The 57,671-nt window shown below is 72.0% G+C and carries 25 protein-coding genes and 2 pseudogenes (1 of these 27 running past the window's edge); 10 read left to right on the forward strand and 17 right to left on the reverse strand.

The features are described 5' to 3' along the window. The 4 genes and pseudogenes from IE307_RS14655 to IE307_RS14670 all read right to left on the reverse strand — a co-directional run. On the reverse strand, positions 1-13,637 hold the 5' portion of the coding sequence (locus tag IE307_RS14655; RefSeq protein ID WP_229904713.1) for a type I polyketide synthase. The gene continues 8,428 nt to the left of window position 1, outside the view; the window shows 13,637 of its 22,065 coding nt (coding positions 1-13,637); its start codon is at positions 13,635-13,637; its stop codon lies beyond the left edge, outside the window. A gap of 36 nt (positions 13,638-13,673) precedes the next feature. Continuing rightward, positions 13,674-18,110, reverse strand: a pseudogene (locus IE307_RS14660) (type I polyketide synthase); the annotation flags it as partial. Positions 18,111-18,112: 2 nt separating this feature from the next. Beyond that, positions 18,113-23,413 (reverse strand): annotated as a pseudogene (locus IE307_RS14665) (type I polyketide synthase); the annotation flags it as partial. Positions 23,414-23,462: 49 nt separating this feature from the next. Next, positions 23,463-35,153 (reverse strand): type I polyketide synthase, encoded by an 11,691-nt coding sequence (locus IE307_RS14670; RefSeq protein WP_191298493.1) that lies wholly within the window; start codon positions 35,151-35,153, stop codon positions 23,463-23,465. A 367-nt stretch (positions 35,154-35,520) separates the two neighbouring features. Here IE307_RS14670 and IE307_RS14675 point away from each other — a divergent pair, with 367 nt between their 5' ends. Continuing rightward, positions 35,521-36,498 carry an ACP S-malonyltransferase gene (locus tag IE307_RS14675; RefSeq protein ID WP_191298494.1) on the forward strand — a complete coding sequence of 326 codons (978 nt, stop codon included), beginning with the start codon at positions 35,521-35,523 and terminating at the stop codon, positions 36,496-36,498. Positions 36,499-36,525: 27 nt separating this feature from the next. Next, a complete protein-coding gene (locus IE307_RS14680; RefSeq protein ID WP_191298495.1) occupies positions 36,526-38,190 on the forward strand; it encodes a flavin monoamine oxidase family protein in 1,665 nt (554 codons plus the stop codon). Positions 38,191-38,234: 44 nt separating this feature from the next. Here the strand turns inward: IE307_RS14680 and IE307_RS14685 are convergent, their stop codons facing one another. From IE307_RS14685 to IE307_RS14700, 4 genes are all read right to left on the reverse strand, one after another. Continuing rightward, on the reverse strand, positions 38,235-39,017 hold the full coding sequence (locus tag IE307_RS14685) for a carbon-nitrogen hydrolase family protein (RefSeq protein WP_191298496.1): 783 nt from the start codon (positions 39,015-39,017) through the stop codon (positions 38,235-38,237). Positions 39,018-39,042: 25 nt separating this feature from the next. Next, a complete protein-coding gene (locus tag IE307_RS14690) occupies positions 39,043-39,642 on the reverse strand; it encodes a hypothetical protein (protein WP_191298497.1) in 600 nt (199 codons plus the stop codon). A 261-nt stretch (positions 39,643-39,903) separates the two neighbouring features. After that, the gene (locus IE307_RS14695; RefSeq protein ID WP_191298498.1) at positions 39,904-41,205 is read right to left on the reverse strand and encodes an FAD-dependent monooxygenase; all 1,302 of its coding nucleotides are present in this window, start codon (positions 41,203-41,205) and stop codon (positions 39,904-39,906) included. A gap of 192 nt (positions 41,206-41,397) precedes the next feature. After that, on the reverse strand, positions 41,398-42,549 hold the full coding sequence (locus tag IE307_RS14700; protein ID WP_191298499.1) for a nucleotide disphospho-sugar-binding domain-containing protein: 1,152 nt from the start codon (positions 42,547-42,549) through the stop codon (positions 41,398-41,400). A 472-nt stretch (positions 42,550-43,021) separates the two neighbouring features. Between IE307_RS14700 and IE307_RS14705 the strand changes: the two genes are divergently transcribed. The 4 genes from IE307_RS14705 to IE307_RS14720 all read left to right on the forward strand — a co-directional run bounded on the left by IE307_RS14705 (position 43,022) and on the right by IE307_RS14720 (position 46,806). Then, positions 43,022-44,545, forward strand: coding sequence for a glycosyltransferase family 4 protein (locus IE307_RS14705; protein WP_191298500.1), 1,524 nt, complete (start codon positions 43,022-43,024; stop codon positions 44,543-44,545). 65 nt (positions 44,546-44,610) lie between these two features. Next, positions 44,611-45,003, forward strand: a complete 393-nt coding sequence (locus tag IE307_RS14710; RefSeq protein ID WP_191298501.1) for a hypothetical protein — start codon at positions 44,611-44,613, stop codon at positions 45,001-45,003. Between the two features lie 22 nt (positions 45,004-45,025). Then, positions 45,026-45,865 (forward strand): MEDS domain-containing protein, encoded by an 840-nt coding sequence (locus tag IE307_RS14715; RefSeq protein ID WP_191298502.1) that lies wholly within the window; start codon positions 45,026-45,028, stop codon positions 45,863-45,865. After that, on the forward strand, positions 45,862-46,806 hold the full coding sequence (locus IE307_RS14720; protein ID WP_191298503.1) for an anti-sigma factor RsbA family regulatory protein: 945 nt from the start codon (positions 45,862-45,864) through the stop codon (positions 46,804-46,806). Before IE307_RS14715 ends, IE307_RS14720 begins: the two co-directional genes overlap by 4 nt. A gap of 13 nt (positions 46,807-46,819) precedes the next feature. On the opposite strand, the gene IE307_RS14725 is transcribed toward IE307_RS14720, so the two are convergent. Both IE307_RS14725 and IE307_RS14730 read right to left on the reverse strand, forming a co-directional pair. After that, on the reverse strand, positions 46,820-47,170 hold the full coding sequence (locus IE307_RS14725) for an STAS domain-containing protein (protein ID WP_191298504.1): 351 nt from the start codon (positions 47,168-47,170) through the stop codon (positions 46,820-46,822). A 183-nt stretch (positions 47,171-47,353) separates the two neighbouring features. Further along, positions 47,354-47,587: a CGNR zinc finger domain-containing protein gene (locus tag IE307_RS14730; RefSeq protein WP_229904714.1), complete on the reverse strand. Its 234-nt coding sequence runs from the start codon at positions 47,585-47,587 to the stop codon at positions 47,354-47,356. Positions 47,588-47,725: 138 nt separating this feature from the next. On the opposite strand from IE307_RS14730, the gene IE307_RS46720 reads away from it, so the two are divergent. After that, on the forward strand, positions 47,726-48,010 hold the full coding sequence (locus IE307_RS46720) for a hypothetical protein (RefSeq protein WP_229904715.1): 285 nt from the start codon (positions 47,726-47,728) through the stop codon (positions 48,008-48,010). A gap of 39 nt (positions 48,011-48,049) precedes the next feature. Here the strand turns inward: IE307_RS46720 and IE307_RS14740 are convergent, their stop codons facing one another. From IE307_RS14740 to IE307_RS14750, 3 genes are all read right to left on the reverse strand, one after another. After that, positions 48,050-48,361 (reverse strand): hypothetical protein, encoded by a 312-nt coding sequence (locus IE307_RS14740; protein WP_191298505.1) that lies wholly within the window; start codon positions 48,359-48,361, stop codon positions 48,050-48,052. 115 nt (positions 48,362-48,476) lie between these two features. After that, on the reverse strand, positions 48,477-48,713 hold the full coding sequence (locus IE307_RS14745) for a hypothetical protein (RefSeq protein WP_191298506.1): 237 nt from the start codon (positions 48,711-48,713) through the stop codon (positions 48,477-48,479). Between the two features lie 262 nt (positions 48,714-48,975). Continuing rightward, positions 48,976-49,497 carry a hypothetical protein gene (locus IE307_RS14750; protein ID WP_191298507.1) on the reverse strand — a complete coding sequence of 174 codons (522 nt, stop codon included), beginning with the start codon at positions 49,495-49,497 and terminating at the stop codon, positions 48,976-48,978. A gap of 214 nt (positions 49,498-49,711) precedes the next feature. On the opposite strand from IE307_RS14750, the gene IE307_RS14755 reads away from it, so the two are divergent. After that, the gene (locus tag IE307_RS14755) at positions 49,712-50,104 is read left to right on the forward strand and encodes a YciI family protein (protein ID WP_191298508.1); all 393 of its coding nucleotides are present in this window, start codon (positions 49,712-49,714) and stop codon (positions 50,102-50,104) included. Then, entirely contained in the window at positions 50,101-51,342 is a 1,242-nt protein-coding gene (locus IE307_RS14760) for an RNA polymerase sigma factor (protein WP_191298509.1), read from the forward strand. Before IE307_RS14755 ends, IE307_RS14760 begins: the two co-directional genes overlap by 4 nt. A gap of 4 nt (positions 51,343-51,346) precedes the next feature. Here IE307_RS14760 and IE307_RS14765 read toward each other — a convergent pair whose 3' ends face one another. From IE307_RS14765 to IE307_RS14775, 3 genes are all read right to left on the reverse strand, one after another. Beyond that, the gene (locus IE307_RS14765) at positions 51,347-55,036 is read right to left on the reverse strand and encodes a P-loop NTPase (RefSeq protein ID WP_191298510.1); all 3,690 of its coding nucleotides are present in this window, start codon (positions 55,034-55,036) and stop codon (positions 51,347-51,349) included. Beyond that, positions 55,033-55,368: a hypothetical protein gene (locus IE307_RS14770; protein ID WP_191298511.1), complete on the reverse strand. Its 336-nt coding sequence runs from the start codon at positions 55,366-55,368 to the stop codon at positions 55,033-55,035. The genes IE307_RS14765 and IE307_RS14770 overlap by 4 nt, the downstream gene beginning before the upstream one ends. A 78-nt stretch (positions 55,369-55,446) precedes the next feature. Then, entirely contained in the window at positions 55,447-55,878 is a 432-nt protein-coding gene (locus tag IE307_RS14775) for a hypothetical protein (RefSeq protein WP_191298512.1), read from the reverse strand. A gap of 91 nt (positions 55,879-55,969) precedes the next feature. Here IE307_RS14775 and IE307_RS14780 point away from each other — a divergent pair, with 91 nt between their 5' ends. Continuing rightward, a complete protein-coding gene (locus IE307_RS14780) occupies positions 55,970-56,839 on the forward strand; it encodes a helix-turn-helix transcriptional regulator (RefSeq protein ID WP_191298513.1) in 870 nt (289 codons plus the stop codon). A 22-nt stretch (positions 56,840-56,861) separates the two neighbouring features. Here IE307_RS14780 and IE307_RS14785 read toward each other — a convergent pair whose 3' ends face one another. Next, entirely contained in the window at positions 56,862-57,560 is a 699-nt protein-coding gene (locus tag IE307_RS14785) for an SDR family NAD(P)-dependent oxidoreductase (RefSeq protein WP_191298514.1), read from the reverse strand. Between the last annotated feature and the right edge of the window lie 111 nt (positions 57,561-57,671).

The raw sequence follows: 57,671 nt of genomic DNA on the forward strand, positions 1-57,671 counted from the left end.
ACCCAGCCGTCACCGTCGGCGAAGGGCACGGCCGCACCGAGCAGCGGGTGCTCGGTGGGCACGAGACCGACGGCGGAGACGTCCGCGCCGCCGCCGGTGGAGGCGAGCCAGAACCGCTGGTGCTGGAACGCCGAGGTCGGCAGGTCCACGACCCGCGCGTCGCCGCCCGCGAACACCGCGGACCAGTCGACCTGCTCACCCCTGGTGAACGCGGCGGCCAGCCCGGTCAGCGCGGACGTGACCTCGTCGCGGTCCTTGCGCAGGAACGAGGTGAAGAGACCGTCGGCGCCGTCCGCGCCCATGGCCGACAGCACGCCGTCCGGACCGACCTCGAGGAAGCGCGTGACTCCCTTGTCCTGCAACCAGGAGACGGTGTCGGCGAAGCGCACGGTCGCCCGGACGTGCTCGACCCAGTGGCCGGGGTCGGTCAGGCGGTCGGTGACGAGCTGCCCGGTGACCGTGGAGACGACCGGGATCGACGGTGCCGCGTAGGTCAGCGACTCCGCCACCACGCGGAACTCGTCCAGCATCGGCTCCATGAGCACCGAGTGGAACGCGTGCGAGACCGCGAGCCGCTTGGTGCGGCGGCCGAGCTTCTCGAACTTCTTGGCCACCTTGAGGGTCTGGGACGCCGACCCGGACAGCACCACGGCGTTCGGACCGTTGACCGCGGCCAGGGAGACCTTGGGCGACAGGTGCTGGCGCACCTCGTCCTCGGTCGCCTGGACGGCGACCATCGCTCCCCCGTCGGGCAGCGCCTGCATCAGACGACCCCGTGCGGACACCAGCTTCGCCGCGTCCTCCAGCGACAGCACGCCGGCGACGTGCGCCGCCGCGATCTCGCCGATCGAGTGCCCGGCGAGGAAGTCGGGCGTCACACCCCACGAACGAACCAGGCGGAACAGCGCCACTTCCAGCGCGAAGATCGCGGGCTGGGCGTTGCTCGTCTGGTTGAGCACGTCCGCGTCGGCGATGTCCTTGACACCGGGCAGGAACTCGCAGACCTCGTCGTAGGCCTGGGCGAAGACGGGGAACGCCTCGTACAACCCGGCGCCCATGCCCAGGCGCTGCGACCCCTGACCGGTGAACAGCACCGCCGTTCGTCCGGAAAGGACCCTGCCGGTCGTGACCGACACAGCCGTCTCCCCGGCCGACAGCGCCGTCAGACCGGCACGCAGCTCTTCCGGGGTGGAGCCAACAACGACGGCCCGGTGGTCGTGCGAGGTGCGCGTGGTGGCCAGCGAGAGGCCGAGGTCGGCGTGCCGACCGTCGACCGCCAGCAGCCGGACCGCCTGCTCGCGCAGTGCCTCCTCGCTGCGCCCGGAGAGCACCCAGGGCACGGCGGGAAGTTCCGCGTCCTCACGCGGCGGCACGGCCTCGTCCGGGGCCTGTTCCAGGATCACGTGCGCGTTGGTGCCGCTGATGCCGAAGGACGACACGGCGGCACGGCGCGGCCGGTCGGCCTCGGGCCACGCGCGCTGCTCGGTGAGCAGGCTGACGTCACCGGACGCCCAGTCGACGTGCGGGGTCGGCTCGTCCAGGTGCAGCGTCGCGGGCAGCACGCCGTGACGCAGCGCCTGCACCATCTTGATGACGCCGGCGACACCGGCCGAGGCCTGGGTGTGGCCGATGTTCGACTTGATCGAGCCGAGGTAGAGCGGTTCCTCTTCGCGTTCCTGGCCGTAGGTGGCGAGCAGCGCCTGGGCCTCGATCGGGTCGCCCAGCGGGGTGCCGGTCCCGTGCGCCTCGACGACGTCCACGGTGGACGACGCGATGCCCGCGCTGGCCAGCGCCTGGCGGATCACCCGCTGCTGCGACGGACCGTTCGGCGCGGTCAGGCCGTTCGACGCGCCGTCCTGGTTGACCGCCGAACCCCGGACCACCGCGAGGACGCGGTGACCGTTGCGCCGGGCGTCGGACAACCGCTCCAGCACCAGCACACCGACGCCTTCGGACCAGCCGGTGCCGTCGGCGCCGGCCGAGAAGGACTTGCACCGGCCGTCGACGGCGAGACCGCGCTGCCGGGAGAACCCGATGAAGGTGTCCGGCGTCGCCATGACGGTGACGCCGCCCGCGAGTGCCATCGAGCACTCACCGGTGCGCAGCGCCTGCATCGCCCAGTGCATGGCGACCAGCGAGGACGAGCACGCCGTGTCGACCGTGACCGCGGGACCCTCCAGGCCCAGGGTGTAGGCCACGCGCCCGGACAGCACGCTGCCGGACGTGCCGGTGCCGATGAAACCCTCGACACCGTCGGGCAGCGTGCCGACGCGGGCACCGTAGTCGTGGTACATCAGGCCGGCGAACACGCCGGTCTGCGAGCCCTTGAGCCCGGACGGGTCCACCCGTGCGTGCTCCAGCGCCTCCCACGAGACCTCGAGCAGCAACCGCTGCTGCGGGTCCATGGCCAGTGCCTCGCGCGGCGAGATCCCGAAGAACTCCGGGTCGAAGTCGCCGGCGTCGTGCAGGAACCCGCCCTCACGCGTGTAGGTCTTGCCCTGCGCGTCGGGGTCGGGGTGGTAGATGCCGTCGACGTCCCACCCGCGGTCCTCGGGGAAGCGGGTGACCCCGTCGCGGCCGTTCGTGACCAGATCCCACAGGTCCTCCGGCGAGCCGACGCCACCGGGGTAGCGGCAGGCCATGCCGACGATGGCGATCGGGTCGTCGGCGAGTGCCACGGGGGCGAACGCCGGCGTCGCCGGATCGGTCAGCTCGTCGAGGAACTCGGCCTGGACGAACTCGGCCAGCGCCAGGGGCGTCGGGTAGTCGAAGATCAGGGTCGCGGGCAGCCGCAGACCCGTGGCCGCGTCGAGGCGGTTGCGGAACTCGACCGCGGTGAGCGAGTCGAAGCCCAGGTCGCCGAACGCGCGGTCGGTCTCGACCGCGTCCGGGCTGGTGTGGCCCAGCACGAGCGCGACCTCCGTGCGGATCAGCTCGAGGAGCTGCCGCAGCCGTTCGGCGGCGGGAAGCGCGCCCAGCCGCTGGCGCAGCCCGGCACCTTCCTCCGTGCGCGCGGTGCGGCGCGGGCGCACCTTGACGAGGCCGCGCAGCACGTGCGGGACCACGCCGGTGGCCCTCGCGCCGTCCCTGGCCGCGGCGACGTCCAGCGCCATCGCGACCGGGTTCGCGTCGTCGCCGAGCGCGACCAGGTCGAACAGCGCCAGGCCGTCCTCGGCCGGCAGCGCCGCGAAACCGGCGGCGCCGGTGGCCTGGCCGTGGCCCATGCCCTCGTCCCACAGGCCGTAGGCGATCGAGGTTGCCGGCAGGCCGAGCGCACGGCGGTGGACGGCAAGCCCGTCGAGGAAGCCGTTCGCCGCGGCGTAGTTGGCCTGACCCGGCGCGCCGAGCGTGCCGGCGATCGAGGAGAACGTGACGAACAGGTCGAGGCCGGTGGTCAGCTCGTGCAGGTGCCAGGCGGCCTCGGCCTTCGGGCGCAGCACGGCTTCGACCCGGTCACGGGTCATCGCGTCGAGCACACCGTCGTCCAGCACACCGGCCGCGTGCACGATCCCGCGCAGCGGCTGGTCGGCGGGAACGAGGGCGAGCGCGGTCTCGAGCTGGGCGCGGTCGGAGACGTCGCACGCGGCGATCGTCACCTCGGCGCCGAGCGCGGTCAGCTCCTGCACCAGGTGGGCCGCGCCGGGGCTGTCGCCACCGGAACGGCTGACGAGCACCAGGTTCCGGACGCCGTGGTTCTCGACGAGGCGGCGGGCGACGAGCGCGCCCAGTCCGCCGGTGCCGCCGGTGACCAGGACGGTCCCGTCGAGCGTCCAGTCGCCGCCGGTCGCCTTGGCGCGGACCAGCCTGGGCGCCCTCAGCTCGCCGTCGGCGAGCAGGACCTCCGGCTCGCCGGTGCCAACGGCAGCGGCGACGTCACCATCGCCGTGCACCAGCACGAACCGGTCCGGGTGCTCGGCCTGTGCGCTGCGCACGAGCCCGCTCACCGCGGCGTGCGCGGGAACGCCCGGGATCGTGCGCACGACCAGTTTGGTCTCGCGGTCCTCGGCGAGCCAGGACTTCAGCAGCTCCAGGACCTCGACGGTCAGGTCGGCGGCCGCGCCTTCGGGAACGACGTGGACGACTGTGTCCGCCGCGGCCTCCTGGACGGTGGCCGTGACCGGAACCCAGTCCACGGTGAACAGGGCGTCGCGCTCCGCGGAGTTGGCCGGGCGCAGCTGCTCCTCGCTGATCTCCCTCAGCGCGAGCCGGTCGACCGAGAGCACGGGAGCGCCGGTGACGTCGGCGACCCGCAGCGACAACGCACCAGACCCCGCCGGGGCGAGCCGGACGCGCAGCGCGGTGGCGCCGGCGGCGTGCAGCGTCAGACCGGCCAGCGAGAACGGCAGCCTCGCCTTGCCGCCGGAGAGCCCGACGGCGTGCAGCGCGGCATCGAGCAGGGCAGGGTGCAGGCCGAACCGGCTGACGTCGGTGCCGTCGGGCAGCTCGACCTCGGCGAACGTCTCCTCGCCCCGGCGCCAGGCGGCGCGCAGGCCGCGGAACGGCCCGCTGTAGTCCAGTCCGGCCTCGGTGAGGGCCGGGTAGAAGCCTTCGAGGTCGACCGGTGCGGCGTTCTCGGGCGGCCACACGGTCTGCGGCTCTCCCTGCTCGTCGCCGCCACGAGCCAGTGTTCCGGTGGCGTGCAGGGTCCATTCGTCGTCGGAGTCCTCGGGTCGCGAGTGGACGGTCACCGCACGGCGAGCGTCCAGTTCGGACTCGGAGACGGACACCCGGAGCTGCCGAGCCGTGCCGCCGAGAACCAGTGGCGCCTGGAGGACGAGCTCCTCGACCGTGTCGCAGCCGACCTCGTCGCCCGCGCGGACGGCCAGTTCGGCGAACGCGGTGCCGGGCAGCAGGACCGTGTCCATCACCCGGTGACCGGCCAGCCACGGCTGCGCGTCCAGCGACAGCCGGCCCGTCAGCACGAGCCCTCCGCTGTCCGGGAGCGCGACGGTGGCGCCGAGCAGCGGGTGGTCCAGCGCGCCGAGACCCAGGCTCGGGGCGTCACCCGCGCCGGGCGTGGAGTGCAGCCAGAACCTCTGCTGCCGGAAGGGGTAGGTCGGCAGGTCGACGACCTTTGCGCCGCTGCCGGCGAAGTACTCCTGCCAGCCGACGTCGACGCCGTGGCTGTACAACGTGCCCAGCGCGGACACCAGCGACGTCGTCTCGTCACGGTCCTTGCGCAGGGACGGGACGAACACCGCGTCCGGGGTGTCCTGGCCGAGCCCGGACAGGACGGCGTCGGGGCCGATCTCCAGGAACCGGGTGACGTCCAGGCCGGTCAGCGCCGTCAGGCCGGCGGCGAACCGCACCGGCTTGCGCACGTGCTCTACCCAGTACTCCGGTGACGTCACGACCCCCGGCTCCACCAGGGAACCCGTCACGGTGGACACGATCGGCACCGCCGGTTCGCGGTACTCGATCGACTCGGCCACCGCGCGGAACTCGTCCAGCATCGGCTCCATGAGCACCGAGTGGAACGCGTGCGAGACCGCGAGCCGCTTGGTGCGGCGGCCGAGCTTCTCGAACTTCTCGGCGACCTCGAGGACCGGCGACTCCACACCTGAGAGCACCACGGCGTTCGGGCCGTTGACCGCGGCGAGGGACACCTCGTCGGACAGGTGTTCCCGGACTTCGTCCTCGGTCGCCTGGACGGCGACCATCGCACCGCCGGCAGGCAACGCCTGCATCAGACGGCCTCGCGCGGACACCAGCTTCGCGGCGTCCTGCAGCGACAGCACTCCAGCGACGTGCGCCGCCGCGATCTCACCGATCGAGTGCCCGGCAACGAAGTCCGGCGACACACCCCACGACCGCACCAGGCGGAACAGCGCGACCTCAAGGGCGAAGATCGCCGGTTGGGCGTTGCTGGTCTGACCGAGGACGTCCGCGTCGGCGATGTCCTTGATCCCGGGCAGGAACTCGCACACCTCGTCGTAGGCCTGGGCGAACACCGGGAACGCCTCGTACAAACCGGCGCCCATGCCCAGACGCTGAGAACCCTGACCGGTGAACAGGAACGCCAGCCTGCCGGGAGCGGCCAGACCGGTGACCACACCGGCCGCCTGGCCGGTGGTGGCGAACGCCGACAGCGCGGCGAGCACGCTCTCCTGATCGGCACCAACGACGACAGCGCGCCGTTCGTGCGACTGGCGGGTCGTGACGAGCGAGTGGCCGACGTCCAGCAGGGACCGCGTGCCGGTGGCGAGGCGACCGGCCTGCTCGCGCAGGGCCTCCTCGGAACGGGCGGACAGCACCAGCGGCACGACCGCGGGCGGGTTCGTCTCCGTCTCCGCGGCGGTGGTCGCCGGGACGTGCTCGAGCACGACGTGCGCGTTGGTCCCGCTGAAGCCGAAGGACGACACGCTCGCCCGGCGCGGCGCACCGGTCCGCGGCCACTCGACCTGCTCGGTGAGCAGCCGGATCGCGCCCCGGTCCCAGTCGACCTGACCGGACGGTTCGTCGATGTGGAGGGTGCGCGGCAGCACGCCCTCGTGCATCGCCTGCACCATCTTGATGACACCGGCGATGCCCGCCGCTGCCTGCGTGTGGCCGATGTTCGACTTGACCGACCCCAGCCACAGCGGCTCCTGCCGGTCCTGGCCGTAGGTCGCGAGCAGTGCCTGCGCCTCGATCGGGTCGCCGAGCCGGGTTCCCGTGCCGTGCGCCTCGACCGCGTCGACGTCCGAAGTGGACAGTCTGGCGTTGGCGAGAGCCTGCCGGATCACCCGCTGCTGCGACGGGCCGTTCGGCGCGGTCAGGCCGCTGGACGCGCCGTCCTGGTTCACCGCGGAACCCTTGAGCAGCGCCAGAACCGGGTGTCCGTTGCGGCGCGCGTCGGACAGCCGCTCCAGCAGGACCATGCCGACGCCCTCGCCCCAGCTGACGCCGTCGGCGCCGTCGGCGAAGGCCTTGCAGCGGCCGTCGAGCGCCATGGCCTGCTGCTTGCTGAAGTCGATGAACGGACCGGGCGTGGACATGACCGTCACACCACCGGCGAGGGCCAGCTCGCACTCGCCGGACCGCAGTGAGTGGGCCGCCATGTGCAACGCCACCAACGACGACGAGCAGGCGGTGTCGACCGACACGGCCGGTCCCTCGAAACCGAAGGTGTAGGCGATCCGCCCGGACATCATCGAGCCCGAGGTCCCGGTGCCGAGGAACCCCTCGACGTCGTCGGGAATGGTCTTCAGCTGCGAGGCGTAGTCGTGGTAGATCGCGCCGGCGAACACGCCGGTCGCGCTGCCGCGCAGGTCCGCGGGCTTGAGCCCGGCGCGTTCGAACGCCTCCCAGGAGACCTCCAGCAGCACGCGCTGCTGCGGGTCCATCGCCAGCGCCTCGCGCGGCGAAATCCGGAAGAACTCCGGGTCGAAGTCGCCTGCGTCCTCCAGGAAGCCACCGACCCTCGTGTTCGAGACGCCCTGCTTGCCGGGCGTGGTGTCGAACAGCGCGGCGAGGTCCCACCCGCGGTCGTCCGGGAAGGGGGAGATCCCCTCGCGGCCCTCGGACACCAGCGACCAGAGGTCCTCCGGCGAGCGCACCCCGCCGGGGAAACGGCAGCTCATCGCGACGATCGCGATGGGGTCGTCGGAGGCCGCGACCTGCGCCCGCACCTGCGGCGCACCCGCCACTCCCAGCTCACCCAGCAGCTCGGCGCGCAGGAAGGCGGCCAGCGCGACGGGGGTCGGGTGGTCGAAGGTCACCGTCGACGGCAGGCGCAGGCCGGTCGCCGAGCTCAGGCGGTTGCGCAGCTCGACCGAGGTCAGGGAGTCGAACCCGAGGTCGAGGAACCCGCGGCCGGGCTCGATGCCGCCGGGGGTCACGTGACCGAGCACGAGCCCGACCTCGGTGCGGACCAGGTCGAGCAGCTCGTGGTCCTGTTCGGCCTCCGTGAGCTGGCCGAGGCGGCGCGCGAGCGAGGAGCCGCGCGCGGCACCGGACTGCGCGACGCGCCTGCCCGGCGTGCGCACGAGACCACCGAGCACGGCCGGCAGCGGGGTGTTCCGCGCGGAGGCACGGAGTGCGGGCAGGTCCAGCTTGATCGGGACGGCGACGGGCGCGTCGGCCGCGATCGCGGCGTCGAACAGCGCCAGGCCCTCCGGCACGGTGAGCGCGGGCGTGCCGCCGTTGCGCAGCCGGGCGAGGTCGGCCTCGCCGAGCGCCTCGCCCATGCCGGCCGCCCACAGGCCCCACGCCATCGACTGGCCGGGCAGGCCGAGGGCCCGCCGGTGCTCGGCGAGCGCGTCGAGGTAGGCGTTCGCGGCGGCGTAGCTGCCCTGCCCCGGCGCGCCGAGCACACCGGCGGCCGAGGAGAACGTGACGAAGAAGGACAGGTCCTGGTGCGCGGTCAGCTCGTGCAGGTACCGGGCGGCGTCGGCCTTCGGGCCCAGCACGCCCGCCACCCGCGCCGGGGTCAGCGAGTCGATCGTGCCGTCGTCGAGCACACCGGCCGCGTGCACCACGCCGGTCAGGTCGACGCCGTCGAGCAGTGCGGCGAGCGCGTCGCGGTCGGCCACGTCGCAGGCCGCGGCCGACACCTCGGCACCCAGCGCGGTGAGCTCCTCGACCAGCGCCGGCGCACCGGGGGCGTCGAGCCCGCGGCGGCTGGTGAGCACGAGCTTGCGCACACCGTGATCGGTGACCAGGTGCCTGGCCACCACGGCGCCCAGGCCGCCGGTGCCCCCGGTCACGAGCACGGTCTTGCCAGGATCGGCGGCGCGCGGCATCGACAGCGCGACCTTGCCGATGTGCTTGGCCTGGCTCAGAAAGCGGAACGCCGCCCGTGCCTGGCGCACGTCCCACACCTTCACCGGGAGGGGTTCGAGCACTCCCCGGTCGAACAGCTCGACCAGGGCGGTCCACATCTGCGCGGTGCGCTCGGGACCGGCCTCGCTCAGGTCGAACGCCTGGTAGCGCACGTTCGGGTGGTGGGCGGCCACGTCGTCGCGGACGTCGGCCTTGCCCATCTCCAGGAAGCGGCCGCCCGGCGCCATCGTGCGCAGCGACGCGTCCACGAAGTCGCCCGCCAGTGCGTTGAGCACGACATCGACGCGACCGAACCGCTCCTCGAAGTCGAGCGTGCGGGACGAGGCGATGCGCTCGTCGGCGATGCCCGCCTCCCGCAGCACGTGCTGCTTGCTCTCGCTCGCCGTGCCGTACACCGTGGCGCCGAGGTGGTTCGCGAGCTGCGTGGCGGCCATGCCCACACCGCCGGCGGCGGAGTGGATCAGGATCGACTCCCCCGCCTTGAGCTCACCCAGGTCGCACAACGCGTAGTAGGCGGTGAGGAACACCAGCGGCACGGTCGAGGCCTGCTCGAACGTCCACCCCGCGGGCTTGCGGGTGATCATCTGACGCTCGACCACGGCCGAGGGGCCACCGCCACCGGCGACCAGGCCCATCACCTCGTCGCCCGGCGCGAGGTCGGTCACGGAGGTGCCGACCTCGGTCACGACACCGGCGAACTCGCTGACGAGCAGCCCGGCCTCGCCGCGGTACATGCCCAGGACGTTCAACACGTCCCGGAAGTTCAGGCCCGCCGCGCGCACGGCGACGCGGACCCCGGTCGGCTCGAGCGGCCGCGCCGCCACCGGTTCCAGCACCAGGTGGTCGACGGTGCCCTGACCCGACATGCCCAGCCGCCAGTCGCCCGCGGGCGGGACCATGCGGCCGGTGGTCTCGGTGGCGACGAGGCGCGGCACCAGGATTTCGCCGTCGCGCACGGCCAGTTGCGGCTCGTCGGACGCGACGACGGCGTCGGTGATCTCGGCGGCGTCCACCAGCGCGAAGCGGTCGGGGTTCTCGGACTGCGCGGAGCGCACTAGGCCCCAGACCGCGGCCACGGCCGGGTCGACGGCGGTGTCGTCCGCACCGGCGGAGACGGCGTCAACGGTCTGGACGAGTAGTTTCGCGGTCTCGAACCGCTCCTCGGCCAGCCACTTCTGCAGCACGTCAAGCGTCGCGGCGACCGTGCCGTGCACGTCCTCACCGGTAGCGCGGTAGACGACGACCGGCGGGACCTCCTCGCCCAGGTCGTCCCACCACACCCACGCGGGCGCGTCACCGCCGGCGGAGGTGACCGGGTTCCAGGCGAGCTCGTAGAGCCCGTTCTGGTCGGCGGCCGTGCGGATCTGCTCGGCCGACACCGGCCGCACCGCCAGGGAACCGACCGTGGCGATCGGCGCGCCCTCACCGTCGGCGACCCTCAAGGAGATCGCGTCGGTGCCCGCCGGGGACAGCTTCACCCTGAGGTCGGCGGCACCGGAGGCGTGCAGGGCCACGTCGGTCCAGGCGAACGGCAGCCGGGCCTGGCCGTCGCCCAGTGCGAGGGCGTGCAGGGCGGCGTCGAGCAACGCCGGGTGCAGGCCGAACCGGCCCGCCTGGTCCCGCGCCCGGTCGGGCAGCGCGACCTCGGCGAACGTGTCCTCGCCCCGCCTCCACACCGCGCGCAGGCCCTGGAACGTCTCGCCGTACTCCAGGCCCAGGGCGGCGAGCTCCTGGTAGTGGCCGTCGAGCCCGACCGCCTCGGCGCCGGCCGGTGGCCACTGCGCGAGGTCCCAGGACGTGCCCTGGCCCGCCGCGGCCAGCGAACCGGAGGCGTGCAGCGTCCACGCGCCGTCGACCGGGGCGCTGCTGGAACGCGAGTGCAGGGTCAGCGGACGGCGGCCCGTCTCGTCCGCCGCACCGACCCACAGCTGCACGTGCACGCCCGCGTTCTCGGGCAGCACGAGCGGGGCCTGCAGCGTGAGCTCCTCGATGCCGGAGAGGCCGGTCTCGTCGGCCGCGCGCACGGCCAGTTCGACCAGCGCCGTGCCGGGCACGACCACCGCGCCCATGACGACGTGGTCGGCCAGCCACGGGTGGGTCCTGGTGGACAGGATGCCGGTGAACAGGAACCCGTCGGCGTCGGCGACCGAGACGGCGGCACCGAGCAGCGGGTGGTCGAGCGAGCTGAGGCCGAGCCCGGACGCGTCGCCCGCGGGCGCGGTGACGGGCAGCCAGTAGCGGTCGCGCTGGAACGGGTAGGTGGGCAGGTCGACCACGCGGGCACCGGAGAGGTACGCGGCCCAGTCGACCCGGCCGCCGTGCACGTGCAGGTCGGCGAGACCGGACACGATCGTCGCGACCTCGTCGCGGTCGCGGCGCAGCGCGGTGACGAACTTGCCTTCCACGCAGTCCTGGCCGGCGGCGGAGAGCACGCCGTCCGGACCCAGCTCCAGGTAGCGCGTGACACCGACCGCCGCCAGGGTCCTGACGCCGTCGGCGAACCGGACGGCCTCGCGGACGTGCCGGACCCAGTAGCCGGGGTCGCAGACGTCCTCGGTGCGGGCGAGCTCGCCGGTGACGTTGGAGACCAGGGCGATCTTCGGGGTGTGGAAGGTGATCCCGCGCGCGACCTCGGCGAACTCCGCGAGCATGCCGTCCATCAGCGAGGAGTGGAACGCGTGCGAGACCGCGAGTGCCTTGGTCTTGCGGCCGGAGGCGGCGAACCCCGCGGTCACCTCGGCCACGGCGCCGGCGTCTCCGGAGATCACGACCGACTGGGGGCCGTTGATCGCGGCGATGTCGACGCCGTCGCGCAGCGCGGCCCTGACCTCTTGCTCGTCGGCCTGGATCGCGGCCATGGAACCGCCGGTGGGCAGCGCCTGCATGAGCCTGCCGCGGGCTTCCACCAGCTTCGCCGCGTCTTCGAGCGACCAGACGCCGGCGACGTGCGCCGCGGCCAGTTCGCCAACCGAGTGACCGATCAGGAAGTCCGGTCGGACACCCCACGACTCGACCAGCCGGTACAGCGCGACTTCGAGCGCGAACAACGCGGGCTGGGCGTTGCCCGTCTGGTTGAGCACCTCGGCGTCGTCGATCTCGCGGATGCCGGGCAGCAGCGCCGCGATCTCGTCGTAGGCCGCGGCGAAAGCCGGGAAGGCCGCGTACAGCTCACGACCCATGCCCACGCGCTGGGAACCCTGGCCCGTGAACATGACGGCGAGCTGGCCGCCCACGGCGTCGCCGGTGGTGACGCCGGTCCCCTGAACGACGGCGCGCAGACCCGCGCGCAGCGAGTCGAGGTCGATACCGGTGACGACGGCGCGGCGCTGACCGGTCGCCCGCGTCGCGGCGAGCGAGTAGCCGATGTCGGCCGGGTCCTCGTCGATCGACAGCAGCGCTTCGGCCTGTGCCCGCAGCGCGGCGTCGGTCCTGCCGGACAGCACCCACGGGATGAGCGCGGGCGCGGGGCCGCGGTCGGGCAGCTCCGCCGGTTCCGGCGCCTGCTCGAGGATGACGTGGGCGTTGGTGCCGCTGATGCCGAACGACGACACACCCGCACGACGGACGCGGTCGGCCGGCCAGGCGTGGTTGCCGGTGAGCAGCGAGATCGTGCCGGACGACCAGTCGACCTGCGGCGTGGGGGCGTCGACGTGCAGGGTCGCGGGCAGCACTCCGTTGCGCAGCGCGAGGACCATCTTGATCACGCTCGCGACGCCGGCGGCGGCCTGCGTGTGACCGATGTTCGACTTCACCGAGCCGAGGTGCAGCGGACGGCCGGGCTCGCGGCCGCGGCCGTAGACGGCCTGCAGCGCCTGCACCTCGATGGGGTCGCCGAGGGTGGTGCCGGTGCCGTGCGCCTCGATGGCGTCGACGTCCTTCGCGGACAGCTGGGCGTCGGTGAGCGCGGCGCGGATGACGCGCTGCTGCGACGGGCCGTTGGGCGCGGTGAGGCCGTTGGACGCGCCGTCGGAGTTGACCGCCGTGCCGCGGATGACGGCGAGGACCTGGTGGCCGTGGCGCTGGGCGTCGGACAGCCGCTCCAGCACGACCACACCCGCGCCCTCGCCCCAGCCGGTGCCGTCGGAGGCCGCGGCGAACGCCTTGACCAGTCCGTCGCGGGACAGTCCGCGCTGGCGGGAGAACTCGACGAACGCGCCGGGGTCCGACATGACCGTGGCGCCACCGGACAGCGCCAGGTCGGACTCCCCCGCGCGCAGCGAGCGGACCGCGAGGTGCAGGGTCACCAGCGACGCCGAGCACGCCGTGTCGACGGTGACCGACGGGCCCTCCAGCCCCAGCACGTAGGAGACGCGGCCGGACAGGACGCTGCCCGCGGTGCCGGTGCCGAGGTAGCCCTCGACCCCTTCGACACCCCTGGGGATGTCACGCGCGTAGTCCACGCCGTTCGTGCCCATGAACACGCCGGCACGGCTGCCCTTGAGCGAGGTGGGGTCGATCCCCGCCCGCTCGAGCGCCTCCCACGAGGTCTCCAGCAGCAGGCGCTGCTGCGGGTCCATCGACACGGCTTCCCGTGGTGAGACGCCGAAGAACTCCGGGTCGAACTCGTCGGCGTCGTGCACGAAGCCGCCGAGCCGCACGTAGCTCGTGCCCAGGTGGTCGGGGTCGGGGTCGAACAGGCCGTCGACGTCCCAGCCCCGGTTGTCCGGGAACCCGGTGATCCCGTGCCGGCCGGTGACCAGCAGGTCCCAGAACTGCTCGGGTGTGCGCACGCCGCCGGGGAAGCGGCAGCCCATTCCCACGACCGCGATCGGCTCGGCTTCGCGGTCCTCGACCTCGGCCAGGCGGTTTCGGGTGCGCTGCAGTTCACCGGTGACCCGGGTCAGGTAGTCGCGCAGCTTGGCGTTCTCATCCACGGTTGCCCCACTCATTGGTCAAGATCGCGAGCCGGCTCAGGTGCCGAGCTGTTGGTCGATGAAGGCGAAGAGCTCGTCGTCGGACGCCTCGGTGAGGTCGGTCCGCGCCACAGCTCCGCGGGAAGTCGTTGGTGCGGAGCCGAACTCCGCGACGAGCGCGTGCAGGCGCTCCAGGACGGCGGCGCGCGCCTCGGTGTCGCCGAGGCCGCCCAGCACGTCGGCGGCTCTGTCGAGGTCGCGCAGCAGGGCTTCCGCCGCGCGCTCGGGGCCCGCCACCTCGCCCCACAGGTAGTCCGCGAGCGCCAGTGGTGTCGGGTGGTCGAAGACCAGGGTCGACGGAACCGACAGCGACGCCGCGGCGTCCAGGCGGTTGCGCAGCTCGACCGCGGTCAGCGAGTCGAAGCCGAGCTCGCTGAACGCGCGGTCCGGTTCGATCGTCGTGCCGCTCGGGTGTCCCAGGACCTTGGCGACGACCTCGCGGACCAGGTCGAGCAGCAGACGGCGCTGCTCGGGCTCGATCAGCCCGGCGAGCCGGTCGCGCAGGTCCGGCACCACCGTCGCGGCAGGACTCTCCGCCTGCGGGCGGGGAATCTCCGCGAGGACCGGTGCCGGGCGCGAGGTGTCCAGGTAGGCGGGCCAGTCGAAGTCCGCCACGGTCACCGCGGCGTCGTTCGCGGCCAGCGACTCGACCAGCGCGTCGACGGCGGCCCGCGGATCCATCGGCCGCAGTCCCATCCGGCGCACGCCCTCGTCGAGCGCGCCGGCCATGCCGCCCTCGGCCCACGGACCCCACGCCACCGCCGTGGCGGGCAGCCCGTCGAAACGCCGCTGCTCGGCCAGTGCGTCGAGGTGGGCGTTGGCTGCGGCGTAGGCCGCCTGGCCGCCGTTGCCGAGCACCCCGGCGACGGAGGTGTAGAGCACGAACGCGTCCAGGTCGAGGTCCTGGGTGAGGTCGCCGAGGTGGTGCGCGGCGTCGACCTTCGGCCGGGCGACGGCGTCGAACCTGTCCGGGGTGAGGCCCGCGATCAGGCCGTCGTCCAGGATTCCGGCGGTGTGCACGACGACCCGGAGGTCGTCCAGCTCGGACACGACGGAGGCCAGTGCCTCGCGGTCGGCCGCGTCACAGGCGTGGACGCTCACCCGCGCACCGAGTCCGGTGAGTTCCGCGGCGAGCTCACGCGCTCCGGGAGCGTCCTCTCCCCTGCGCGACAACAGGACCAGGCGTTGCGTGCCCGCCGCGACCAGCCGCCGGGCGACCACCGCGCCGAGCGCACCCGTGCCACCGGTGATCAGGGCGGTGCCGCTCGTCGTCCACGTTCCCGTGGCGGGCTCGGCGGGGACGAGGCGGCGGGCGTGGACGCCGGACGGGCGGATCGCGACCTCGTCCTCGTTGCCGGACAGGACTTCCAGCAGCCGCGCGACGGAGCGGGCGTCCGGGACCTCCGGCAGGTCGACGCAACCACCCCAGGAACGGGGTTGCTCGATCGCGGCGACGCGGCCGACACCCCACACCCCGGCCTGCTCGGGCGAGGTGACGCGCTCCTGCGCGCCGATGGCGACCGCTCCCCTGGTGGCGCACCACAACGTGGTGTTCTCCCGCACCAACGCGGCGGCTTCCTTGCCGTTGCCGGCGAAGGCGAGGACGTTGCCCTCGCGGGCGTCGGCGGCGCTGACGACGGTCGTCCCCAGCGCTTCGGCGGCGGCCTGCGCCCAGGCGTCGTCCTGATCCGCGACGACCGTCCACGGTCCTGGCGAGCCTGCTTCGGTCGAGATGGGTGTCCACCGGATGCGGTGGCGCCATCCGCTCGCCCGCTCGACCCGTTGCGGCGCGAGCCAGAACCGCTCCCGCTCGAACGGGTAGGTCGGGAGGTCGACGGTCTCGGCGCCCGCGAACATGCCGGCCCAGTCGAGCTTGACGCCGTTCGCGAACAGGGTGGCCTGCGCCTGCGCGGCGGTGGTGACCTCGTCGCGGTTCTTGCGCTGCACGGGCAGGAACAGCCCGTCAGGGACGCAGTCGGGAGCCAGCGCGGACAGCGCCGCGTCCGGGCCGATCTCCACGAAGCGGCGGACACCCGCGCCGTGCAGGGTGGCCATGCCCTCGGCGAAGCGGACGGTCCCGCGGACGTGCCGCACCCAGTACTCCGGGTCGGTGACCTGCTCGGCGGTGGCGACCGCGCCGGTGAGGTTGGAGATCAGCGGGATCCGCGGCGCGGCGTGCTCGACGTCGCGGGCGATCTCCCGGAACCCGGCGAGCATGTCGTCCATGAGGTGCGAGTGGAACGCGTGGCTGACCGCGAGCCGCTTGGAGCGCTCGAACCGGGCTGCCATCTCGGTGACGGCCGCCTCGTCGCCCGACAGCACGAGCGACCGCGGGCCGTTGACCGCCGCGATGCTCACGCCCGGCAGCAGCTCGATCTCGTTCTCCGCGGCCACGACCGCGACCATCGCGCCGCCCGCCGGCAACGCCTGCATGAGCTTGCCGCGGGCCGCGACCAGCCTCGCCGCGTCCTCGAGCGACCACACGCCCGCGAGGTGCGCTGCGGTCAGCTCGCCGATGGAGTGGCCGAGCAGGTAGTCGGGCCGCACGCCCCACGACCTCACCAGCTCCGCGAGCGCCACCTCGAACGCGAAAAGCGCGGGCTGGGTCACCGCCGTCTGGTCGAGGGCCTCCGGCACGGTGCCGTGCACGACGTCCAGCAGCGAGAAGTCGGTGTGCTTGTCGAGGTGTGCCGCCACCTCGGCGAGCTTCTCCGCGAACACCGGGTGGACGGACAGCTCCCGGCCCATGCCGAGTCGCTGCGCCCCCTGACCGGTGCACAGGAACGCGATCTTGCCGGTGCTCTGGGCGCCGGTGATCACCTCGGGTGAGTCCGCACCGGACGCCAGGGCGGCCAGCCCCTCCTCCCCGAAGACCACCGCGCGGTGCGGGAGCGCGGCGCGACCGGTGGCGAGGGTGAGGGCGACGTCCACGGGGTCGAGCCCGGGCACCCGGCGCGTCAGGCGCTCCGCTTGGCGGCGCACCGCCTCGGCGCTGGTTCCGGAGAGCACCCAGGGAACGCGGGCCGGCGTTTCGGCCGTGCGCACACGGGCCGCCCGCGCCGGCGCCTCGCGCAGGACGACGTGGGCGTTGGTGCCGCTGATGCCGAACGACGACACCGCCGCGGTGCGCGGGTGTCCGGTGGCGGGCCAGTCGCGGTGTTCGGTGAGCAGGCGCCCGTTGCCCGAGTCCCACGAGATGGCCGACGAGGGTTCGGTGACGTGCAACGTGCGCGGCAGCTCGCCGCGGCGCAGCGCCTCGACCATCTTGATGATCCCGGCGGCTCCGGCGGCGGACTGGGTGTGCCCGATGTTGGACTTGATAGAGCCGAGCCAGAACGGCTCCGCGCGGTCCTGGCCGTAGGTGGCCAGCAGGGCGTCGGCCTCGATCGGGTCGCCGAGCTCGGTGCCGGTGCCGTGCGCCTCGATCGCGTCGACCTCGCCCGCGGGCAGGCGGGCGTCGGCGAGTGCGGCACGGATGACGCGCTGCTGCGACGGGCCGTTGGGCGCGGTGAGACCGTTGGACGCGCCGTCCTGGTTGACCGCGGAGCCCTGGATGACCGCGAGCACGTGGTGACCGTTGCGCTCGGCGTCCTCGAGCTTCTCCAGCAGCAGGATTCCCGCGCCCTCACCGAATCCGGTGCCGTTGGCGGAGGCGGAGAAGGATTTGCAGCGGCCGTCCGGGGAGAGCGCGCGTTGCCGGGAGAACTCGACGTAGGTGTCGGCGATGGCCATGACGCACACACCGCCGGCGAGCGCCATCGAGCACTCGCCGGTGCGCAGCGCCTGCACGGCGAGGTGAACGGCGACCAGTGACGACGAGCAGGCGGTGTCGACCGTCAGCGCCGGCCCCTCCAGGCCGAGGGTGTAGGCCACCCGGCCGGACAGGACGCTGCCCTGGGTCCCGTTGCCCAGGAAGCCCTCGACGCCTTCGGGCAGCTCCCCGACGCCGACGCCGTAGTCGCCGTACATGAGCCCGGCGAACACGCCGGTCTTGCTGCCCTTGAGCGTCGTCGGGTCGATCCGCGCGTGCTCCACGGCCTCCCAGCTGACCTGGAGCATCAGCCGTTGCTGCGGGTCCATCGCGAGCGCCTCGCGCGGCGAGATCCCGAAGAAGTTCGGGTCGAAGTCGCCGGCGTCGTGCAGGAAGCTGCCCTCGCGGGAGTACGAGGTGCCGCGGTGGTCGGGGTCGGGGTGGAACAGCTCGCCGAGGTTCCAGCCGCGGTCGCCGGGAAACGCCGACACCGCGTCGGTGCCGGACGCGACCAGGTCCCACAGCGCTTCCGGCGAGTCGACTCCGCCGGGGTAGCGGCAGGCCATGCCGATGATCGCGACCGGCGCGTGGGCGTCGTCGGCCAGCTTCCGGTTGCGGGCGGCCAGCCTGGTGCTCTCCTTGACCGACTCCCGCAGTGCCGCGACAAGTTCTTCGTTGGAGGGCATCAGGAGTTCTCCGAACCGGGGGTGAGTGACAGGAGCTCGTCCTGGGTGGCCGCCATGACGCGCTTCACCAGTTCGTCGGCGTCCAGCTCGTCGATCAGGTCGGCCTCTGCGGACACCTCGTCGGCGACCGGGACGTCCACCTCGGCGACCGGCTCGGCGAGTCCCGGCAGCAGCGAGAGGACGAAGACGGCGACCGCGCGGGGCGACGGGTGGTCGAAGACGACCGTGGCGGCCAGGCGCAGCCCGAACGTCGTGTTGAGCTTGTTGCGCAGGTTCACGGAGCTGAGCGAGTCGAAGCCCAGCTCGGTGAACGCGCGCTCCGCGTCGATCAGCGCTCCGGAGCTGTGGCCCAGCACGTCGGCGACCTGCTCCAGCACGGCCTCCAGCACCGCGTCCTGCCGTTCGGCGGCGGGCAGCGCGGCCAGGCGTTCGACGAGGGAGCGTTCCCGCGCCTCGCGGGAGGTCGCGTTGCGCCGCCCGGCCGTGCGCACCAGGCCGCGCAGGACGGCCGGGATCTCGGTGGTGCGCGCCAGGCGGTTCAGGACGGTGAAATCGATCTTCACCGGCACGGCGAGCGCGTCGTCGACCGCCAGCGCGGTGTCGAAGGCGCGCATGCCCTCCGCGCGGTCCAGCGAGCCGAAGCCGTCCCGGCCGAGGCGATCCACCTGGGTGTCGTCGAGGTGGACCGTCAGACCCCGGTCCTGCTGCCACGGTCCCCAGGCCAGCGACAGCGCGGCGAGACCGCGCGCGCGGCGGTGGGCGGCCAGGGCGTCCAGGAAGCTGTTGGCGGCGGCGTAGCTGCCCTGCCCGGGAGAGCCGAGGACGCCGGCGGCCGACGAGTACAGGACGAAGTGCCGCAGGCCCATGTCCTTCGTGAGCTCGTGGAGGTGCCATGCCGCGTCGACCTTGGGGACGAGCACGCCCGCGAGTCGTTCCGGGGTGATCGTGGTGACCACGCCGTCGTCGAGCACACCCGCGACGTGGACCACGCCGGTCAGCGGGTGCCCGGCCGGGATGCGCCCGAGCACGGCGGCGACGTCCTGCCGGTCGGCGGCGTCGCAGCGCTCCACGACGACCTCCGCGCCCAGAGCCGTCAGTTCGTCGCGCAGCTCCGCCGCTCCCGGCGCGTCGAGCCCGCGGCGGCTGGTCAGGACCAGGTGCCGGACGCCGTGCTCGGTCACCAGGTGCCGGGCGGCCAGCGCTCCCAGGTCCCCGGCGCCGCTGATCAGCACGGTGCCGTCCGGGTCCCACGTCGCCGGGTCGTCAGCGGCCGCAGCGGGCACCAGGCGCGGCACCACCAGCTCACCGCCCCGTGCGGCGACCTGGGGCTCACCGGTCGCGAGAGCCTCGCCGACCGCCTCGGCCGGGCCGTCGACGAGGACGAACCTGCCGGGGTTCTCCGACTGGGCGGAGCGGACCAGGCCCCACACCGCGGCGGAGGCGGGGCACGGTGCACCGGGATCGGTCGCGCCGCTGGTCCGCACGACGAGGGTCGCCGCGGCGAACCGCTCGTCCTCGAGCCAGGTGCGCAGGACGCCCAGCACGTTCGCGGTGAGCCGGTGCGTGTCGGCGACCGGGTCGTCGCCGGGCAGCGCCGAGTACACGACGTTCCCCTCGACGGCACCGGCGGGCAGGTCGGCGTGGTCGGTCCAGGGCTGGGTGTTCTGAGCCCGCGTGCCCTGCCACTCGACCGCGTACAGGTTCTCCCGCGCGTCCGCGCTGCGCAGCTGGCCCGCGGTGACGGGCCGGACGGCGATCGACTCGACGGAGATCACCGGCTGCCCGGCGTCGTCGACCGCGGTCAGCGTTCCGGAGCTCCCGTCCGCGCCCGTCAACCGCACCCGCAGCGTGCGGGCACCGGTGGCGTGCAACGTGACACCGCCCCAGGAGAACGGCAGAGCGGGGGACTCCTCCGCACCGGAAGCCAGGAACAAGGTGTGCAGCGCCGCGTCGAGCAGGGCCGGGTGGATCGTGAAGCCGTCGGCACCGGCCTCCGGCAGGGCGATCTCGGCGAAGACCTCGCCGTCGCGCCGCCACGCCGCCCGCAGGCCCCGGAACACGGGGCCGTAACCGAAGCCGGAGCCGGCCAGGCGGTCGTAGAAGCCGTCGAGGGCGACGGGATCCGCGCCGCTGGGCGGCCACTCCCCCGGTGCCCAGTCCTCGCCGGTGGCGGTGGGCCGCAGCCACCCGTCCGCGTGGCGGGTCCACGACTGCCCCGCGGGGTGCCGGCTGTGGATGGAGATCGACCGGCGGCCGTCCTCGTCGGAGTCGCCCACGACCACCTGCAGGGCCAGGGAGGCCTCCGGGGTCAGCAGCACGGGCGCGTGCAGGGTCAGTTCGTCGACCGTGCCGCACCCGACCTCGTCCCCGGCGCGGATCGCCAGTTCGACCAGCCCCGCGCCCGGCACGATCACCGTGCCCAGGACGGCGTGGTCGGCGAGCCAGGAGTGCGAGGAGAGCGACACCCGTCCGGCGAACAGCGCCCCGTCGCCGTCCGCGGGCAGGATCGACGCCTCGAGCACCGGGTGCTCCGCCGAGACGAGCCCGATCGAGCTCAGGTCGGCGGGGGCGTCGTCGTTCGCGAGCCAGTACGGGCTGTTCTGGAACGCGTAGGTGGGCACCTCGACGCGGCGAGCGCCCGTGCCGCCGAACAACGCCGTCCAGTCGATCGGCGCCCCGCTGATGTGCAGCCGGGCCGCCATGGTGGCGAGGTCCAGGTCCTCGGCGTTCTTCTTGTGCAGCGACGGGACGAACACGGCGGCGTCGGGCCGTTCCACGATCTCCATCGCGGCTGTGGTCAGCACCCCGTTGGGCCCGACCTCGACGTAGCGGGTGACGCCCTCGCGTTCGAGCAGGCCCACGGCGTCGGTGAACCGGACGGGCCGGCGGATGTGCCGCACCCAGTACTGCGGGTCGCCCACCTCGTCCGCCCCGGCCTGCTTGCCCGTGAGCGTCGAGATGATCGGGATGCGCGGCGCGTTGTACGTCAGTTCCGCGGTGGCCCGGCCGAACTCGTCGAGGATGCCGTCCATCAACGCCGAGTGCGAGGCCTGGCTGACGACGAGCTTCTTGGCCTTGCGCCCCCGGTCCTTGAACCGCTGGGCGATGACCATCGCGGTCTGTTCGTCACCGGAGATCACGACCGACGTCGGCCCGTTCAGCGCCGCGAACCCGACAAGACCGGTCAGTTCGGGCGCGACCTCCTCCTCCGAGGCCTGGATCGCGACCATCGCGCCGCCCGGCGGCAACGAGTTCATCAACCGGCCGCGGATCGCGACGATGCGCGCGGCGTCGGCCAGCGACCAGACGCCGGCGACGTGCGCGGCGGCGAACTCGCCGATCGAGTGCCCCGCCACGAAGTCCGGGACGACGCCCCAGGACTCCAGCAGCCGCGCCACCGACACCTCGACGGCGAACAACGCGGGCAGCATGTAGTCGATCCGGTCGAGCAGGGCGGAGTCCTCCGCGAACACGACCTCGCGCAGCGGTCGCGGGAGGTGGGCGTCGAACTCCGCCATCACCGCGTCGAAGATGGCGGCGAACGCGGGGTGGGCCGCGCACAGGTCGCGTCCCATGCCCAGGTACTGCGCGCCTCCGCCGGTGAACAGGAAGGCGGTCTTGCCGCCGCTCACGCTTCCCTGCAGGACTTGGTCGCTCCTGCCCCCGTCGGCGAGGACGGTAAGGCCGTCGAGGAGGCTCGCCCGGTCCGTGGCGAGGACGACACCCCGCTCGGCGAGCGCGGTCCGGCCGGTGGCGAGCGAGTACGCGATGTCGAGCGGGCTCACGGCCGGGTCCGCGTCCACAGAGGACAGCAGTCGCCGGGCCTGCGCCGCGAGCGCCTCGCGGTTCGTCCCGGACAGCACGACGGGAACGGGCGGGTGCGTGCGGCCGCGAGGCTCGTCTTCCACGACCTCGGCGGGTGCCTCTTCGAGGATCAGGTGGGCGTTGGTCCCCGAGATGCCGAAGGAGGACACGCCGGCGCGGCGCGGCTGGTCGTGGCGGGGCCACTCCTGCGCCCGCGTCAGCAGCTCGACGGAACCCGACTCCCAGTCGACGAACGGCGTCGGGTTGTCGACGTGCAGGGTCTTGGGCAGGGTGTTGTGCTGCAACGCCATCACCATCTTGATGACGCTGCCGACACCCGCGGCGCACTGGGTGTGGCCGATGTTGGACTTCAGCGAGCCCAGCCGGACCGGCCGGTCGCCGGGACGGTCCTGTCCGTAGGTCGCGAGGACGGCCTGGGCCTCGATCGGGTCGCCGAGCCGGGTGCCGGTGCCGTGCGCCTCGACCACGTCGACGTCCCTGGTCGACAGCCGGGCGTCGGCGAGGGCCTGCGCGATGACGCTCTTCTGGGCGGGTCCGCTGGGCGCGGTGAGCCCGTTCGACGCGCCGTCCTGGTTGATGGCCGAGCCCTTGATGACCGCGAGCACGTTGTGGCCGTTGCGGCGGGCGTCGGAGAGCCGTTCGAGCATCACCATGCCGACGCCCTCGGACCACCCGGTGCCGTCGGCGGACTCGGCGAACGACTTGCACCGCCCGTCCGGTGAAAGGCCGCGCTGACGCGAGAACTCCACGAAGACGCCGGGCCCGCCCATGATGTTCGCGCCGCCCGCCAGGGCGAGGTCGCACTCACCGCTGCGCAGAGCCTGCACGGCGAAGTGCATCGCCACGAGCGACGACGAGCAGGCGGTGTCCACCGAAACGGCGGGGCCTTCGAGCCCGAGGCTGTAGGCGATCCGTCCGGAGTGGACGGAGCACGTGGTGCCGGTGAGGAGGTACCCCTCCACGTTCAGCGCCTGTTCGTGCAGCCGCGGCCCGTACTCCTGCGACGAGACGCCGGCGTACACACCGGTCTTCGTGCCGGCCAGGGAGCCGGGAGCGATGCCCGCCCGTTCGATCGTCTCCCACGTGACCTGCAGCAGCAGGCGCTGCTGCGGGTCCATCGCCAGTGCCTCGCGCGGGGAGATGCCGAAGAAGTCCGCGTCGAACTGGTCCGCCGTGTGCACGAAGCCACCGGTGGTCGCGTAGCTGCTGCCGGAGGCCTCCGGATCGGCGTCGAACAACCCGTCGAGGTCCCACCCGCGGTTGGTCGGGAACGCCGAGATGCCCTCGCGCTCCTCGTCGACCAGGCGCCACAGGTCCTCGGGGCTCTCGACGTCACCGGGGAAGCGGCAGGCCATCCCGATGATCGCGATCGGCTCCCTGTCGCGGGACTCCGCCTGGCGCAGGCGCGTCCTGGTCTGCTGAAGGTCCGCGGTCAGCTTCTTCAGCAGACCGACCAGCTTCTCTTGATCCGCCATTTCACAACCTCAAAAAGGAATGTTGACCAGGACAGGGGGCCGTGCTCGTTCAGGAGAGGCCGAACTCTCGTTCCAGGAAGTCGACGAGCTCGTCGGCCGACGCGTCCGCGAAGTCGCCGCCCGCGGCCTCGTCCGGACCGGCGGCCGCCGCCGAGAACGTCGACAGCAGCTCCTCCAGCCGCAGCACGATCGTCAGGTGGCCGCCGTCCTCGCCGTCGACCGCCAGCAGGCTCGTCTCCAGGCGGTCCAGCTCCGCGAGCACCGCGGCCGCGGACAACCTGGCGGCACCCTGCGGAGCCAGCAACTCCCTGAGGTGCGCCGCGAGCGCGACCGTCGTGGGGTGGTCGAAGACGGCCGTCGCGGACAGCCGCACCTCCGCCGCGGCGTTGATCCGGTTGCGCAGCTCGACCGCCGTCAGGGAGTCGAGGCCGATGTCCGTGAACGGCTTGGTCGTCTCCAGCACGGCCACGTCGCTGTGGCCGAGGACGGCGGCGGCGTGCCCGCGGACGAGGTCGACCAGGAACGTGTTCTGCTCGGTCTCCGTCAGGGAGGCGAGTCGTTCCGCCAGCGAGGACGACTGGGCCGCCTCGGTGACCCGGCGGGGTGCGGCGCGACCGAGGTCGTGCCACATCTGGTTGATCTCGTTGTGCCGGGCGAACTTGCGCAGTGCGGCGCGGTCGAGCTTCACCGGGACGGCGACGGGCTCGTCGGCACGCAGCGCGTCGTCGAACAGGGCCATGCCCTCGGCCGTGGCCAGTGCGCCGAAGCCCTCCTGTTCCATCACGTCCAGGTCGGCGCGGGACAGGGCGGCTCCCATGCCGTCCTCCCACAGGCCCCACGCGTGGGCCTGGCCGACGTGGCCGCTGCCGCGGCGGTGCTCGGCGACGGCGTTGACGAAGGCGTTGGCCGCCGCGTAGTTGGCCTGTCCCTCGGTGCCGGTGATGCTGGTGATGCTGGAGAACGCGACGAACCGCGCCAGGTCGAGGTGCCTGGTCAGCTCGTGCAGGTGCCAGACCGCGTCCACCTTCGCGCGCTGCACCGCGTCCAGTCGTGCCGGCGTGAGCGATCCGAGCAGTCCGTCGTCGAGCACACCGGCGGTGTGCACGACAGCGGTCAGCGGCCGGTCCCGCCCGATGTCGTCCAGCACGCCGGCCAGCGCGTCGCGGTCGGCGGTGTCGCAGGCGGCGATGGTCGCGGTGGCTCCGAGCCCGGCCAGTTCGGCGCGCAGCTGCTCGGCGCCCGGCGCGTCCGCTCCGCGGCGGCTGATCAGCAGGAGGTGGCGGATGCCGTGCTCGGTCGCGAGGTGCCGTGCGACCGCGCTGCCGAGCGCACCGGTGCCGCCGGTGACGAGGACCGTGCCGTCGGGGTTCATCGGCCTGGGCAGGGTGAGGACCACCTTGCCGACGTGCTTGGCCTGGCTGATGAAGCGGAAGGCCTCCTGCGCCTGGAAGACGTTCCAGCTCTTGGTCGGCAACGGCGTGAGCTGCCCCCGTTCGAACAGCTCGTCCAGCTCCGCCCAGATCTCCGCGATCCGGTCCGGTCCCGCGTCGATCAGGTCGAACGCCCGGTAGGTGACCTGGCCGTACCGCGCGCTGATCTCGGCGGCGTCGCGGACGTCGGTCTTGCCCATCTCCACGAAGTGACCGCCGGGGGTGACCAGGCGCAGCGACGCGTCCACGAACTCGCCCGACAGCGCGTTGAGCACGACGTCGACACCGCGTCCGACGGTCGCCGCGCAGAAGATGTCCTCGAAGTCGAGGTCACGCGACGACGCGATGTGCGGGTCGTCCAGCCCCGCCTCTCGCAGGACGTCCCACTTCCCGGTGCTCGCGGTGCCGAAGACCTCCGCACCGAGGTGCTGCGCGAGCTGGGTCGCCGCCATGCCGACACCGCCCGCGGCGGCGTGGATCAGGACGGACTGGCCCTTCTCGAGCCGGCCGAGGTCGCACAGGCCGTAGTACGCCGTCAGGAACACCAGCGGCACCGCAGAGGCCTGTTCGAACGTCCATCCGCGCGGCATCCGGGTGACCAGCCTGCGGTCGGCGTCGGCGACGGGGCCGATCCCGCCGATGACCAGTCCCATCACCCGGTCGCCCGGACGCAGGTCGGTCACCTCGGAACCGACTTCGAGCACCACGCCGGCGGCCTCGTTGCCGATCGTCCCGGCGTCTCCGGGGTACATGTCGAGCACGGTCAGCACGTCGCGGAAGTTCAGCCCGGCGGCACGGACGCCGATGCGCACGTCACCGGGCGCGATCGGTTCCAGCACACCGGGGTTGGACGTCAGGACCAGGTGGTCGAGCGTGCCCTTGCCGGACATCCCCAGCACCCACGCGTCCGTTCCCGGCGGGGGTGAGAGCCGGTCCTTGGCCGCGGACACGATCCGCGGCGCGAGGACCTGGTCGCCGCGCACGGCCACCTGCTGCTCCCCCGACCCGATCAGCCTGCCCAGCAGCTCGTGCCCGATCGCCGCGCCGGGTTCGGCGTCGACGAGCAGGAAACGGCCGGGGTACTCCTGCTGCGCGGTGCGGACGAGACCCCAGACGACCGCGGTCGCCGGATTGTCCACAGTGGACTCGACGGCAACGGCGCCCTCGGTCACCACGACGAGCTGCGAGCCCGTGCAGCGGTCCTCCGCCACCCAGCGCTGGAGGACGTCCAGCATCCGGTGGGACAGCCGGCGCGCCGCTTCGGGCACCTCCAGCTCGTGGTCCACCGGCATGTGAAGGACGACGTGCGCGGGAGCTTTGCCTTCGACAGCCTCGTAGTCCGTCCACTCGGCCGCGTCGCCGAGCACGACCGGCGCCCACTCCACGCGCAACGACCAGTCGTTCTGCTTCTGCGACTGCAGCCCCTCGGCGGAGATCTCCTTCAGCACCAGGGACTCCACGGTCATCACCGGCTCGCCGGCGCTGTCCGCCACCCGGATCGACCAGGTGTCACCGCTCTCCTCGCGCAGTCTGACCCGCAGTGCACCGGCACCGGACGCGTGCAGCGTGACGCCGTTGAACACGAACGGCAGCGACAACGGCGTGTCCTCGGCCAGGCCGATCGCGTGGAGCGAGGCGTCCAGCAGCGCCGGGTGCAGCCCGTACTCCGGGTGGGTGGTGTCGTCCGCGATCGCCACCTCGGCGAAGACGTCGTCACCGAGCCGCCAGGCGGCGGTCAGTCCCTGGAACGCGGGACCGTAGGCCAGCCCGGTCCCGGCGAGCTCCTCGTACCTGCCGGTGACCGCCACCGGCTCGGCTCCTGCCGGGGGCCACTCCCGCAGGTCGAAGTCCGGCGCGGGCGCGGCGGGCACCAGGGATCCCGTGGCGTGCCGCGTCCAGGGGTCGCCGGTGAGGGAACCGCCCGTGCGCGAATGAACGCCGATGGAGCGGCGACCGTCCGCGGCGGCGGGACCGACCTGCACCCGGATGTCCACCGCGCCGGATTCCGGCAGCACCAGCGGGGTCTGGAGCGTCAGCTCCTCGACGGTGCCGCAGCGGACCTCGTCCGCGGCGCGCACGGCCAGTTCGACCAGGCACGCGCCGGGCACGATCACCTGGTCCAGCACGACGTGGTCGGTCAGCCAGCCGTGGCTCGCGCGGGAGAGGCTTCCGGTGAACAGGAACCCGTCGCCTTCCGCGAACTCGACGGCCGCGCCGAGCAGGGGGTGCTCGGCGGGGGCGAGCCCGAGCCCGGTCGTGCCGGCCCGCGTGCGCGGCGCCTCCAGCCAGTACGTCCCGTGCTGGAAGGCGTAGGTCGGCAACGGCACCCGCCGGGCGCCGGGGAACATGGCGTCCCACGTGATGGGCACGCCGTGCGCGTGCAACCGCGCGAGTGCCGTGGTGAAGGACTTGACCTCGTCGTGCTTCTTGCGCAGCAGCGGGACGAAGACGCTCTCCTCCGCGCTCTCCGCGCCCATTCCCGACAGCGAGCTGTCCGGGCCCAGCTCGACGAACCGCGTCACCCCGAGCTCCGCGCACACGGCCACCGCGTCGGCGAACCGCACGGCCTGCCGCGCGTGCCGGACCCAGTACTCCGGCGACGTCACCACACCCGGTTCCACCAGGGAGCCCGTCACGGTGGACACCATCGGCACCACCGGTTCGCGGTACTCGATCGACTCCGCCACCGCACGCAACTCGTCCAGCGCCGGCTCCATGAGCACCGAGTGGAACGCGTGCGACACCGACAACCGCGTGCACTTCCGGCCCCGCGCGGTGAGCTCGTCGACCGCCGCCAGAACCGGACCCTCCACACCGGACAGGACGACCGAACCGGCACCGTTGACGGCGGCCAGCGACACCTCGTCCGAGAGGAACTCCCCGACCTCGTCCTCGCCGGCCCGCACCGCCACCATCACGCCACCGGCCGGCAGTTCCTGCATCAACCGGCCACGCGCCGCCACCAGCCGGGCGGCGTCGCCCAGCGAGAACACCCCGGCGACGTGCGCCGCCGCGATCTCGCCGATCGAGTGCCCCACCAGGAACTCCGGGCGGACGCCCCACGACTCCACGAGCCGGAACAACGCCACCTCGACGGCGAACAACGCCGGCTGCGCCACGGCGGTCCGGTTCAGCGCGTCGGCGTCAGCGCCGAACACCACCTCGCGCACGCCCGGCAGCAACGCGCACACCTCGTCGAAGGCCGAGGCGAAGACCGGGAACTCGTCGTACAGCCCACGACCCATCCCGACGCGCTGCGAACCCTGACCGGCGAACAGGAACGCCACAGGTCCACTGAGGACCGTGCCTTCCACCACCTCGGAACCGGCTGAGCCGTCAGCGAGAACGTCCAGGGCGGCCACGAGCTCCTGCAGGTCGGCGCCGGTCACGACAGCGCGCGTCTCGAGCGCGGCGCGAGCAGTGGCCAGCGAGAAGCCGACGTCCGCCGGAGACGCGTCGGAGCCGACGAAATCGCTCAGCCGCCGCGCCTGCTCCCGCACCGCCGCCGACGTCTTGCCCGAGAGCACCCAGGCGATCCTGGAGGTGCTCTCGTCCGTCGCGCGGACGGGGACCTCCGCCTCGTCCGGAGCCTCGAGGATCACGTGCGCGTTGGTGCCGGAGATGCCGAACGAGGAGACGGCAGCTCGCCTCGGCCGGTCGGCCGCGGGCCACGGAACCTGCTCGGTCAGCAGCGACACCGCGCCGGTGTCCCACTCGACGTGCGGCGTCGGGGCGTCCACGTGCAACGTCGCGGGCAGCGTCCCGTTCCGCATGGCGAGGACCATCTTGATCACACCCGCGGCACCGGCCGCGGCCTGCGTGTGCCCGAAGTTGGACTTGACGGATCCCAGCCACAACGGCGGTCGTCCGTCACGGTCCTGTCCGTAGGTGTTGAGCAGTGCCTGCGCCTCGATCGGGTCCCCGAGCCGGGTTCCCGTGCCGTGCGCCTCCACCGCGTCCACGTCCGAAGTGGACAGACCTGCGTTGGCCAGAGCCTGCCGGATCACCCGCTGCTGCGACGGGCCGTTCGGCGCGGTCAGACCGTTCGACGCGCCGTCCTGGTTCACCGCGGAGCCTCGCACGACGGCCAGTACCTCGTGGCCGTTGCGCCGCGCGTCCGACAGCCGTTCCAGCACGAGCACGCCCACACCTTCCGACCAGCTGGTGCCGTCGGCGGCGGACGCGAAGGACTTGCTGCGCCCGTCGGCGGCCAGGCCGCGCTGGCGGGAGAAGTCCACGAACGTCTCGGGTGTCGCCATGACCGTGACGCCGCCCGCGAGAGCCAGCCCGCACTCCCCCGAGCGCAGCGCCTGCGAGGCGAGGTGCAGGGCGACGAGCGACGACGAGCAGGCGGTGTCGACGGTGACCGCCGGCCCCTCCAGCCCGAGCGTGTAGGCCACCCGGCCGGACAGCACGCTGGCCGAGGTACCGGTGCCGATGTACCCCTCGACCTCCTCGGGGATCGCGCCGAGGCTGTGGGCGTAGTCGTAGTACATGACCCCGGCGAAGACGCCGGTCCTGCTGCCCTTCAGGGACGTGGGGTCGAGTCCGGCGTTCTCGAGTGATTCCCACACGACCTCCAGCAGCAGGCGCTGCTGCGGATCCATCGCGAGCGCCTCGCGCGGGGAGATGCCGAAGAACTCCGCGTCGAACGCGTCCGCTTCGTGCAGGAACCCGCCTTCGCTCGCATAGGAGGTGCCCCGGTGGTCGGGGTCGGGGTGGAACAGGGTGTCGAGGTCCCAGCCGCGGTTGACCGGGAAGCCGGAGATCGTGTCCGTGCCCGACGCGACGACGGTCCACAGGTCCTCGGGTGAGCCCACGCCACCCGGGAAGCGGCACGCCATGCCGACGATCGCGATCGGCTCGTCCGTCGCGGCCGTGGTGAGGACCGGAGCGGTCGGGTCGGGCTCGTCGCCGGAGAGCTGGACGTGCAGGAACGTCGCGAGCGCGGCGGGCGTCGGGTGGTCGAAGACCACCGTGGCCGGGAGCCGCACACCGGCGGCGGCGCTCAGGTTGTTGCGCAGCTCGATCGCGGTCAGCGAGTCGAAGCCGAGGTCGGTGAAGGCCTTGTCCTGGTCGACGCGCTCCGCGGAGGCGTGCCCCAGCACGGCGGCGACCTGGGCGCGCACCATTCCGAGCAGCGCCTTCTGGTCGGCGTTCGTCCCGGCCTGACGCGCGCTCGCCGCGGGAGAGGTTGCGGTGGCGCGCCGCGACCTCGTCCTGACGAGCCGGTCGAGCAACGGCGGGAGGAGGGCGTCGCGGGACCGCGCCTCGAGAGCGGTGAGGTCGAACCGCGCGGTGACGGCGAGCGGGAGGCCGGAGGCCAGCGCCGCGTCGAACAACGCGAGGCCTTCGTGCTCCGCCAGCGCCGGGAAGCCCTGCCGGGCGGCCCGCTCGGCTTCCGCCGGTGCCAGACCGCCGCCCATGCCCAGCTCCCACAACCCCCACACCAGGGACTGGGCCGGCAGGCCGTTCGCGTGGCGGTGCAGCGCGAGTGCGTCGAGGAAGCTGTTGGCGGCGGCGTAGTTGCCCTGCCCTGCGCCCTCGAAGAGTCCGGACGTGGAGGAGTACAGGGCGAACAACCGCAGGTCGAGGTGGCTGGTCAGCTCGTGCAGGTGCCAGGCGCCGTCGACCTTCGGGCGCAGCACGGCCTCGACGCGCTCCTCGTCGAGCGACGTGACGACGCCGTCGGCGAGTGAACCCGCGGCGTGCACCACGCCGACGAGTGGACGGTCCGCCGGGACGGCCGCGATGACGGCTTGCACGGCCGCGCGATCGGCGACGTCGCACGCGCTGATCGTGACGTGGGCGCCGAGCCCGGTGAGCTCCGCGCTCAGTTCGGCGGCTCCCGGCGACTCGGCACCGCGGCGGCTGGTGAGCACCAGGCTCGTCACGCCGTGAGCGGTCACCAGGTGCCTGGCCAGTGCTGCTCCGAGCCCGCCGGTGCCACCGGTGATCAGAACGGTGCCTTCGCCAGGCAGGGCCGGCTCGGCGCCGACGGCCGCAGGGGCGCGCACGACACGGGGTGCGAGCAGAACGCCTTCGCGCACCGCCACTTGGGCTTCACCGCATCCGGCGGCGGCACCGACGAACTCCTCGGGGCCGTCGAGGAGGACGAACCGCCCGGGGTGTTCGGCCTGGGCCGAGCGCACCAGACCGCACACCGCCGCGGAGGCCACGCCGGTCACGTCCGGCCCGGCCGCGCCGGTGGTCACCACGACGAGACGCGAGTCCGCGAACCGGGCGTCGGAGAGGAAGTCCTGCACGGCCGCGAGCACGGTGCGGGTCGCCTCGCGCACGCCGGCCGGACCGTCGCTACCCGGCGAGACGACGAGGGCGAGCACGCCAGGGGCGGAGTCCGCCGTGCCGTAGGCAGTCCACGCCGGTGAGGTCCCTGCGGGCACGGACACCCAGTCCACTGTGTACAGACTGGTGGTGACGACGTTCTGCGTGGACGGCGCACGGGACACGAGCGAGTCGACCGTGAAGACCGGCGCACCCGCCGGGTCGACGGCGTGCAGGCCGACCTCGTCGGCGCTCTTGACGGTGATCTTGACGCGGAGAGATGTCGCGCCGGTCGCGTGCACCGACACGCCGGACCAGGAGAACGGCAACCGCGCCCGGCCGTCGTCGTCACCGGCTCCACCGAACCCGATGGCGTGCAGGGAAGCGTCGAGCAGAGCCGGGTGCACGGCGAAGTCCGCCGCGGCGATCCCGGCCGACTCCGGCAGGGTGACCTCGGCGAACACCTCGTCCCCCGCGACCCACGCGCCGCGCAGTCCGCGGAAGACGGGACCGTAGGCCAGACCGGTGGCGGCCAGGTCGTCGTAGACGCCGTCGAGCGGAACCTCGCGCGCTCCCGCAGGCGGCCACGACGACGACCACTGTTGCGGCGCCGACGCCTCCACGGCCAGTGCACCGGAGGCGTGCAGGACCCACTCGCCGGACTCCGGCAGCCTGGAGTGCACGCTGATCGCGGACCTGCCGGCGGAGTCGGCGGCACCCACCCGCAGCTGCAACCGCACGGAGCCGGACTCCGCGAGCACCAGGGGCGCCTGCAGGGTCAGCTCCTCGACTGCGGCGCAGCCGACCTCCTCGGCCGCCCGCACCGCGAGGTCGAGCAGCACGGCCCCCGGGACGACGACGCGGTCGAACACGACGTGGTCGGCCAGCCAGGGGTGCGTCGCGAGGGACAGCCGTCCGGTGAGCAGGTGGCCTTCCCCGTCGGCCAGTGCGACGGTCGCGCCCAGCACCGGGTGGTCACCGGGCTCCAGGCCCAGCGTGGCCGCGTCGGTCGCGGCGGATCCGGACAGCCAGAAGTGCTCGCGCTGGAAGGCGTAGGTGGGCAGCTCGACGGTCCTCGCGGACGCGGGGAACACCGCGGCCCAGTCGACCCGCGCGCCGCGCACGTGAGCGTGGCTCAGTGCACTGAGCGCTTCGATCTCCTCAGGACGGTCGCGGCGCAGCACGGGCCGGACCAGCACGTCGGCCTCGTCGGTCAGGCAGTCCGCGGCCATCGCGGAGAGCACCCCGTCGGGGCCCAGCTCCAGGCACGTCGTGACACCGGCCGATTCGATGACCCGCACTGCGTCGTGGAACCGCACGGCCTGGCTGACATGTGCCACCCAGTAGTCCGGTGTGGACAGTTCCTCGGGGTTCACGAGACGCCCGGTGACCGTGGAGACGAACGGGATGGCCGGGGCGGAGAAGGAGAGGAACTCGAGGAGCAGGCGGAACTCGTGCAGCATCGGCCGCATCAACGGCGAGTGGAAGGCGTGGCTGACGTTGAGGCGCTTCGCCTTGCCGCCCTGGGCCTGCCACCGGTCGGCGATCTCCAGGACGACGTCCTCGGCGCCGGAGAGCACGACCGAGCGCGGTCCGTTGACCGCCGCGATGCCCGCCGCGTCCTCGTGTCCGCTCAGCAGGTCCAGCGCTTCTTCCTCAGTCGCGCGCAGCGACACCATCGCGCCGCGCACCTCGAGCTCCTGCATCAGCCGCCCGCGGGCGGCCACCAGGGTCGCGGCGTCCTCGAGGTCGAGAACCCCCGCCACGTGCGCGGCGGCGATCTCCCCGATGGAGTGCCCGCTGACGCAGTCGGGCTTCAGTCCCCACGCCTCGAGCATCCGGTACAGCGCGACCTCGATCGCGAACAGCGCGGGCTGGGCGTAGGAGGTCTGGTCGATCAGGGCGGCGTTCTCACTGCCCTCCTCGGCGAACAGCACGTCCAGCAACGGGACGTCCAGCTGGATGTCGAGGTAGCCGCACGCGTCGTCCAGCGCACGGGCGAACACCTCGTCGCGCTCGTACAGCTCGAGTCCCATCGCGCGGCGCTGAGAACCTTGACCCGCGAACAGGAAGGCGAGGCCGCCGGTGCCCGCGACGTCCCGCAGAGCCGGGGTGGTCGTGTCGAGCACGGCGTCGAGGCCCGCCAGCAGCTCGTCCCGATCGCGGCCGACGACGGCGGCGCGGTGCTCGAGGGCGGCGCGGGTGGTGGCGAGCGACAGTCCGACGTCGGCCGGGCTCAGCGCCGGATCGTTGCCGACGAAGGCCTTCAGCCGTTCGGCCTGGGCGCGCAGGGCGTCCTGCGTCTTGCCCGACAACACCCAGGCGACGGCGGTGTCCCCGACGTCGCCGGTCCGCTCGTCCTCCGCGGCCGGCGGTTCTTCGATGATCACGTGGGCGTTGGTGCCGGAGATGCCGAAGGACGAGATCCCGGCACGGCGCGGGCGGCCGGTGGCAGGCCACGGCTGCGCTTCGGTGAGCAGCGAGACGGCGCCCGCCGACCAGTCCACGTGGGACGTCGGCCGGGTGAGGTGCAGCGAGCGCGGCAGGGATCCGTGCCGCATCGCCATGATCATCTTGATCACGCCCGCGGCGCCGGCGGCGGCCTGGGCGTGGCCGATGTTCGACTTGATCGAACCGACCCACAGCGGAGCGTCGGCCTCGCGGTCGCGGCCGTAGGTGGCGAGGATCGCCTGCGCCTCGATCGGGTCTCCCAGGCGGGTGCCCGTGCCGTGCGCCTCGACGGCGTCCACGTCGGCGGCGACGAGCCGGGCGTTCGCGAGCGCCTGGTGGATCACGCGCTGCTGCGCGAGGCCGTTCGGCGCGGTGAGGCCGTTCGAGGCGCCGTCCTGGTTGATGGCGGACGCGCGCACGACCGCGAGCACCGGGTGGCCGTTGCGCCGGGCGTCGGAAAGTCGTTCCAGGGCGAGGACTCCGGCACCCTCGCCCCAGCCGGTGCCGTCGGCCGACTCGTCGAACGGCTTGCACCGGCCGTCGGGTGCGAGTCCCCGCTGGCGGGAGAAGGCGATGAAGTTGCCGGGGCTGGCCATGACCGCCACACCACCGGCCAGCGCGAGGTCGCACTCACCGGACCTCAGCGAGTGCGCGGCGAGGTGCAGTGCGACGAGCGAACCCGAGCAGGCGGTGTCCAGGCTCAGCGCGGGACCCTCGAGGCCGAGGACGTACGCGATGCGACCGGACACCACGCTCGTCGCGTTGCCGGTCAGCAGGTGGCCCTCGGAGCCTTCGGGCGCGTCCGCCAGTCGCGGCCCGTACTCCTGGGGCTCCACACCGATGAACACACCGGAACGGCTGCCGCGCAACGAGGACGGGTCCACACCCGCGCGTTCCAGTGCCTCCCAGGAGACCTCGAGCACCAGGCGCTGCTGGGGGTCCATCGCGGTCGCCTCACGCGGGGAGATCCCGAAGAACTCGGCGTCGAACTCGCCTGCCGCGTCCAGGAACCCGCCGTGGCGGCTGTAGGTCTTCCCGGCTTTGGACGCGTCCGCGTCGAAGATCCCCTCGACGTCCCACTCGCGGTCGGCGGGGAAGCCGGTCACGGCGTCGACGCCCTCGTCGACCAGGCGCCACAACGCTTCCGGCGAGTCGATCATCCCCGGGAACCGGCAGCCGATGCCGACGATCGCGACGTCGTCGTCGTGCTCGATGGGCCGGAACGCCGACGCGGCACCGAGTTCGTCGTCACCCGCGCCCAGGCGCGCGGCCAGTGCGAGCGGGTTCGGGTGGTCGTAGACGACGGTCACGGGCAGTTCGAGACCGGTGGCCGCGACGAGACGCGCGTGCAGCTCGACCGACGCCAGCGAGTCGAACCCCAGGTCGAGGAACGACCGGGTGCCGCTGCCCACGGCCGGTGCGCCGGGCACCATGTCGGCGAGAACCTCCGCGGTCACGCGCATGACGAGATCGCGCAATGCCTGTGCCGCCCCGCCCGAGTTTCCCGCGGGCAGCTCGTTTCCCCGGTCCCCCACCTCGCCGGTGGCAGGACGGAGGTCATCGAACTCGCTCAAGTGCGCACTCCCCAACTACTCCGTGGGACGTCAGTGATGGCGAACATTGCAAGCGATCCCGGCAAAGCACATCGGGACGCAGAACTGCCGTAACGTAATCACAGCCCGAGTACCCGCGGGATGTTGAGATTCCATTCACCGGCCACTGGAGAAGAACTCACCATCCGGGCGGACGGGCTCAGCGCGCACCACTCGGGCGTGACCACCGGAATTACTCGGCGATGACCGGCGCGGGGAACCGCTCCATTACTCGGCGCGCTCGTCCGAACATAGGATCCATTCCTATTTCCCCTTGGCCGCGAAACACCCTCTCGCCACTGCGGCAGGCCAGGGCCAGGTAGATCCAATGGTGTTTGGAGGCGTCGACATGAGCCGCACAGCAGTCGTGTTCCCGGGAATGGGTCCGTCGAAGTTCGGTGATGTCGGCAGGTTCATGACGGTCAGTCCGTTCGCCCGCCGAAGACTGGCCGAGGCGGACGCCGCGCTCGGGTACTCGTTGCTCGACGAGCTGCGATCCGGTCCCGACGAGTACAGCGCGGCGCAGCAGATCGGTTTCCTGGTCAACTCCGTCGCGATGGCCGACTGGATGGAGAGGTCACTGGGCCTGCGCCCGGACATGTGCGTCGGGTCCAGCTTCGGAGAACGCGCCGCCGTGGCCTATTCGGGAGCCATGCCGTTCGCCGAGGTCGTCCGGCTCACCGCCGCACTGGCGCGGTGCGAGCTCGACCACTTCCGGGAGGCACAGCGGGACCTGGTCAGCCAGCTGGTGGTGCGCACGCCTCAGGAACGGCTGGACGACGTCCTCGCCACCATGTCGCAGAACGACGAGTGGCACGAGATCTCCGGATACTTCGACCCCGGCGTTCACCTCGTCACGATGCACGAGGAGCACCTCGAGTCGTTCAAGCGCAGGATCAGCGACCGCGGCGGCTACTGCCTGACCACGATGCGCCCGGCCGCACACGCCCGTGTCCTGGAGCCTTTGCGCGCCCGGATGCGGGAAGAGGTCCTGGGGCAGTTCTCCTTCACCGCGACGACGATTCCGATCATCTCGGACCAGGACGGCTCGCTGGTCAGCGAGGGGGCCGAGGTCGGCGCGCTGCTCGACGCGTCCACCGTCACCCCGGTGCACTGGGGGCACATCCACGACCGGCTCGTGAACGAGGGCTTCACGCGGCTCTGCGTGGCGGGCCCGGACTTCCTCATCCACCGGCTGGGGCTGCTGAGGAAGAACTTCGACGTGGTGGCGGCCGGTCCGAAGGACGCCCTGAAGTCCCGCCGGCCTTCCACGCAGGCCTCATCGCCCTCGCGCTCACCACTGACCGCAGTTCCGTCACACCGCTGAGATCCGACGAATCATCGAGGTTTCAAAATGGGATTGACGTCGATTGTCACAGATGACGAGCCGGCACCGACCGCGGGTTTGTCCCCGGATTTTCCGTTCGTCTACGACGACTGGCTGAACCACCAGGCGGGACTCGGTGCCGTGCCGGCGCAACGGCTCGGCACCGAGGTGGCCGTCATCGGTGGAGGGATCTCGGGCATGGTGGCCGCCTACGAACTCATGAAGCTGGGACTGCGGCCCGTCGTCTACGAGATCGAGCAGCTCGGCGGGCGGATGCGCACCGTCGGGTTCGAGGGACACCCGGAACCGAGGGCGGAACTGGGATCGATGCGCTTCTCGCCGTCGGCCACGCTGTTCCACTACGTGAACAAGCTGGGCCTCAAAGCCGAGGCGTTCCCCAACCCGCTCGCCGACGCCACACCCAGCACCGTCATCAACCTGCGCGGTGAGACGCACTGGGCGCGCGGTCCCGAGGATCTCCCCCTGACGTTCCAGCAGGTCTCCGACGCGTGGTCCAAGGCGCTGCACGAGAAGGCCGACCTGCCGGTCATGATGGGCGCGATCGAGCGCCGCGACATCTCCGTCATCAAGGCCCTGTGGAACCGCACGGTCCGCGAACTGGAGAACCAGTCGTTCTACGGCTTCCTGACCTCCACGGCGGCGTTCTCGTCGTTCGAGCAGCGGGAGATCTTCGGCCAGGTGGGCTTCGGCTGCGGCGGGTGGGACACCGACTTCACCAACTCCGTGCTCGACGTCCTGCGCGTCGTCTACACCGAGGTCGGTGACAAGCAGTACCGCATCATCGGTGGCAGCCAACAGGTCCCGACCGGGTTGTGGCGGCACGAGCCGGACGACCTCGTGCACTGGCCCGCCGGCACCTCGCTCGCGCGGCTGCACGACGGGACACCGATGCCGGGTGTGCGCGGGATCAGCCGCCGCGGCGCCGGATACCTGATCGAGGACGTGTCCGGCGAGGTGCGCGAGTACCCGGTGGCCGTCTTCACGGCGCAGAGCTGGAACCTGTTGTCCCGCATCCAGTGCGACCCCGACCTGCTGCCGTCCGACCTGTGGACCGCCGTGGAACGGACCCACTACCAGGGTTCCTCGAAGCTCTTCGCGCTGACCGACCGCCCGTTCTGGCGCGACCGCGACGAGCGGACCGGTCGCGACGTCATGAGCATGACGCTGACCGACCGGCTGCCGCGCGGCGTCTACCTGTTCGACGACGGGCCCGACCAGCCCGGCGTGATGTGCCTGTCGTACACGTGGAACGACGACTCCCTGAAGGTCGCCACCCTCACCGCGGAGGAGAGGCTGGAGGTGGTCCTGGCGTCGCTCGCCCAGATCTACCCGGACGTCGACATCCGGTCGCACATCATCGCGCCGCCGGTCGCGGTCACCTGGGAGACCGAGCCGAACTTCATGGGCGCGTTCAAGTCCAGCCTCCCGGGGCAGTACCGCTACCAGCGCGCGTTGTTCACCAACTTCATGCAGGACGAGTTCGACGCGAAGCACCGCGGTTTCCTCATGGCGGGTGACGACATCTCGTGGCTGGGAGGGTTCGCGGAGAACGCCGTGGAGACGGCGTTGAACGCGGTCTGGGGCGTGGTGCGCCACCTCGGCGGCTCGACGCACCCCGACAACCCCGGGCCCGGTGACCTCTTCGACGAGCTGGCACCGGTCGTCATCTGAAGACGCGTCCCAGGTCGTGGCCGGCGGCCAGGACCTGGGACAGCTCAGTACAGCTCCGGACGCCGGTCGGTGAGGTAGGGCGTCTCGGCGCGGACCTTCGCGATCAGCGACAGGTCCAGATCGGCCACCAGAAGCCCGTCCGCAGTCCCGGCGTCGATCGCGGCGACACGCCCGTCCGGTCCCACCACCCTGGTGAGACCGCAGTACTCCAGGGTGCGTTCCCGCCCGGTCCAGTTGGTGTAGGCGATGAACAGCTGGCTCTCGAAGGCGCGAGCCGGCACCACCGTCTCGGCGACGAAGTGCCACGGGACCATCAGGGCGGTCGGCACCACGAGGAGTTCGGTGCCGCGCAACGCGTGCGCGCGAACCAGCTCCGGGAACTCCACGTCGTAACAGATGATCAAACCGATGGTCACGCCGTCCACGACGGCCTGCACGACCCCGGTCTCCCCGGCGCTGAAGCTCGACCGGTCGAGGGCGCCGAACAGGTGCGTCTTGCGGTAGGTGGCAAGACCCGTTCCGTCGGCACCGACCACGCGCACGGAGTTGTGGACGCGCTCCCCGTCCAGCTCGGGCCAGCCGTGCACGATCGCGACGCCGGACTCGGCGGCGATGCGCGCGACCTCGTCGCACATGGGCCCGTTCTCCGGCTCGGCGAGCTCACGCAGCGTGCGCCTGCCGATGTTGTAGCCGGACAACGACATCTCCGGTGTGACCAGCAACCGCGCACCGGCCTCGGCGGCCTGCCCCGCGCGCACCCGCAGACGAGCAAGAGCGCCCGCCACGTCGGACGGGTGCGTCGAGGCCTGCCAACAGGCGATTCTCATGGTGTTCTCCTCCCACACCGCGCTGTCAGCCGATGTAGGTCTTGTGGAAGCCGGCGCGCGGACGCGGCGGGCGAATCGTGGTCACGAGCGGCCCGAAGACGAACCAGGCAGCGCCGACGCCCGTCATGACCGGAATGGCGATCTTCCACAACAGCTCGGTCTGCGCGGGCGTGCTGACGAAGAAGACCAACGCGGCCATGATGACGGTCGAGATGAGCCAGGCGAGCCCGAACTTGCCGAACTGCTTCCACTCGTGAAGCACCTTGGGCCGGCCGTACTTCGGCGGGGCGAGGGGCGGCGGGCCACCCGCGAAGCGGTGGTGGAAGCGCTGGTCGGCCCACCGCATGATGCCGTGCCCGAAGCCGAGGGTGAGACCGAGGTAGATGGCGGCCGCCGCGTGGGGCCAGGTCGCCTCACCACCCGCGCGCAGGTCGAACACCGTGGCGATGAGCAGGACCACGTCCACCAGCGGCGTGCAGATCAGCAGCGCGGCACCGACCTTGGGACTGCGCAGCGGATAACGCGCGACGAGCCCGGCGAGCAGGAAGAACCAGAACCCGATCTCGCAACCGATGATCAAGGCGAGAATCGGGTTCTCGCGCACGTGCGCAAGGATCTCAGTCATGCGCCGACCCTGGCACCGCGATCTATTGTTCTTCTATCGTTCTGTTCTCGTGCCATCAGCGAGGGAGCCTCGAAAGCGACTCCCTCGCGCGCGATGAGCTGCATTTAATCGTAGCCGCGAACGTGTCCTTCCTCGTCAGCGAGCATGTCGTACGCGTCCATGCCGTCCTCCAATCATGGATCGGACACCTCACCGCGCCAGTCCTCGGACTGGTCGCGGTGCGATGTAACTCCGATCACACAATTCGACTCTTCACGGCCATCAATCCACTATCGAGCCACCATCGGCGAGCCGATTTCCCGGCACCTGCGTCTCACCCCGGAGAATGACGTCCGAAGGAGCGGCCGGAGCCATCACGCCCTTCGCGTTCAGCGAACCGAAGAAAGTGGCGAGAGGTTTCACGGCGGCGACGAACCGCAACACGGGCGCCGGACTGGCCAGGCCCCGGCGGACGCGCGCCGCACTACCGCGCTCGATGCGCACCTGGCGTTCCTGCTCGGCCTGGACCGGAGGCCTCCTGCGGGTCTCCACCTCCGCACAGGCCGCGTCGAGCTCGGCGTCAGGCCTGCCTTCGAGGAGCAGGTGCGCGATCTGGTTGGCGGTCTCGGCGGCGTCGCAGATGGCGAAGTTGATGCCGTTGCCGCCGACCGGTGAGATGACGTGGGCCGCGTCGCCGATGAGCAGGACGCCGGGGCGGTACCACCGGTCGACCTCCGTGATGCGGACGGGCAGCAGGGTGAACTCCCCCGGATCCGCCACGGCGTCGACCCGGTCGCCGAGCCAGGGCAGGCTTTCCCGCAGCGCCGCGACGACGGGGCCAGGGCCGCCTGATCGGATGCGCGGGAACGACCCCGCCTCGATCGTGAACCCGATCTGCCAGTGGTCGACCTGGTTCAGCACGGCGATGGTGCCCAGCCGGTGCCCGAACAGTTGCAGACCCGACAGCGCCGGATCGCCGTCGTGGCGCGGGAACTCCCGCCACAGCAGGTCGAGGCTGGCGCCCAGCTGGGTGGGCTGGGCACCGGCGAGGACACGCACCTTCGAGTTGCGCCCGTCGGCGGCGATGACCAGACGAGCGCGTACCTCGCGGTGCCCGTTCTCACCCGTGTGCCGGACTCCACACACCCTGCCGGTGCCGTCGCGGAGCAACTCGTTGACCTTGGCCCGCATGCGCACCTCGAAGCCGGGATGCGCCTCGGCCAGCTTCACCACGTGCGGGAGGAACAACGCCTGCGGGATCAGGGCGTAGTAGGGGTACTTCGCGCTGGTCTTGTCGTAGCGGGCGATCGTGTAGGTCTTCTTCGGCGTGTGCCACTGGAAGGCTTCCGCCCTGGCGTGCGGGATGGTGTCCAGGATCTCGTCCGCCAGGCCGAGCTGGTCGAGGTAGTCGAGCACGGACGGGGCGAGCGTGTCGCCGCGGAACCTGCGGTTGAAGTCCTTCTGCGCTTCCAGCAGCACGACGCGCAGGCCCGCACGGGCGAGCAGGTACGCCAGGACGACCCCGGCCGGGCCACCGCCGGCGATGACGCACTCCGCCTCGGTGACCTCGTGTGGTTCGTCCATCGTCAGCTCCCGTGGATGACTCCTGGGAAATCTAACCAAGCCCCGCCGGGCTTGCACGACGGGCGACGGCGGGTCCCGGATGTGACCGGACGAACCGCGCCGCTCATCATGCAGGGCCGGTTTCGCCGGTCGACGATGGACTCATGACCGGAGACCGAGCAGGAGGTGTCGTGGTGAGCAGCGATCACCCGCTCATGCCGGATCCCGGCTCAGCACCTCCAGCAGGCGCGCCGCGCCCCGGTCAGGACCTGCGGCGCGGACCGCGTCGTGCAGGCCCGCGACCGATTCCGGCCTCTCGAGCACCGACCGCACCGCCTGGGCCACGTCCTCCGGCGAGGCGGCGTTGGGGTCGAGGCACACACCCGCTCCCGCTCGTTCGGCGTCGTGGGCGATGCAGAACTGGTCGCTGGAGAAGGGCAGCACCACCGCGGGAACCCCCGCCCGCAGGCATTCGGTGAACGAGTTGTTGCCGCCGTGGTGGACCATCGCGGCGACGTGCGGCAGCAGTGCCTGCTGCGGGACGACCGGCTCCACGACCACCCGCGGATCAGCTGCCAGATCAGCCAGTTCGGCAGTCCTGCCTCCCGCGGCGACCACGACCGTCAAGCCCTCGATCCGCAACGCTCCCCGAACGACCGTGCGCAGCACGTCGTGGCGTGCGGACAGGAAGGTGCCGAGTGCGACCAGGAGTACGCGGCGCCCGCGCACGCGATCGAGCCAGACCTCGTCCAGCGGCTCGGGGTTCGTGCAGTGGCCCAGGAAGATCCGCTCCTGGTCCGCCGGCAACGGCGGCAACCACGGCAGCTCCGGGTAGTTCACCACGGCGGCACGGGAGGAGGTCAACGCGAACGCACGAGGCGGAACCGGACGTGCGGGGGCGGCCACGCCGAGGAACTCGGCGAACGCGGTGGTGAGCGCCTGATCCGTGAGGCGCACCTCCGCGGCGAGCTCCTCGAGGTCCGATGAGGACGGACGCACCGCGGACGGCCACACCTGCGGCAGCCCGAAGAACTGGTCGCCGCGTGTGACCAGGTACGTCGGATGTCCTGTCACAAAAGAGATGAACGGCACTCCGAGAGCGTGTACCGCCAAAGTGGTCGCGTAGTCGATCTGATCGACCACGTACCAGTCGGGTCGTACGCGTTCGTGCAGAGCGCCGAGTTCTCGCAGCACCTGATCGGGCGAGGACAACGGTTCCGTTCTGCGACGGCGGGTCTGGGCCAGCAGCGTCGCTGCCGCACCTGCCTTCGTGGCCTCGATGAAGTCCGTGACACCGCGGGCGGACCCTGCGTCCTGCACGGTCCTCTCCGCGATGCCGCTGTTCGACTCATGCGTGGTTCTCATTGGCACGAAAGGGAGATCGCCTGCCAGGTCAGCCAGTTCGGCACCACAGGCGAAGGTCACCTCCCGCGCGCCCGCCGCGCTCAAGGCCTTCGCGAACACCGACATGGGCTGGGCGTGCGATCGGAAGGGTGGACTGATGACGGCGAACCGGGACACGTGCTCCTCCTCGTTGACACAACTGGGAAGTTGTTCGATCCGAACCACCCCGGCGGTTCGAACGTCAAGCGTGCGAACACATCCAGAGGTACAGCAGGCGCTGGAGTCCCGGCGGGCCGCGACCGCCCCCGCGGCACCGAGCCCGCACGCACTCCTCACCACCCTGTCACAAGCCCCTGACCCAGCCACGTTCTCCTCGACCGGCGAGCTACTTCACGCAGTCGTGAAGGCGCACGGCGCATCCGCCACGACCGCCGGTCTGCGAAACGCGCTTCTCTCCACACAGGACCGAGAGCTCCAGCAGCGACTGCTCGACTTGGCCACGTCGCACCGCCTCACACCACTGGACCCCGATGAGGCACGCGCGATCGTCACGGGCCCACCGCTGTGGCGGTACCTCGACCTGCTCGGCGAGCCGGTCGAGGCCGATGCCCGTTCCCCGTACGAGAAGCTGATGCTGGACCTCCTGCACGACGACGTCCCGCTGCCGGTGGCCCCGCCCGTGACGGAGCCGACCATCGCCCAGTCGATGCTCATCGGCGGCACGGCCCCTCCGGGCGAGGGCGCGAGCGGCGGCCTCACCGTCTTCCTCTCGTCCCTGGCCGAGGCACTCGTGCGACGGGAGGACATCGGCCGAGTGGTCACCGTCGTCCTCGCACCGGAGCCGACGACGGTGACGGTGGAACGGCACTCCGCGTCCGACCACTGGACGGTGCACGTACCGGTCGACTCCCCGGTCGCACCGGCCCAACCGGACATGGCCCGGCACCGGGCAGGCATCACCTGGTGGCTGACCAAGATCCTCCCGCGCTGCGGCCTGACGCCGGACGTCGTGCACGTGCGCTACTCCGACGACGGCTCTCTCGCCGTCGCCGACGCCGCACGCCTGCTCGGCGCGAAGCTCGTGTTCACCGTGACCCCGGACCCGCACCGGCACCTGGCCGAACGCCACCTCGACGGCACGGCGGACCTCGCCGCCATGCGGTTCGACCTGCACCGCGTCCGCGCCGCCGACCACCTCGTCGGCCACGCCGACCAGGTGATCACCATCGGCGGCCGGCAGGACGAGGTGCTGGCGCACTTCCCCGGACTCGCCCAGGACGAGTTGCCCGCACTCGAGGAAGGGATCTCGCCGGCGCCTCCGCACACCGGCCGGTCGCTGGTCCGCGAACTGTTCGCCCCGTCGGCCCTCCCCCGCCTCGACTCCTCCGCCGAAGGGCTGCCGGTGCTGCTGAACGTGGGCCGCCTGCACCCGATGAAGCAACAACCGTTGCTCGTGAAGGCGTGGCTGGACGCGGGCCTGCACCGCTCGACCGCGCTGGTCGTCATCGGCGGTTCCGCGACCGACCGGACTCCGGACGAACAGGACGTGCTCGACGAGGTGCTGGCACTCGCCCGTTCGTCACCGTCGGCACGCGGCCGGCTCGCGGTCCTGACGGCGTGGTCCAACCACGCGGTCAGACAGCTGCAACACGAGCTGGCGGCCACCCCGGCCGTCTCCGGCGCACCCCACGTGTACGCCTGCTCGAGCGCGAAGGAGGAGTTCGGCATCGCGGTGCTCGAAGCCATGGAGGCCGGGTTCCTCGCGACCGGCCCCGTGCGCGGTGGGCTGCGCAACTACATCGACCACGGCCGCAACGGGTTCCTGGTCGACACGGCGACCGTGCGCTCGTTGGGCGAAGGGCTGGCCGGTGTCGTCGGCCTCGGTGCGGCGACCGCGCCGATCGCCGCCGCCGGGCAGCGGACGGTGCGCGAGCGGTTCGACATCGACGCCGTCGCGGAACCGTTCGCGGCGCTGTACCGCGGGCTGTCGGGATTCCCACCTCGTCGCACGGATTGACGAACCTGTGGCCACGCGTGAGTGTCGTTCGTTCGCGCTGGTCGGCGCGTTCGTATCGTGCGGACGTGGGAATTGATCAAGAAGATGACCAGGAGCCCGCGGAGCTCGGTGTCGAGATGGTGCCCGTGGCGCTGGCGGGTCTGCGCGCCGAGCTCGGCGAGGCTCGCGACCTGGCCCGCCAGCTGGCCGGGTTGACGCCGGAGCAGGCCGACAGCTCGTGGTGCGACCAGCTCGAGGACGAGTACCACGACGTCGACGTCAGCCAGGCGACGATGGCGCGGCAACTGGCGCGGTGGCGTCTCGACCACCCGGACGCCCCGGGACTGGACGAGCTCGCCGACCTCGTCGCCGAGGTGGAACCGGTCCGCCAAGAACTGCTGCGGCAGCTCGCACGACTGCGTTTTGCACGAGGAACGAGCGGGGTCCACGTCCTGCCGGCGGCCCGGGAGGACGCCTGACCGGCGACGTTAGAATGCCGGGGTGCGCAGGTCAGGACTGACGGAGAACACACGTGGGCTGGGCGCTCACGACCACGTGTGCTGGCGGTTCGAGGAAGCACACGAGTTCCGCGCTCATGCCCGCGAGTTCCTGTCCGACGGACTCGCCCGAGGTCACCAGGTCCGGTACATCGCGCCGGGTGACGTGACCGCACTGGCCGGCGACCTGCGCGGCATCGACCGGATCGACGAGGCCCTGGACACCGGGGCGGCGCAGATCGTCTCGCTCGACGACCAGTACGCGGTCGAGGCGGCGATCGACCCGGCCGCGCAGGTGCGTTCCTACGCCGAAGCCACTCGAACGGCCCTGGCCGCCGGGTACACCGGCCTGCGGGTGGCCGCGGACTGCACGCCGCTGGTGCGCACCGCCGAGCAGCTCGACGCGTTCGCCCGCTACGAGCACCTGGTGGACCACTACATGACCACCAGCCCGTTCTCGGCGATGTGCGGTTATGCCGCCAGTGCCGTGGACGAGGAGACGTTCGCGCAGGTGGCCTGCATGCACCCGAACACCAACTCGCCCTTGCCCGGTTTCCGGTTGTACGCCGACCACGGCGGCACCGCGTTGGGCGGCGAGACCGACTTCGTCACCGGAGAGCTGTTCAGCAAGGCGCTGGACCGCGCCGCCCCGCGCCCGCGGGACGGGCAGCTGGTCCTCGAAGCCGGTGGCCTGGAGTTCCTCGACCACAACAGCCTGCTGCGCCTCGCCGGGTACGCCGCCGACCGGGACGCGGTGCTCGTGCTGCGCACGTCCTGGCCGGGGGCCGCCCGCCTGGTCGACCTGCTCGACCTCGTCGACGTGCGCGTGGAGGCGGCGGCATGACGGTTGCGGAACTGCCGCCCCTGGGGCGTTTCATCCACCCCGCCCTGTTCTACGGCACCGATGAGCAGTACCTGGACGGGCTCGTGCCGTTCATCACCGAGGGCCTGGAACGGACTCAGCCCGTCGCCGTGGCAGTGCCCGGCGGGCGGCTGCGGTTGCTGCGCGAGGCACTGGGCGACGCCGCGCACGAGGTGACCCTGATCGACATGGAGGTCGCGGGCCGCAACCCGGGCCGGATCATCCCCACCGTCCTGCGCCGGTTCGCCGACCGCCACGACGGGGTGCACGTGCGGATCATCGGCGAGCCCATCTGGGCCGGCCGCTCCACCACCGAGTACCCGGCGTGCGCCCAGCACGAGGCGTTGATCAACCTGGCCTTCGCCGGGCGCGACGTCACGATCGTCTGCCCCTACGACACCTCCACGCTCGGCCAGCGCGCACTGGCCGACGCCCTGGCCACCCATCCACTGGTGTGGGAGGGCTCCCGGCGCGAGGACAGCGACCGGTACGACCCCCGTGGCGTCATCGACCACTACAACCAGCCGCTGCCGGTCGTCGCGGACGCGGCCGAGGTGGAGGTCGGCAGCTCCGCCGACGTCCGCACCGCACGCACGTTCGCCACGACCCACGCGCACCGCCTGGGCCTTCCCGCAGGGCGGATGGCCGACCTCCAGCTCATCACCGGCGAACTGGTCGCGAACAGCCTGCGGCACGGCGGCGGGAGCTGCCGCCTGCGCCTCTGGCGCGACCAGGACCACCTGGTCTGCACGGTCGAGGACGAGGGGCACCTGACCGACCCGCTCGCAGGCCGCCGCCCACCCGTGCCGCAGCAGTTCGGCGGCCGCGGACTGCTGCTGATCAACCAGCTCGCCGACCTCGTCCGCATCCACACCACCAGGCACGGCACCACGGTGCACGCGCTCCTGGCCCTCTCGTCGTAGCCGCGGGCCCCTCTCAGGACCTGTGACCGCCGATGGCGTCCTCGACGGTCCCGTAGAACGGGAGGACGTCGTCCAGCCCGATGACCCGGAACAGGCGCATCATCTCGTCGTTGAACCCGGCCAGGCCGAACGGGCTGTCAGCGGCCTGCGCACGCTTGTAGGCCATGACGAACACGCTGATTCCGGTGGAGTCGCAGTAGGTGACCCCGGTCGCGTCGATGACGAGACCGGTGCTGAAGTCGACCCCGTCGAGCACCCTCCACACCTGGGGCGAGGTGTGGAAGTCGAGTTCGCCGGCGATCCGCAGCACGTGCGAGCCCGTCGGATGCGGTTCGAGAGTGGCGATGCTGGCCTGGTCGGTCACCGGGTCTCCTGTGCGAAAGCTGTGGCGTGGTCTCGGACTGGCGGAGGCGATGTCGTCGTCGACCCTGTGCGGAGATCGATGAGGCGGTCCTGTGCGCCGAGCGGACCGCAGCTTCTCGGGTTGTGGGAGAGGTCATCGGCGCACTGGTGCAGTGTCTCATCCGATCGCGCCGCCTGATCCCCCTCACCGGACGTGCTGTCGGCGTTCGCGGTAGGTGCGGGTCTCGTGGCGGTTGCCGCAGATCTCCATCGCGCACCAGCGTCCGCGGCCGTTGCGGGAGACGTCGTGGAAGGCCCACCGGCAGTCCGGTGCGGCGCAGAGCTCGACCTGGGCCCAGTCGCCCCTGGCCACGCCGTTCGCCACCGCCTCGACGACGGCCTCGCGCAACGCCGTGCGCAGCGCGGTGGCGGCCTCCACGTGCGCTGGCGCACCGGTTGCAGCGAGATCACGCTCGGCCAGCTAGTCCGCCGACGCCCGCGGGCGTCGGCGGATGCTCGCCGGGGCGGGGTGGGAGCGAGGCGTTGACGGCGGCTTCCTGGCCGGCCTCGTCACCTAATGGGCGGGCACTACGACTGGCGGGAGCAGAAGCACAGATCCGCGCGCTGCCGCCTACCGCACGGCTGGCCCGACTCCGTGCTGCGGTTCGAGAAGGTCCTCCGGGACCTGGACGCCGTCGTCCGCGCTCTGCCGGGCTACCCGTTCGCGGCACCGGTGACGGGGTGGCGGCGTGGCGACTCGCCGACGGCGTTCACGATCTTCCCCGAGGACCTCGTCAACGCGCCGCGGGAGTTCGCGGAGCGTTACGTCGCGGGAGTCCGCACCGCGACGTCCTTCGCCTGAGCGCATCCGCGATCGTGCCCTGAACCGCCTATGACGGCGTCAGCGTTCGGAGTCGCCCTCGGCGGGGTGCGCGACCTCGTCGATGCCGAGGTCGGGGTTCGTGCAGGGTCCGGCGTCCTCGCTCGAGAACGCCGGTGCGGAGATGACGTTCACTTCGACGTGGCACACGTTGATGTCGCTGAGCAGTTCGGCGTTCTCCAGGTTCACCAGGCTGACCTGGTGGTCGTGGTCGTACTCCGAAGCGCGCTGCGTCAGGTCGTCCGTCTCGCCGCCCTGCGTCGCGAACGCCGGCGTGCCCATCATCAGAAAACCCGCGCCGACAGCTACCGCGGTGACCGCTTTCTTCAACATGGTGAAGAACTCCTAGGAAAGTCGTCGAATCCCACAAATGGGAACGGAGCCCGACACAGGTCAGGGCTCCGTTCCCTGACGAAACGGCGCGCTTGCAGCAAGGCGCCGTCTCACGTCACTTGTCGTCGGGGTTGGCGCACAGCCCGCTGTCGTTGCCGGACAGCACCGGCACCGCGATGACGTTGACGTCGATGAAGCAGGCGTTCAGGTCGCTGACGACCTCGGAGTCGTCCAGGTTGACGCCACCGACCTGGTGGGTGAGGTCCAGCTCGGGGGCGTCCGCCATGGCGGTGGAACCGATACCGAGGAAAGCGCCCGCGATAGCGACGGCCGCTCCTGCCTTCTTCAGCACGAAGTTTCTCCTTGAGGATCTTTTCGGGAACAACTCACGGCAAGCAAAAACGCCGACCACGAGCCCGGCCGGAACCATATCCACACGACCGGGGCCCACGACGCCAATGATCACGCGATCGTATGAACAACCGCGCCGAAGTACACTTTCGAGTGAGCGATGTTTTCAACACCCGAAGACCGATTTCCCAGATTCCAGAACATCCGTCCCGCACTGGCTCTCCACCGCTTTTTGTCCTTTGTGGAGAGACAAGCGTCGGTGTTCAGTCGCCGTGATCGTCCTCGCGCACGGAGGCGATGCGCTCGAGGACGACAGCGGCTTTCTCCGGGGCGAGGAAGCGAAGTCCCATGAAGTTGTCCCCGGCGTTGAAGCCGGGAAGCGCCCAGATCTCCTCGTAGGGCATCCGCACCGGCCAGAACCGGCGCAGGCTGTACACGTTGCTCCACAAGCACTTCGCCGGATCCGGGTTCCACAGGCGCCGCGCGAGATCGGGGTCCCGGAGCCCGTGGCCGACCTCTCCGACGGCCAGCACGTGCTTCTGGCCGGTGAGGAGCACGACGTCACCGGTGGCCAGGCCGTCCATCCGCTTGTCGTGCCGCTCCGTGGCGCCCCAGAACCGGGCGCGGCCGCTCGGGTGCACGCTGGTCAACCGGGCGAGATCGGCGGGGTCCAGCACCTCGGCGAAGCGCGCGGACCGGAACGGCACCGTCCTGTCGAGCGTGTCGGCCCAGTGCCTGCGCGCCTCCGGAGTCCCGTAGGACGGCTGAATGAACACCTGCACCACGCACGTCAACATACCCAGCCGCGTTCGCCCGCGTCCTCGACCTCCCGCGACCGGGCACGGTCCGTGCCGATGCCGCGCGACAGCCGCGGCCCTGCAGCCCTTGCCGCGAGAAATTCCTCCTGACGAGATGTAGACACGACGCGTCCCGCTCCGACGTCCCGGGCGAGGATGGGGCCGACCGGCTGCGTCCACGACGAAGTCCAAGGGGCCGATGGTGAAGTACGTGATCATGATCCACTCCAACCCGCAGCCGTGGGGGCACCCGACCCCCGACTACCTGCCCGACTACCAGGACATGCCGGAGGAGCAGCTGAAGCGGCTGCACGCCGAGTTCGAGACGTTGCTCGGGGAGCTGCGGGAGAAGGGCGAGCTGCTCGGGGGCGAGGCGCTGGGGGCGCCCGAGTCGTCGCGGCTGTACCGGTGGAGCGACGGGAAGCCGCTGGTCACCGACGGCCCGTACTCGGAGGCCAAGGAGCACCTGGCCGGGTTCTTCCTCATCGACGTGGACGGGCAGGCGCGCGCGGAGGAGATCGCGGCGCGGTTTGCGGGGCCGGGCGAGACCGTCGAGTTGCGGCCCGCGATGTGGCCGGGCGGTTCCGACCAGTGAGCGCACGGGTGGTGGAGGACGTGTGGCGGCGCGAGTCCCCGCACGTCCTCGCCGCCCTGCTGCACCGGTACGGCGATCTGGGCGACTGCGAGGACGCCGCGCAGGAGGCGGCCGAGGCGGCGGCGCGGCAGTGGGACCGCGACGGTGTGCCGGACAACCCCCGCGGCTGGCTCGTCCGGGTCGCGTCCCGGCGGCTGATCGACCGGGTGCGGGCCGACGGCGCGCGGACGGGGCGGGAGAACGCTCTCGGCGCCGCACTTCCCGTCGACTCCCACCTCTCCCCCGCCGCCGACCAGCCGCCTCACGACGAAGGCGACGACACCCTGCGGTTGTTGCTGCTGTGCTGTCACCCGAGTCTGAGCCGCTCCTCGCAGGTCGCGTTGACACTGCACGCCGTCGGCGGGCTGAGCACCGCGCAGATCGCCGCCGCGTACCTGGTGCCCGAGCGCACGATGACGCAACGCCTCACCAGGGCGCGGTCCACGTTGCGGGCGGCGGGCGCGGTGTTCGGGCTCCCGGAGCAGGCCGACCTGCCCGCGCGCATCGCCGCCGTGCTCGACGTCTGCCACCTCATGTTCACCGAGGGGCACACCCGGTCCACCGGTGACGCGCTGGTCGACTCCCCGCTCGCCGAGGAGGCCCTCCGCCTCACCCGGCAGCTGCACGCGGTCGTCCCCGGCCACGACGAGGTCGCCGGCGCGCTGGCGTTGATGCTGCTGACGCACGCCCGCGCGGCCGCCCGGACCGAGAACGGCGACCTCGTGCCGCTCGCCGAGCAGGACCGGTCCCGGTGGGACCACCAGCGGATCGCGGAAGGCGTGCGCATCCTCGAACAGGTGCTGCCGCGCGGGCACGTCGGCAGGTTCCAGCTGCAGGCCGCGATCGCCGCCGTCCACGCGGAGGCCGGGGACTGGGAGGGAACCGACTGGCGGCAGATCACCCTGCTCTACGCCATGCTCGCGCGGGTGGCGCCGAGCCCTGTCGTGACGCTCAACCAGGCCGTCGCGCTCGGGATGGCGTTCGGACCCGAGCACGGTTTGGCCCTCATCGGCCCGTTGCTCGACGATCCCGTGATGCGACGGCACCACCGCACTCACGCCGTGCGAGCGCATCTGCTGGAGATGAGCGGCGACCTGCAGGGCGCGCTCGACAGCTACCGCCAGGCGGCCCGGCTCACGGCGAGCCAGCCCGAGCAGCGCTACCTCAACGCCCGGATCCGCCGACTCGCCCCGAGATGACCGTTCACCCCCGGGATCCTGATCGCAGGTCGGCCAGGACGATCAGGCAGAGCCGCAGCTCCGCTGCCGCGTGGTGCGCCTCCCCCGACTCGACGAGCCGGGAGAACGTCGCGACGGCTTCCTCGACCTCGACCAAGGCCTGCTCCACGTCGGTGCGTGCCTCGGCCCGGATCGCGGAGAAAACCCGTTGTGCCCAGGCATGTGCGGCCACGTCACCGAAGCGGGCTGCCAGTTCGCCCAGCGAGGTGACAGCCGTGCGGCTGGCGGAGAGCGCTTCCGCGGTGCGACCTGACTGCTGCAGGAGGGACGCCATCTTGGTGAGGTCGACCGCACGTTGCCGGAGCAGGCTGTAGGTCATGTCGGAACCGGCCGGGAGCAGGGCCAGGAGGGCATCGGTGCCTTCCGCGCTCTCCCGGTAGGTGTCGACGGCTTCGTCCAGCTGGCCCGCGCCGAGCAGGTTCGACACGTGCGCGTCACGCAGTTCGGCGGCCACGGCCACGCTCTGCACCGGGGACACCGTGTGCGTCGGGATCCCGCGCTCGCGGGCCGCCTGCGCGAGCGGGTGGTCCGATGGCGGCACGGTCTTCGGTTCTTCAGGAGCCGGGGTTCTCCTGGCACGAGCGACACGCCACCACTGCTGGGCCTTCCGGGTCTCGTTGTGCCGCATCTGCTGGTCGGCGAGCTCCTTGGCGGCCTCGGGGTGGCCCGCCTCGGCCGCCCGCGCGAGCTGGGCGAGGGCCTCCGCGTGCCGGTCCTGCTCCGCCAGCATCAAGCCGAACCGGTAGTGGCCTTCCGGGTGGCCCTGGTCGGCGGCCGCGGCGAACCAGCGCTCGGCCCCGGCCAGGTCCCCGTCATCGCGGTGCACCGCGCCCAGGGCCGTCATGGCGTTCGCCATGCCCGCGTCGGCACCCGCGCGGAACCAGTGCCGCGCTTCGTCCCGGCGGCCCTGCTGCCAGCACAGGGCGCCGAGGTTGAAGCAGGCGGAGGTCATGCCCGCGGTGACGGCGGCGGCGAACCAGCGTTCGGCGTCTTCCGGACGGCCACCCGCGCGGTGCAGGTGCGCGAGGTTGAACATCGCCTCGGCGAGTCCCGCGTCGGCGGCCTGGAGGTAGAACCGTTCCGCCTCGGTCCTGCGTCCGGCCTTCTCGAGCTGCACACCGCGGTTGAACACCTCGACGACGTCCGGTTCGTAGGCGGACGCGGCGTACGTGGGATCAACGATGTGCAGGTTGCGCACCGTCGTGTCCAACATGGACCGATGGCTTTCGTTGTTCACCACAAGGCGTTCGAGCAACGCGATGGCTTCACGGAGCGAAGCGACGGCACGGTCGCGGTCCACGTGGGCGTACACGGCGCCGTGGCTCGCCAACGTCGCCGCGAGCAGCGCCTCGTGACGGGTGCGGTCGGTGCCGGCGAGCTTCCGGGCCAACGGCACGGCCTCGTCCGCGGTGGCCGCCGCCTCGGCACTCCGGCCGACGTCGCTGAGCCTGCCCGCGTGGTTCATCAGCGACAGCGCCAGATCGGCGGCGTAGGCCTCCGCGTTCAGCTCGGTGAGGTCGCGCCTGATGCCCACCGCCTCCGCGGAGGCTTCCACCGCCTCCGCGGGGAGGTCGAGCCGGAAGCAGGCGCTGCCGAGGTTCGTCAACGCCCGCGCCAGGCCGGGCAGATGTGTTCCCGGAGCGCCGTCCACGAGCGGCCGGTAGACGTCCACGCTCTCGCTGAGCGCGCGCAGCGCGCCTTCGTGCTCACCGACGGCCAGGAGCCTCGTGCCGAGTGCGTTGAGCGCGAACGCGAACATCGGCGGATCCGAGGCATCGGTGCCCGCCAGCGACCGATGCAGCGCGACGGACTCCTCCGCGGCCGCGACGGCGTTCCCGCGCTGTCCGATGTTCTGCAACTGGTTGCCGTAGTTGGACAGGGTGAGCGCCAGACCGGCTCGAGCGCGGCCCGTGTCCTCGGCTCCGCGGAACAGCTGGACCGCGCGGCCCGTGAAGCCGACCGCGCTGTCGTGCTGTCCCATGTCCGACAGGTAGGCGCCGATGCGCATCACGCACAACGCGAGGTCGACCCCGTAAGTCGGCGGATCGAGCTCATCGAGCCGGCTGAGCGCGGCGAGCGCCTGGAAGCCGGCCTGCACCGCCTCCTGCTTGCGCCCGGCGTGCCCCAGCCGGAGCAGGAGCTTCGAGTACCAGGACGCGGCGTCCTGGAGGCGGGCGGTGTCGGTCACGTGCTCGCGCACCAGTCGCTCGGTGACCGCCGCGGCGCCCCTGTCGAGGTCGACCTGGCGTTCGCCGGGGAAGTGCACCTCGATGGCGAGCAGCACGTCCGTGTCGACGTGCCGCGCCTCGGCCAGTGCGATCAACGCGGCGCTGTCGGCGTGGACGGCGACCTCCGGGCGTTCGCGCAGCAACGCGCCGAGCTGCCCGCCCACGTGCGGCCACCGATCGGCCGCGGAGGCGAGCACCGTGATCGTCCTGGCGACCGTCGACGGCACCACCGCGTCCGGTTCGCCGATGCCGAGCAGGACGCCCGGCACGTCGCAGGCCCACGGATCGGGGTCGTAACCGCTGATGTCGTGCCCCGGCAACAGGAGCGCGACGAAGTCCTCCGCCAGGCGGTCCGGTTGCAGCGGCTGCAACACCTTCGAGCGGTCGAGCGGCGGATAGCAGAACCGGTGGTTGTCCAGGACCTGCTGGACGGGTTCGAGCCGCAGGCGCGTGAGCCGGGCGACGCCCTCGCGGTGGGACATGCTGTCGCTGAGCACGGAGGTGAACACGGCTCGGGCCATGTCGGCCGACGACGTCTTGAACTCCGGACGCGGCTGCAGGCGTTCCCATCCCATCCGCTCGCGGTCGAGGAGGTACGCCGCGATGCCCTCGACGCTGTCGGGCATCGGCCCACCGGGGTGCCGCGCGCGAAGCGCCGTGACGAGAGCGGCCATGTGGATGGTCAGCACCTGACCGAACTCGTCGCCGTCCAACCCGCGTGCGACCTCGTCCACCGGCGCCGACACGCCCAGCACAGCCCCGAACCGGTCGCGGGCTGCGACGAAAGCACGTTCGCGCTCTCCCACACCGCGGGCGAACTCCGGCAGCAGCAGGTCACCGACCTCGGCACCGATCTCCCGCAACTCGCCGCGCAGAGCAGGCCACCACTGCACCGTGCGCCCGATCAGCAGCACCCGCACCGGTTCGCCCAGCTGCCCGACCTCCCGCAGGAGCGCGACGAGCTCCAGGTGCGGCCACCGGTCGGCGTAGTCCACGACCACCAGCACGCCACCGGTCGCACGCGGCACGAACGCCACGTCGGAACTCGTCGCCTCCGACGCGTGACGGGCGAGCGCCACCTCCCACCCGCCCGCGGCCGACAGGTCGGCGAACCGCGCGGCCAGCCGCGACTTCCCCTGCCCTCCCGGCCCGTGCACCAGCAGGGCGGACATCGACGCGACCGGGGCGTCCCTCCAGGCCGCCAACGCGGTGAGCTCGTCCTCGCGCCCGCTGAACGGCACGACCTGACTCCGCGCGTCGAGCAACTGGCTGGGCTGGTGCCCGAGCGACGCCGGGTCCACCGCGGGGGCGAACGAGAACGGTTCCAGCCGATGCGCGGGCGTCGCCGCGGTCACGTTGACCGGTCCGTGCGGGTTGTTGATCTGAACGCTGCCGGGACCGCTCACGAAGCGCTGGTCACCGGTCATGGTTCGCGACGCTCGGGCTGCGGCTGCGTCCCGTACTGGACGTTGACCGTCCCCTGCGGCGAGTTGATCTGCGTGCTCTGAGGCCCGGTGACGTAGTACTGGTCGCCGCCGCGCGCCTCCTGCTCGCCGGCCGGTTCCGCCGCGGCGCGAGCCCGTTTCTCCAGCACCACCAGCACCACGGTCAGCACGACCGCGATCGGCACCCCCACCCAGGCGAACCGCGCCCAGGCGTCGGGCAACGCCCCCGTAGCGACGTTGACCGCGCTGGGCAGCAACAACATCCCCACCACGATCCCACCGGCCAGCGGCCGGCGCCTCGCACTGCTCGCCATGATCGACCTCCCCCGACGTGTATCGGCGGTCCGGGCCCCGGTGTGACACCCACGAGCCCGTCAGAAGGTCTGCCCTGCTCAGTAGTCCAGTTCGAAGTCGAGGTGGTCGTCGGGGTCGACCGTCGCGACGAGCGTGTTCCCCGGCTTCAGGGCGGGGTCGTACCTGGTGTCGTGCTCGACCACGAACTCGGGCACGTCCGGGCCCTTGACCAGGAGCCGGACGCGGACGGTGGGGTCCTCGCTGATCGGCTCCACCGACAGGACCACGGCGGTCGCGGGCAGGCCGACCTCGTCGAGGCGCAGCAGTCGCCGCTTGGCACGCGTGACACCACGCCACACGCCAATGCCCAGCGGCAGCAGCACCACGGTGAGCACGATGCCGACGGTGCCGCCGTCAGCGGCCGCGTAGACGATCGGTCCGGTGACCATCAGCGCCACCGCGAAGAGGTACGGGACGACGTTCCCGCCCCGGTCGGCCCCGCGTACCTCGACGAACCCGTCCCCCGCCATTCCCGCACCTTAACGCGGTCGCGGGGTGCGGCGGGCCGAGTAGGACAACCAGTACCACCCCGGCGAGCACCGGACGCGCGAGACTGGAGCGATGAGCAACGACGACGCTTCGCTGGGGTCGACGATCCGGGCGTGGCGGGACCGGTTGCGACCGGTTGCGGCCGGTCTCCCCGCCCGGCGCTCGAGGCGGGCGGCCGGCCTGCGGCGCGAGGAGCTCGCCGACCTCGCGGGCATCTCCGTCGACTACCTGACCCGCATGGAGCAGGGACGGTCGACGAGTCCGTCGGAGCAGGTGGTCGCCTCGCTGGCGAGGGCGTTGCAGCTCAACGTGGCCGAACGCGATCACCTCTACAGGCTCGCGGGACTGGCCGTCCCGGCGCACAACGCCATCTCCGACCACATCCCGCCTGGGGTGCAGCGCGTGCTCACCGGCTTGGGGCACACGGCCGCGGCGGTGTTCGCGGCCGACTGGCAGCTGCTCTGGTGGAACCGGGGCTGGGCCGCGCTGGTCGGCGACCCGACGCCGATCCCGCCGGGACAGCGCAACTTCGCCCGCGACACCTTCCCGGTGCGGCCGGACGCCTCCCGGCTGCGCGGGTGGCCGGTGGCCACGTCGGACACCGCCGCCACCGAGGTGGCGGTCGCGTCCGACCTGAGGCGAGCCACCGGCCGCTTCCCCGCGGATCCCAGGCTGGCCGCCCTGATCGCGGACCTGCTCAGGGGGAACCGGAGGTTCGCCGAGCTGTGGGCGCAGGGCGCCGTCGGAACTCACCGTGAGGACAGCAAGACGATCCACCACCCCTCCGTCGGCCCGGTCGACGTGACCTGCGACGTGCTGACCGACGGGGACCTGGAGCTCAAGATCGTCGTGTTGTCCGCCGCTCCGAGCAGCGAGGACGAGACCCGCCTGCAACTCGCGCTCGTCACGGGTGGCGGACAGGTCCAGGACGTGGCGCGTTGAGCAGCCCGGCCGGTCCTCGCGACTACCAGGCCACGGCGCCGTACCGGTCGATGACGCGCCCGGTACCGGAGCCGCGTCCCTCCGTGGCGAGCTGCACGATGGCGTCCGTTCCCTCGGAGACCGTCTGCGGGCCGCTGTGACCGTTGAGGTCGGTCGCCGTGTAACCGGGATCGGCCGCGTTGATCCGGACGTCCGGCAACGCCTTGGCGTACTGGGTGGTGAGCATCGTCAGCGCCGCCTTCGACGCGGTGTAGACCGGCGCGACGACCTGCCCCTCCGCGCGCTCCGGGTCGTGCGTGTGCGTGAACGACCCCATGCCGCTGCTGACGTTGACGATGGCGGGATCCACCGACTTGCGCAGCAACGGCAGGAAAGCGTTGACCGTGCGCACAACCCCGGCCACGTTGACGTCGAAGACGTCCAGCACGTCGGCTCCGGTGAGCGCCTCGGCGGCCACCCCGTGCGCACCGCTCACACCGGCGTTGTTGATCAGGACGTCGACGTGGCCCTCGTGCTCGGCGACGTCCGCCGCCGCGGCCGCGACGGAGGCGTCGTCGGTGACGTCGATCCGCACGAACCTAGCCCCGACGGCGGCAGCCGCTTCCTCGCCCCGCTGGGGATCACGAGCTCCGGCCAAGACGGTGTGGCCGAGCTCGACGAGACGCCGCGCGGCCTCGCGGCCGAGGCCCTTGTTGGCGCCTGTGATGAAGATGGTGGTCATTTGAACGATCGTCGTCCGGCGAGAACTTCCCTGCCAGGGAAGGGTTTTCGGTAGGAACGGGAGTACCACCCCCGCGACGCGCAAGCCTCTTGGCTGCCGCGCTTCGTTACA

The organism is Lentzea cavernae (genome assembly GCF_014653695.1).
Classification (GTDB): domain Bacteria; phylum Actinomycetota; class Actinomycetes; order Mycobacteriales; family Pseudonocardiaceae; genus Lentzea; species Lentzea cavernae.

What these genes read in the sequence shown, in the direction of transcription:
- IE307_RS14675 (WP_191298494.1), top strand. Translation starts at nt 35,521, where the DNA reads ATGAGCCGCACAGCAGTCGTGTTCCCGGGAATGGGTCCGTCGAAGTTC.
- IE307_RS14680 (WP_191298495.1), top strand. Translation starts at nt 36,526, where the DNA reads ATGGGATTGACGTCGATTGTCACAGATGACGAGCCGGCACCGACCGCG.
- IE307_RS14685 (WP_191298496.1), bottom strand. Translation starts at nt 39,017, where the DNA reads ATGAGAATCGCCTGTTGGCAGGCCTCGACGCACCCGTCCGACGTGGCG.
- IE307_RS14690 (WP_191298497.1), bottom strand. Translation starts at nt 39,642, where the DNA reads ATGACTGAGATCCTTGCGCACGTGCGCGAGAACCCGATTCTCGCCTTG.
- IE307_RS14695 (WP_191298498.1), bottom strand. Translation starts at nt 41,205, where the DNA reads ATGGACGAACCACACGAGGTCACCGAGGCGGAGTGCGTCATCGCCGGC.
- IE307_RS14700 (WP_191298499.1), bottom strand. Translation starts at nt 42,549, where the DNA reads ATGAGAACCACGCATGAGTCGAACAGCGGCATCGCGGAGAGGACCGTG.
- IE307_RS14720 (WP_191298503.1), top strand. Translation starts at nt 45,862, where the DNA reads ATGACGGTTGCGGAACTGCCGCCCCTGGGGCGTTTCATCCACCCCGCC.
- IE307_RS46720 (WP_229904715.1), top strand. Translation starts at nt 47,726, where the DNA reads ATGGGCGGGCACTACGACTGGCGGGAGCAGAAGCACAGATCCGCGCGC.
- IE307_RS14740 (WP_191298505.1), bottom strand. Translation starts at nt 48,361, where the DNA reads ATGTTGAAGAAAGCGGTCACCGCGGTAGCTGTCGGCGCGGGTTTTCTG.
- IE307_RS14765 (WP_191298510.1), bottom strand. Translation starts at nt 55,036, where the DNA reads ATGACCGGTGACCAGCGCTTCGTGAGCGGTCCCGGCAGCGTTCAGATC.
- IE307_RS14770 (WP_191298511.1), bottom strand. Translation starts at nt 55,368, where the DNA reads ATGGCGAGCAGTGCGAGGCGCCGGCCGCTGGCCGGTGGGATCGTGGTG.
- IE307_RS14775 (WP_191298512.1), bottom strand. Translation starts at nt 55,878, where the DNA reads ATGGCGGGGGACGGGTTCGTCGAGGTACGCGGGGCCGACCGGGGCGGG.
- IE307_RS14780 (WP_191298513.1), top strand. Translation starts at nt 55,970, where the DNA reads ATGAGCAACGACGACGCTTCGCTGGGGTCGACGATCCGGGCGTGGCGG.
- IE307_RS14785 (WP_191298514.1), bottom strand. Translation starts at nt 57,560, where the DNA reads ATGACCACCATCTTCATCACAGGCGCCAACAAGGGCCTCGGCCGCGAG.